This is a genomic window from Candidatus Dependentiae bacterium (genome assembly GCA_016871815.1).
In the GTDB taxonomy this organism is placed as follows: Bacteria; Babelota; Babeliae; order Babelales.
Genome location: VHBT01000004.1, coordinates 1 through 57,671, shown reverse-complemented (window position 1 = coordinate 57,671; position 57,671 = coordinate 1). Strand labels below are relative to the sequence as shown.

52 protein-coding genes and 5 tRNA genes (1 of these 57 running past the window's edge) are annotated in these 57,671 nt (G+C 38.6%); 30 read left to right on the top strand and 27 right to left on the bottom strand.

Annotated features, from left to right (window positions below):
* Nucleotides 1-186 carry the beginning of a hypothetical protein gene (locus FJ366_01650; GenBank protein MBM3894279.1) on the bottom strand. It extends 333 nt beyond the left edge of the window, so only the first 186 of its 519 coding nucleotides appear in the window; it begins with the start codon at nt 184-186; its stop codon lies beyond the left edge, outside the window.
* Nucleotides 187-484: 298 nt separating this feature from the next.
* On the opposite strand from FJ366_01650, the gene FJ366_01645 reads away from it, so the two are divergent.
* Nucleotides 485-571: transfer RNA gene (locus FJ366_01645), tRNA-Leu, on the top strand.
* A 40-nt stretch (nt 572-611) separates the two neighbouring features.
* On the top strand, nt 612-956 hold the full coding sequence (locus FJ366_01640) for an HIT domain-containing protein (GenBank protein ID MBM3894278.1): 345 nt from the start codon (nt 612-614) through the stop codon (nt 954-956).
* An 11-nt stretch (nt 957-967) separates the two neighbouring features.
* Here FJ366_01640 and FJ366_01635 read toward each other — a convergent pair whose 3' ends face one another.
* Entirely contained in the window at nt 968-1,468 is a 501-nt protein-coding gene (locus FJ366_01635; GenBank protein MBM3894277.1) for a hypothetical protein, read from the bottom strand.
* A 126-nt stretch (nt 1,469-1,594) separates the two neighbouring features.
* On the opposite strand from FJ366_01635, the gene FJ366_01630 reads away from it, so the two are divergent.
* The 5 genes from FJ366_01630 (at nt 1,595) to FJ366_01610 (ending at nt 7,771) form a co-directional block, all read left to right on the top strand.
* Nucleotides 1,595-3,226, top strand: a complete 1,632-nt coding sequence (locus FJ366_01630; protein ID MBM3894276.1) for a hypothetical protein — start codon at nt 1,595-1,597, stop codon at nt 3,224-3,226.
* 35 nt (nt 3,227-3,261) lie between these two features.
* On the top strand, nt 3,262-4,896 hold the full coding sequence (locus tag FJ366_01625; protein MBM3894275.1) for a hypothetical protein: 1,635 nt from the start codon (nt 3,262-3,264) through the stop codon (nt 4,894-4,896).
* Between the two features lie 232 nt (nt 4,897-5,128).
* Nucleotides 5,129-6,013 (top strand): hypothetical protein, encoded by an 885-nt coding sequence (locus tag FJ366_01620; GenBank protein MBM3894274.1) that lies wholly within the window; start codon nt 5,129-5,131, stop codon nt 6,011-6,013.
* A gap of 95 nt (nt 6,014-6,108) precedes the next feature.
* A complete protein-coding gene (locus FJ366_01615) occupies nt 6,109-6,594 on the top strand; it encodes a tryptophan-rich sensory protein (GenBank protein ID MBM3894273.1) in 486 nt (161 codons plus the stop codon).
* Nucleotides 6,595-6,724: 130 nt separating this feature from the next.
* Nucleotides 6,725-7,771: a hypothetical protein gene (locus tag FJ366_01610; protein ID MBM3894272.1), complete on the top strand. Its 1,047-nt coding sequence runs from the start codon at nt 6,725-6,727 to the stop codon at nt 7,769-7,771.
* Between the two features lie 93 nt (nt 7,772-7,864).
* Here the strand turns inward: FJ366_01610 and topA are convergent, their stop codons facing one another.
* A complete protein-coding gene (topA, locus tag FJ366_01605) occupies nt 7,865-10,240 on the bottom strand; it encodes a type I DNA topoisomerase (GenBank protein MBM3894271.1) in 2,376 nt (791 codons plus the stop codon).
* Nucleotides 10,241-10,483: 243 nt separating this feature from the next.
* Here topA and FJ366_01600 point away from each other — a divergent pair, with 243 nt between their 5' ends.
* The 3 genes from FJ366_01600 (at nt 10,484) to FJ366_01590 (ending at nt 13,697) form a co-directional block, all read left to right on the top strand.
* Nucleotides 10,484-11,161 (top strand): hypothetical protein, encoded by a 678-nt coding sequence (locus tag FJ366_01600; protein MBM3894270.1) that lies wholly within the window; start codon nt 10,484-10,486, stop codon nt 11,159-11,161.
* A 137-nt stretch (nt 11,162-11,298) separates the two neighbouring features.
* Nucleotides 11,299-12,270, top strand: a complete 972-nt coding sequence (locus FJ366_01595; protein MBM3894269.1) for a hypothetical protein — start codon at nt 11,299-11,301, stop codon at nt 12,268-12,270.
* A gap of 266 nt (nt 12,271-12,536) precedes the next feature.
* On the top strand, nt 12,537-13,697 hold the full coding sequence (locus tag FJ366_01590; protein ID MBM3894268.1) for a hypothetical protein: 1,161 nt from the start codon (nt 12,537-12,539) through the stop codon (nt 13,695-13,697).
* A 55-nt stretch (nt 13,698-13,752) separates the two neighbouring features.
* On the opposite strand, the gene FJ366_01585 is transcribed toward FJ366_01590, so the two are convergent.
* The 4 genes from FJ366_01585 to FJ366_01570 all read right to left on the bottom strand — a co-directional run bounded on the left by FJ366_01585 (nt 13,753) and on the right by FJ366_01570 (nt 18,382).
* The gene (locus tag FJ366_01585) at nt 13,753-14,085 is read right to left on the bottom strand and encodes a TfoX/Sxy family protein (protein MBM3894267.1); all 333 of its coding nucleotides are present in this window, start codon (nt 14,083-14,085) and stop codon (nt 13,753-13,755) included.
* A complete protein-coding gene (locus tag FJ366_01580; protein ID MBM3894266.1) occupies nt 14,078-14,605 on the bottom strand; it encodes an HIT domain-containing protein in 528 nt (175 codons plus the stop codon). Before FJ366_01580 ends, FJ366_01585 begins: the two co-directional genes overlap by 8 nt.
* Nucleotides 14,592-16,367, bottom strand: coding sequence for an aspartate--tRNA ligase (gene aspS / locus FJ366_01575; protein ID MBM3894265.1), 1,776 nt, complete (start codon nt 16,365-16,367; stop codon nt 14,592-14,594). The genes FJ366_01580 and aspS overlap by 14 nt, the downstream gene beginning before the upstream one ends.
* Nucleotides 16,368-16,504: 137 nt before the next feature.
* The gene (locus FJ366_01570; protein ID MBM3894264.1) at nt 16,505-18,382 is read right to left on the bottom strand and encodes a hypothetical protein; all 1,878 of its coding nucleotides are present in this window, start codon (nt 18,380-18,382) and stop codon (nt 16,505-16,507) included.
* A 148-nt stretch (nt 18,383-18,530) separates the two neighbouring features.
* On the opposite strand from FJ366_01570, the gene FJ366_01565 reads away from it, so the two are divergent.
* Complete coding sequence (locus tag FJ366_01565; GenBank protein MBM3894263.1) at nt 18,531-19,178, top strand: hypothetical protein; 648 nt, start codon at nt 18,531-18,533, stop codon at nt 19,176-19,178.
* Complete coding sequence (locus FJ366_01560) at nt 19,160-22,846, top strand: mechanosensitive ion channel (protein ID MBM3894262.1); 3,687 nt, start codon at nt 19,160-19,162, stop codon at nt 22,844-22,846. The genes FJ366_01565 and FJ366_01560 overlap by 19 nt, the downstream gene beginning before the upstream one ends.
* On the opposite strand, the gene FJ366_01555 is transcribed toward FJ366_01560, so the two are convergent.
* The 4 genes from FJ366_01555 to FJ366_01540 all read right to left on the bottom strand — a co-directional run bounded on the left by FJ366_01555 (nt 22,843) and on the right by FJ366_01540 (nt 24,631).
* On the bottom strand, nt 22,843-23,538 hold the full coding sequence (locus FJ366_01555; protein ID MBM3894261.1) for a hypothetical protein: 696 nt from the start codon (nt 23,536-23,538) through the stop codon (nt 22,843-22,845). The two genes, FJ366_01560 and FJ366_01555, sit on opposite strands and share 4 nt — an antisense overlap.
* A gap of 342 nt (nt 23,539-23,880) precedes the next feature.
* Nucleotides 23,881-24,387, bottom strand: a complete 507-nt coding sequence (locus tag FJ366_01550; protein MBM3894260.1) for an NUDIX domain-containing protein — start codon at nt 24,385-24,387, stop codon at nt 23,881-23,883.
* Between the two features lie 36 nt (nt 24,388-24,423).
* A tRNA-Glu gene (locus tag FJ366_01545) sits at nt 24,424-24,500 on the bottom strand.
* A gap of 55 nt (nt 24,501-24,555) precedes the next feature.
* A tRNA-Lys gene (locus FJ366_01540) sits at nt 24,556-24,631 on the bottom strand.
* 139 nt (nt 24,632-24,770) lie between these two features.
* Between FJ366_01540 and FJ366_01535 the strand changes: the two genes are divergently transcribed.
* The 3 genes from FJ366_01535 (at nt 24,771) to FJ366_01525 (ending at nt 29,563) form a co-directional block, all read left to right on the top strand.
* Complete coding sequence (locus FJ366_01535) at nt 24,771-25,910, top strand: hypothetical protein (GenBank protein ID MBM3894259.1); 1,140 nt, start codon at nt 24,771-24,773, stop codon at nt 25,908-25,910.
* A gap of 268 nt (nt 25,911-26,178) precedes the next feature.
* Nucleotides 26,179-28,701, top strand: coding sequence for a ribonucleoside-diphosphate reductase subunit alpha (locus FJ366_01530; GenBank protein ID MBM3894258.1), 2,523 nt, complete (start codon nt 26,179-26,181; stop codon nt 28,699-28,701).
* 268 nt (nt 28,702-28,969) lie between these two features.
* On the top strand, nt 28,970-29,563 hold the full coding sequence (locus tag FJ366_01525) for a hypothetical protein (GenBank protein ID MBM3894257.1): 594 nt from the start codon (nt 28,970-28,972) through the stop codon (nt 29,561-29,563).
* 75 nt (nt 29,564-29,638) lie between these two features.
* On the opposite strand, the gene FJ366_01520 is transcribed toward FJ366_01525, so the two are convergent.
* The 8 genes from FJ366_01520 to FJ366_01485 all read right to left on the bottom strand — a co-directional run bounded on the left by FJ366_01520 (nt 29,639) and on the right by FJ366_01485 (nt 34,804).
* Nucleotides 29,639-30,121, bottom strand: a complete 483-nt coding sequence (locus tag FJ366_01520; protein MBM3894256.1) for a hypothetical protein — start codon at nt 30,119-30,121, stop codon at nt 29,639-29,641.
* Nucleotides 30,122-30,199: 78 nt separating this feature from the next.
* Nucleotides 30,200-31,096: a hypothetical protein gene (locus FJ366_01515; protein MBM3894255.1), complete on the bottom strand. Its 897-nt coding sequence runs from the start codon at nt 31,094-31,096 to the stop codon at nt 30,200-30,202.
* 134 nt (nt 31,097-31,230) lie between these two features.
* A complete protein-coding gene (locus FJ366_01510; GenBank protein ID MBM3894254.1) occupies nt 31,231-31,941 on the bottom strand; it encodes a hypothetical protein in 711 nt (236 codons plus the stop codon).
* Between the two features lie 185 nt (nt 31,942-32,126).
* On the bottom strand, nt 32,127-33,203 hold the full coding sequence (locus FJ366_01505; GenBank protein MBM3894253.1) for a hypothetical protein: 1,077 nt from the start codon (nt 33,201-33,203) through the stop codon (nt 32,127-32,129).
* A gap of 227 nt (nt 33,204-33,430) precedes the next feature.
* Nucleotides 33,431-33,823, bottom strand: coding sequence for a 30S ribosomal protein S9 (gene rpsI / locus FJ366_01500; protein ID MBM3894252.1), 393 nt, complete (start codon nt 33,821-33,823; stop codon nt 33,431-33,433).
* Between the two features lie 67 nt (nt 33,824-33,890).
* A tRNA-Thr gene (locus FJ366_01495) sits at nt 33,891-33,965 on the bottom strand.
* Nucleotides 33,966-33,984: 19 nt separating this feature from the next.
* The gene (locus FJ366_01490; GenBank protein ID MBM3894251.1) at nt 33,985-34,179 is read right to left on the bottom strand and encodes a TraR/DksA family transcriptional regulator; all 195 of its coding nucleotides are present in this window, start codon (nt 34,177-34,179) and stop codon (nt 33,985-33,987) included.
* Nucleotides 34,180-34,285: 106 nt separating this feature from the next.
* Entirely contained in the window at nt 34,286-34,804 is a 519-nt protein-coding gene (locus FJ366_01485) for a nucleoside deaminase (GenBank protein ID MBM3894250.1), read from the bottom strand.
* A 180-nt stretch (nt 34,805-34,984) separates the two neighbouring features.
* Between FJ366_01485 and gyrB the strand changes: the two genes are divergently transcribed.
* Nucleotides 34,985-37,369 (top strand): DNA topoisomerase (ATP-hydrolyzing) subunit B, encoded by a 2,385-nt coding sequence (gyrB, locus tag FJ366_01480; protein ID MBM3894249.1) that lies wholly within the window; start codon nt 34,985-34,987, stop codon nt 37,367-37,369.
* 71 nt (nt 37,370-37,440) lie between these two features.
* Here gyrB and FJ366_01475 read toward each other — a convergent pair whose 3' ends face one another.
* On the bottom strand, nt 37,441-37,734 hold the full coding sequence (locus FJ366_01475) for a hypothetical protein (GenBank protein MBM3894248.1): 294 nt from the start codon (nt 37,732-37,734) through the stop codon (nt 37,441-37,443).
* A 206-nt stretch (nt 37,735-37,940) separates the two neighbouring features.
* Between FJ366_01475 and FJ366_01470 the strand changes: the two genes are divergently transcribed.
* The 4 genes from FJ366_01470 to FJ366_01455 all read left to right on the top strand — a co-directional run bounded on the left by FJ366_01470 (nt 37,941) and on the right by FJ366_01455 (nt 41,486).
* Nucleotides 37,941-38,357: a hypothetical protein gene (locus tag FJ366_01470; protein MBM3894247.1), complete on the top strand. Its 417-nt coding sequence runs from the start codon at nt 37,941-37,943 to the stop codon at nt 38,355-38,357.
* 323 nt (nt 38,358-38,680) lie between these two features.
* Nucleotides 38,681-40,363 (top strand): hypothetical protein, encoded by a 1,683-nt coding sequence (locus tag FJ366_01465; GenBank protein ID MBM3894246.1) that lies wholly within the window; start codon nt 38,681-38,683, stop codon nt 40,361-40,363.
* Between the two features lie 136 nt (nt 40,364-40,499).
* Nucleotides 40,500-41,021: a peroxiredoxin gene (locus tag FJ366_01460; protein ID MBM3894245.1), complete on the top strand. Its 522-nt coding sequence runs from the start codon at nt 40,500-40,502 to the stop codon at nt 41,019-41,021.
* Nucleotides 41,022-41,045: 24 nt separating this feature from the next.
* Nucleotides 41,046-41,486, top strand: coding sequence for a hypothetical protein (locus FJ366_01455; GenBank protein MBM3894244.1), 441 nt, complete (start codon nt 41,046-41,048; stop codon nt 41,484-41,486).
* A gap of 55 nt (nt 41,487-41,541) precedes the next feature.
* Here the strand turns inward: FJ366_01455 and FJ366_01450 are convergent, their stop codons facing one another.
* On the bottom strand, nt 41,542-42,906 hold the full coding sequence (locus tag FJ366_01450; protein ID MBM3894243.1) for a hypothetical protein: 1,365 nt from the start codon (nt 42,904-42,906) through the stop codon (nt 41,542-41,544).
* A 254-nt stretch (nt 42,907-43,160) separates the two neighbouring features.
* Here FJ366_01450 and FJ366_01445 point away from each other — a divergent pair, with 254 nt between their 5' ends.
* Complete coding sequence (locus tag FJ366_01445; protein ID MBM3894242.1) at nt 43,161-43,445, top strand: hypothetical protein; 285 nt, start codon at nt 43,161-43,163, stop codon at nt 43,443-43,445.
* A gap of 5 nt (nt 43,446-43,450) precedes the next feature.
* Here FJ366_01445 and FJ366_01440 read toward each other — a convergent pair.
* Nucleotides 43,451-43,540 (bottom strand) — tRNA-Ser (locus FJ366_01440).
* A gap of 298 nt (nt 43,541-43,838) precedes the next feature.
* Between FJ366_01440 and FJ366_01435 the strand changes: the two genes are divergently transcribed.
* Both FJ366_01435 and FJ366_01430 read left to right on the top strand, forming a co-directional pair.
* Complete coding sequence (locus tag FJ366_01435; GenBank protein MBM3894241.1) at nt 43,839-45,062, top strand: hypothetical protein; 1,224 nt, start codon at nt 43,839-43,841, stop codon at nt 45,060-45,062.
* Nucleotides 45,059-46,306: an exonuclease SbcCD subunit D gene (locus FJ366_01430; protein MBM3894240.1), complete on the top strand. Its 1,248-nt coding sequence runs from the start codon at nt 45,059-45,061 to the stop codon at nt 46,304-46,306. Before FJ366_01435 ends, FJ366_01430 begins: the two co-directional genes overlap by 4 nt.
* Nucleotide 46,307: 1 nt before the next feature.
* On the opposite strand, the gene FJ366_01425 is transcribed toward FJ366_01430, so the two are convergent.
* Complete coding sequence (locus FJ366_01425; protein ID MBM3894239.1) at nt 46,308-46,688, bottom strand: hypothetical protein; 381 nt, start codon at nt 46,686-46,688, stop codon at nt 46,308-46,310.
* A gap of 11 nt (nt 46,689-46,699) precedes the next feature.
* Nucleotides 46,700-47,164, bottom strand: a complete 465-nt coding sequence (gene smpB, locus FJ366_01420; GenBank protein MBM3894238.1) for an SsrA-binding protein SmpB — start codon at nt 47,162-47,164, stop codon at nt 46,700-46,702.
* A 107-nt stretch (nt 47,165-47,271) separates the two neighbouring features.
* On the opposite strand from smpB, the gene FJ366_01415 reads away from it, so the two are divergent.
* The gene (locus FJ366_01415) at nt 47,272-48,129 is read left to right on the top strand and encodes a hypothetical protein (protein ID MBM3894237.1); all 858 of its coding nucleotides are present in this window, start codon (nt 47,272-47,274) and stop codon (nt 48,127-48,129) included.
* Here the strand turns inward: FJ366_01415 and tsaD are convergent, their stop codons facing one another.
* The 3 genes from tsaD to FJ366_01400 form a co-directional block, all read right to left on the bottom strand.
* Nucleotides 48,130-49,218: a tRNA (adenosine(37)-N6)-threonylcarbamoyltransferase complex transferase subunit TsaD gene (gene tsaD, locus FJ366_01410; protein ID MBM3894236.1), complete on the bottom strand. Its 1,089-nt coding sequence runs from the start codon at nt 49,216-49,218 to the stop codon at nt 48,130-48,132. It lies immediately after the preceding gene.
* Between the two features lie 11 nt (nt 49,219-49,229).
* Entirely contained in the window at nt 49,230-50,642 is a 1,413-nt protein-coding gene (locus FJ366_01405; protein ID MBM3894235.1) for a hypothetical protein, read from the bottom strand.
* Between the two features lie 77 nt (nt 50,643-50,719).
* The gene (locus FJ366_01400) at nt 50,720-52,372 is read right to left on the bottom strand and encodes a hypothetical protein (protein ID MBM3894234.1); all 1,653 of its coding nucleotides are present in this window, start codon (nt 52,370-52,372) and stop codon (nt 50,720-50,722) included.
* Nucleotides 52,373-52,615: 243 nt separating this feature from the next.
* Here FJ366_01400 and FJ366_01395 point away from each other — a divergent pair, with 243 nt between their 5' ends.
* From FJ366_01395 to FJ366_01370, 6 genes are all read left to right on the top strand, one after another.
* The gene (locus FJ366_01395; GenBank protein ID MBM3894233.1) at nt 52,616-53,254 is read left to right on the top strand and encodes a carbonic anhydrase; all 639 of its coding nucleotides are present in this window, start codon (nt 52,616-52,618) and stop codon (nt 53,252-53,254) included.
* A 253-nt stretch (nt 53,255-53,507) separates the two neighbouring features.
* Nucleotides 53,508-54,209, top strand: a complete 702-nt coding sequence (locus FJ366_01390) for a hypothetical protein (protein MBM3894232.1) — start codon at nt 53,508-53,510, stop codon at nt 54,207-54,209.
* Complete coding sequence (locus FJ366_01385; protein ID MBM3894231.1) at nt 54,185-55,156, top strand: hypothetical protein; 972 nt, start codon at nt 54,185-54,187, stop codon at nt 55,154-55,156. The genes FJ366_01390 and FJ366_01385 overlap by 25 nt, the downstream gene beginning before the upstream one ends.
* Nucleotides 55,153-55,773 (top strand): hypothetical protein, encoded by a 621-nt coding sequence (locus FJ366_01380; protein MBM3894230.1) that lies wholly within the window; start codon nt 55,153-55,155, stop codon nt 55,771-55,773. The genes FJ366_01385 and FJ366_01380 overlap by 4 nt, the downstream gene beginning before the upstream one ends.
* A gap of 148 nt (nt 55,774-55,921) precedes the next feature.
* Complete coding sequence (locus tag FJ366_01375; GenBank protein ID MBM3894229.1) at nt 55,922-57,052, top strand: hypothetical protein; 1,131 nt, start codon at nt 55,922-55,924, stop codon at nt 57,050-57,052.
* A 20-nt stretch (nt 57,053-57,072) separates the two neighbouring features.
* Nucleotides 57,073-57,671: hypothetical protein (locus FJ366_01370; GenBank protein ID MBM3894228.1), on the top strand; the 599-nt coding region annotated here is incomplete at its 3' end.

The window sequence follows — 57,671 nt, the reverse complement described above, 5'->3', positions numbered from 1 at the left end:
AAAAGCAATTTGTGTTGTTAGGATTTCTTTTAAAAAAATCAGAGCAATTTTTTCGCCATGATCGCTGGATGCTTTTTCGAGAAAAAAATTAAGATGTGTAAATATATGCTCAAGGGCAAGGTCGTCTTTGAGTGGTCTGATGAGCTCGGGGTCTAGTTGTTCGTCTTCATGCAGATAGTAATTCATGTACGAGAGCAAATTGTGGTATGAAAACGAAGCCCTGAGGCGATGTTTTTATGTAAATCAATTGAATTAATCGTTGAAATTGATAAAAAGAGAAAAAAAAACAGTAAAGATTTTTTTGTGTTCATGGCAATCTCGTTTTTTATTTGAATTTTAAGTGCTTGCCGCAGAGCATAGCAAAGATGCTGAAAAAAGCGTGTTATTTTATGCATAAATAGCTGTTTTTTCTGAAAAGATGTTTATAGTAGCGCATTATTCCCTTGACGCGTGATTCTGGTGTGGTACTCTTTGAAATGTGCTGGCCGAAGTGGCGGAACAGGCAGACGCACGGGACTCAAAATCCCGCGATAGTGATATCGTATCGGTTCGACTCCGATCTTCGGCACCAATTCTTTTTTATTCTCCTCTTTCTTTTTTCTGAGGTTGATATGCAAAAAACTCTTTTTTCAAAAATAATTGATCGTGAAATTCCTGCTCAAATTGTGCATGAAGATTCTGATGTTATTGTCATCAAGGATATTAATCCGGTGGCTCCTATTCATTATTTGATTATTCCCAAAACAGTTGTTAAGGACATGAAGGACCCTGGGTTTGATGCTCGCATGGCAGCGATTATGGTAAAGACGGTTCAATATTTGGCGGCTCAACTTCCAGGGGACCAGGCATTTAATATTATTGCGAATAATGGTGTAGCTGCAGGCCAATCAGTGATGCATTTACATTGGCACTTTATCTCAGGAAGAAATATCCATGAAAATGGATTTTTAAGATAATTGCAGTGCTTTTAGCAAAGCGTAAGTAGCGGCGAATGTAGCAAGCTTTCTCGAAAGCTGCTGAATGCGGTCAGAGCTGGTTTTTGATTCTGAGCCAAGCTTATTTCTTGCTCCAAGATCGAATTGCTTTCTTTTAAAAACTGAACCTGACCCTGTCTTTTTTGAAGTTCTTTGAGAGCTGTTTTTGCGGCTGAATTGTAATGTTTGAGCCGAGCCAGGCTTTTTTGGTTGCGATCAGCAAGTCCGAGCTTTGTGTTTATTATTTCTGTTTCGATGTGGTTTGTTTGAGCTGACAGCCGTTTCATAAAATCGCTGATTACTGGGTCTTCTGAGGGAGATTTGGGCTTGTGTTTTGTGTAGTCTTGGTATTCTTCAAGCAGCGAAAGAAACGTTTGTTCGTGAAAATTTTCTGAACAAAGAGAATCTGCGTTTGATTTATGTGATGATTGATTTGATGCTTCTAAATTAGGAGTAATAAAGATACTTAGAATGAATAAATACAGTACTTTCATCCGGTGTTCCTCGCTTTTTTTGGGTAGCTATTTCATAACATGAAAGATCGCCATCCATTTGCTTACGTAACATTCTTGCGATAAATTCGTGTGTATTGGTTTTACCAAGCTGTAAAAGGATCGTTGATGAACAAAGTTTTTATGTTTTTAGTATCAACCTTCTTTGCTGTTCTTGCAAGTATTGTTTTGCTTTATATCTCGATCTCAAGTGGAATCGGTCCATGGATCTCGCCAGTTATAGTCCTTTCAACTGCAGCCCTTATGCGTCTTTTTGGGATATTTTCTGAAAACGTAGGGCAGAATTTGGCAGGGATTCAAGCGCTTGGGGCCTCGACCGGTTTGATTGCATCAGCGGTTGCGTTTACGTTTCCAGCATATTTTTTTATAGATTCAACGCATTTTACGACTATTCTTCAGGCAAGAACTTTTGTTGGCATTGGGCCAGTCGTCATATTTATTTTTACGTGGGGAATGGTTGGGTTACTCATTGGGCATTTTTTTGCGCAATCACTTTTGAAAGATTCAGCCCTTAAGGTTCCCGTTGCAGAGTTGGTAAAAACAACGATTAGCGCATCTCATGAAAAAGAAGAATTTTCTTTCTTGCTGCGGGGGGGGGTGCTTGGAGCAGCGTTGTGTTTGATAAGAAAACTTGCAAACATTCTTGCAAGTGCGCGAGTTGTACCAAGTATTGTGCAGGGGGGCGCAACTCTATTTTCAGGGCTTATTACGCCAACGATTTGGGCGGTTGGGTTTATCGCAGGCAAGACTATGGCGATTGGCTTGCTTGTAGGGATTTGCCTTAAATATTGCTTGTTTAAGCCGGTGCATTATTTTTATTTTGCTCATCAAGTTCACGCGATTTCTCTTGAGCAATATTTTGTTGCTGTGAGTAGCGGACTGGTTTTGACCGATTTGCTTTTTGGTGGTGGGCAATTTGTTGTAACTGCGATCAAAAAAATTAACAGTTTTTTGAGTTCAGAAAGAGAGCCCGCGGAGAGTGAAAATTTTTTATCGTTTATCAAAAAGATCAGCTGCACGGTTCGGGTCGAGTATTTTTTCCTAGCATCTCTTTTTGCAATAGCGGGTTTGTGGCCATATGGAATTAAAGACCCTTTTCTAATACTTTTTCTGTTTGGAGCAGTGCTTGTTGCGGTATATCAAATGACTTTGATGGCTGGACAAATTGGATTGGTACAGTTTGGGCGATTTGCAACATTTGTGATGTTGCCAGCGTTGGTTTTTTTTAGAGTTTCTGCGTTTCATGCCGTTTTGGTTTCTGCGGCTGTTTCTATTTCTGGAGCGGTTGCTGGCAGCATGCTTTTTCAGTATCGATTAGCAGATGAATTAAAAATGAAGCGATCGACAATGTACTGGATTCATGTTGCTGCGATTTGTTTGGCATCAATTTTTGTGGTTGCAGGATTTTTTATATTGTGTTCGCATTTGCAGCTTGGCTCGGCGGAGTTCTTTGGGTTTCGCGGATATGCTCGAGCTCTTCTCATAAAATCATTCGATTTTGATTTATTAAGCTTAGTTTTTGGCCTCATGGTTGGAATTGTTTTACGGTTTTGTAAAATGTCACCATCGATGGTTCTTGGTGGATTGTTGATGCCAAAAGAGCTTGTTTTTGCATTTTTATTTGGAGCGGGAATTAACCAAGTGCTTGGTAAAGATAAAAAATATATGCCGATCGCATCAGGGGTTTTTGCCGCCGAAGCTATTTGGATTTTTTTGAGTATTTTACATAGTTTTTGTTGAGATAATTTGGGTATTAAGTGATGAAGATAAAAAGAATGGTATTCTTTTTTGCGGTGGCTTGTGCTGCAGCTTGCGTGGTTCAGGTGTACAAAAAAAATGTAAATCCTGAAGGTCTGACGCAGGAATGCGCTGAGGTAGGTATGGGGGGCGGCGCTGAAAAGTCTTGTGAGCCTGAATCAGCTCAAGCGGTAAGTCTTGATATGGAAAAACTTATTCATGCGATTGTTGGAGAGTACCATAAAACCTTTTCTCCCCGTTATTATACTGTTGCAACAATCCACTTTAATGGGGTGCATGATGAACAGACGAGAGTTTGTAATCTTGTAGATAAGGCTGCGGTTGTTTGCGCGGTGAGTGATATAGCTGCTCTAGATGATGTTAGTAGTATTGATTCGAAATATGTACCGCGCTTTTTGAGCGCATTCCCAGAAGGCACTGCAGGATACAAAACTTTTTTTCTTATTATTTCAGAAGGCATACTTAAGGATAGGCGTTTTGTGGCAGCTTTTTCTGCTGTAGTTATGAGTTGTCGGGGTTTGCAATCACTGATTATTGTTCCAGAGAATTATCATAATCCTGTTGCTGAAGAAGTGTTGCTTGATTTGGCCAGTGATAATTTTTGCGATATTTATAGGAATTCTTTTTTTGTTGATCAGTATGCATTTCAAAATGGTTTGCCCGTGTTAATTCGGGATGGATTTAAAGGATTAGCACAACACACGAGAAAGATTTTTAACCTTGATTGTACGAGCGCAGTGTCAGCAGAAGAACGCTTTGCTCAGGCGTATTTCAATAAAGCATTGGCTCGCAGGGTAACTGGTGGATCTCAACAATATATCGCAGTTAAATTAGCAAAAACGTGTAACATGACAGTGTCTTGGAATGAAGTTGGGGAATATGAACAACCGGATTCAGGTTCTCAAAGGCAGCCGTCTTATTGTTGTTATGTAAGCAAAAATGGCAATATTTCGCGGTATAATTTGTATGAAGAACGCCATGCTTATTATGCTTCAGCCCCTGAAAATGAGATAGTTTGTTTTTTGGATTCACATTCCATGACCTTCAAGTTTAATCGAGACACACTATTAACGGGTGACTTTTCAAGTGAGCCTTCGACCTTTGAGGGCTTGGTTGCATTATGCAAAGAAGCTATTGAAAAAAAGCAAATGATCGATGGTGTTAAAAAATTCACAGACGAAGAAGAAAATCTTGCAGTTACCTACACCATGCAGCAGTTGTTTAAAGATTTAAAAGTAAAAGTTGGTCGTGAGTTTGCGGTTGTGCGGTGTGACGATAAAGAAAAAATTGCTGGAATTAAACCGCGTGGAGGCAAGCTAACTATTGTGGTGCTTACAAGTGGCGAATGGCAAACATTGGAAGAAGGACAGAAAATACATCGGTCGAGAGATACGTTAAGAGATTTTGATATTCCTTACTACAAAGACAGAACGTATAAAAATGCGAATCAAAAAATTATTGTTCTTGATCGAGAAGATTATTTGGAATACAACTTTTGGTCTCGCCCAGAAAAATATGCTGAATTTCCTACCTATCATGTTCGTGAGCGCATTTTTACGAAAGATATAAAAAGAGTCCCAAAAACCAAAGAAGCGTTTCTTGATGAGGTTATCAAAAGAGCTCGAAATACTGCTAAATATTTTTCTAAATAACTCTTATCGCCAATATTTTTGCACTGCATGTTGTTTGTCTCATGCCGGGTGATGTAATTTTTATTCAACATTTTATTGTTTTTGATCAATTTGATTCAGTCTGAATCAAATTGTAGAGCGTTTTTTCACAATAAAGGGTTTGTTTTTTAGGTTGTGCTTTGAGGCTTTAAATAACGTTTATTTGTTATATTTTTAGTATATTAGATCTGTTTTTAAGTAACTTGTAACCTCTATGAATAAATATATTTTGATCTTTTTTGTTTTCCTTTCACCTGTTTTTGGCAGCGATATTGTTCACGAGAACGATGTAAGCGAAGAAGCTGTGGTTTCTACTCATGCTGCACAGGGTCCATCAACCTATCTCAGAAAGACATTAGCTAATGGGCTTGAGTTTTATGGAGCATATCAGCTGTCTGGCGAAATTTGTCTTGTTGGGGTAGAGCAAGGAGCAGGTATACCAAACAGGGAGTCTTTTGGTGAGGAAAATACGGTTTTGACCGTAGATTTGTCATCCGAGCAGGACTTACAGGCTATTAATACTTATTTTTATTGGTTTTCAAAGCCATCCATAGCAACTGAAATAAGTGTGAATATTGCTACCGCAAAATCAGATGGTTTGGATAGATTAAAGAAATTGATTTTGCAGGCTTGGCAGGAAAAAAAATCTACTACTTTTTTTATTAAAACAGAATTGCAACTCATTAAAGTGTTTTTGGTCATAGAGCAGCACGAAAATAAATTCTTATCAGCTCGCTTGGTGATGGAATCTGAAAATCCGGAGTGTAATGAAGAAATTAAGTTTGTTTTACTTAGTATTCTTTTTAACCTCGGGCAAAAATCATCTTTAGGTATTGTTGGAATAACAAATCTGTTTATTTGCTTTGCGGGAATAATGATGACAATTGCTGGTAGCGAAGAGATATACAAACGATATTCAACTCAAGAAAGAAATGCATGGGGAAATTATGCGCGACTGTTTGCTTTTTTGGGTTTAAGTATTTTTGTTACACAAAGATTTGGCCGTTTGCTTTGGAAAGATTTTTCTACAGTACTTACTAAAAAGAACGCAGAAATAGCTTTGTTTAACAATTACTCGTTAGCTGATTTTAAAAAATAGCCGTAACTTAATAATCTTTTTATAAAGAATGTTTAATTTTTAGATTCATCGGGTTTACCTTAATTTTGTATTAATTAGAAGTTAAGAGACTTTTTATGATGATTAATTTTAAAAAAGCAGCGCAGCTTTTTGTCTGGATTTTTGTTTTATTAGCAATGAGTTTTGTTCTTGGAAAAATAACCAGGGGTGCTATTCCAGATTGGTACGAGCATATCAATCGATCGCCGTTGACTCCTCCCAATTATACGTTTGGTATTGTCTGGCCGATTTTATACATTTTGATTGCGCTTGGGGGTTGGATGATTTGGGATCTTGGGATTATTTTTGATTTAACCTTGGTAAAAAAATTGTATGTTTTTCAGTTAATTTTGAATTGGTCCTGGTCGCCATTGTTTTTTGCGTATAAATCAATTGGAGCGGCCCTCATTTGTTTGATTGCGCTTGTCTTTACGGTTTGTTTTTTGATTTATGAGCTGTATACAGATGAGCGAACAAAAAATATTTCTTTCTTATTCGCTCCATACGCTTTTTGGCTCTTTTTTGCAATGTACCTGAATTGGTTTATCTGGATGAATAACTGATCTTGAAATTTTTTTGGTCGTTAAATAGCGTTAAAAATGTTTTTTTGCATGATTTTTAAATAAAAAATACTTAAATAACAAATATGCTACACTTTAAATGTAATTTTGATGCAAAAAAGGTATTAATAAAGTGAAAAAAACAGTACTAGCTTTTTTATTGGTGATAGTTGGTGTTGTAACTTGGGTGGCTCATGTGTATCCGTCGAGCTCTCCTCAGGCTTCTGTGCAGGTAGCCCTTGATATTCAAAAACTTATGGATGCAGTAATAACTGAGCTTACCAAGTCTCATCCGGCCGCAAAAATTGCATCAATTTATTTTAATGGGGCGAACGATCCTCAGCAAAAATGGAATTACGAAAGTGGAGTTAATAGATTTGCATATTATGTTTGCGCGTTGAGTGATGTAAGTGCGCTAGACAACTTAGATGATGTTACGAGATATCATGGCGGCTATCATCCGCGCTTTTCTCGTGATTTACCATACAGAGAATGTGGAGCGAGGTTTATTTTTATTATTTCAGAGGGCGTGCTGAGAGATAAGCGCTTTGTTGCGGCTTTAAGGGCTCTTGACTTTGCAAGATGGAATTGTGAGCTTGCTCCATTAATCGTTATTGCAGATGATTACCTAAAGCCAATAGTAGAAGAAGATATAGTTGATTTATTGTCATGCCGTTATTTGAGAGGTGACTATTCAGTTGCTCAATATGCCCTGAAAGATAGTAAGCCGTTGTTGATTAGGGATAGGGTCTCATTATTAGCAGAGCACGAGAGAAAAACTTTTTCTCTTGATTCAGCAGACAATTCATCTTCAGAGCAGCTTTTTGCTCAAGCGTATTTTGATAATAAGTACCCAAATCTTTTGGGGTTTTTTGGATCACGCAAGCATTTCGCCTTAAAGTTGGCTGTGGCGTGTAACATGATTGTGGCCTGGGGAGAATTTCCCGTTAATAATTATGTAAACAGGCAAGGGGTTTGTGTGCAGCTTCAAATAGAAGCGGATTTTCCTCAAGATGAAATTATTTGTTTCTTGGATCCTTATGCGAACATAGAATTTTTATTAAATAAAAACCTAATTTCCACGTCTTCTTTATTCATGAAAAAAACATTTGATGAGTTGGTCGTTCATTGTAAAAAGACTGCCGATGACATTCGATGGAAGTATAACTTAGTATCTTGATAAATTCATTATGCGCTTATGGCTTTTGTAATTAATAATAAAATTGACCAGGTATTAATAGCTGGTCAATTTTGCTTGTGTCGCTAACAATTTTTATTCTTGAGAAACAAATGGGCAACCCAATTTGCAGCACTTTAATCCTGTTCTTGGTCCATAGACCAAGAACGGGGTATTGCATTGCGGGCATGGGGTGTTTCTAATTTCTCCAGAGAACGCAACGGTACATTTTGGATGCGAATTACAGCCCCAAAAGACACCATTTTTCCAGGTTTTTTTGCCAATTGAGTTGCCACAGCTTGGGCATGGATGCTCAAATACTTCTTGTTTAATGTAGGAGCATTTTGGATATCCTGGACAGGCGATAAATGGTCCATATCGTCCAATCCGCGTAACCATTCCGGTACCACATTTTGGACAGTTTTCATCAACTGTTGGCAGAGGTTCTTGTTCGATTAATGTAATTTTGCCTTGTTCGTCACGTTCAAATTTTGAAGTCGTACTGCATTCTGGAAAGCCGGTACATCCCAGGAACTGTTGTCCTTTTCCGAATCTAATCGCCATTTTTTTGCCACATTTTGGGCAATCGATATCGGTTATGACTGTTGTTTTTCCTTTTGGGACTTCGCCTAATTTTTCTAAATCTTCTTTAAGTTTTTGGTAAAAAAGCTTAAGCACCGCATCGCGCTTTGCTTCATTGTTTGCAATTTTATCCAGATCTTCTTCCATCGTTGCGGTAAAGGTAATGTTGAAAATATCGGGAAGGTTTTTTGTGAGAAATCCATTAACTGTTTCGCCAAGTTCTGTTGGTTGAAATCGCTTAGCATTTTTATTGACGTATCCACGCTTTTGAATCGTTGAAAGGGTTGCCATAAAGGTACTTGGGCGACCAATTCCACGTTTTTCGAGCTCTTTAATCATGGTTGCTTCTGTGTAGCGAGCTGGAGGTTGTGTAAAATGCTGTTTCTTAGAAACTTCTTTTTGTTCAAGCGATTGTCCAACTGCTATTGCTTTTGGAATTTTTGTTGTTTGTTCTTCGTCGCCTTCTTCTTCGACTGAGTAGACTTTTAAGCAGCCCTCAAAAACGAGCGTAGAGCCAGTTGCTTTGAGAGTGTACTCTTTGCCGTCGATTAATATTTGTCGTTGAAAATATTTAGCTGGCGCCATCTGGGAGGAGACAAATCGTTGCCAAATCAGTTTGTAGAGTTTTGCAAGGTCTGGTTCGACAAATGCACTTACCTTTTCGGGCGAAATATTTACGCTAATTGGACGAATTGCTTCGTGGGCGTCTTGAGCTCCGCTTTTTGAGTAAATATTAGTTTTTGAGGGATAAAATTCTTTGCCATATTGGCCGACGATATATTTTTTTGCTTCATCAAGTGCCGTGTCGGAAATACGCAGCGAGTCGGTTCGCATGTAGGTAATCAGCGCTTCAGGGCTGTTAGGGTCTGAAAGAGCAACCCCTTCGTACAGTTTTTGAGCAAGCGTCATTGTTTTGTCTACAGAAAAACCAAGCTTATTGTAGGCATCTTGCTGGAGTGTGCTGGTCATAAATGGAGGCAGGGCATTTCGTAGGCGATCTTTTTCCGTGATCGTTGTGATAGAAAAAAGCGTCTCTTGAATACTTTTTACAATTTCAAGCGCATCTTTTTCGGTTTTAATTTTTGCTGCTTTTTGTTTGATTTTAAAGAGTTCAGCGAGCAGTGTTTCTTTGCCAACCGAGAACAAGACATGAACAGACCATGATTCTTCTGGTTTAAAGTTTCGGATCTCTTCTTCGCGATTGCAAATCAGTAAAACAGCTGCAGATTGCACGCGTCCAGCAGAAAGGCCTTTGGTGATTTTTTTCCACAAAAGAGGCGAAACCTCATACCCAACCCAGCGGTCAAGTACGCGACGAGCTTGCTGAGCTTCTACTTTTGCCATATCGATATCGCGTTTATTTTGCACAGCTTCAAGGACGGCAGGTTTTGTGATTTCGTTAAATGAAATTCTATGGATTTTAGCTTTGTTTTTTAAAACTTTTGCGATTTCTTCGCCAATGTGCCACGCAATAATTTCTCCTTCGCGATCCGGATCGGCTGCGAGGAAGATTTCACTGCATTTTACAGCTTGTTTGCAAATATCAGTGATAACTGTTTGTTTTCCGCTGAGGGCGACGTATTCAAGTTCTATCAAACCTGTTTTTTCATCGATTGAAACACCAAGCTTTTTTTCAGGAAGGTCTTTGATGTGGCCAACGGTGGAAACAACTTTAAAGTTGCTATCTAAAAACTTAGAAATGGTTTTTATTTTTCCAGGAGATTCTACAATAATAAGTTTTTGAGAGTTTGAGTCAGATGATTGCGAATCTTTTCCGTTGCCTGCCATAGTGTTTTCCGATTTAAATATAGTTTTAGACTGTAAGCAGGATATCGAGTTTTGAGGGTCTTGACTATATGAAGTGGTAGTCGAATTTCTCTTTTTGACCATACATGATAAAATGACAATGTGTCAAAACTTTTCTGATAATGGCTATTGTGACGAGTTTTTTGAAATTGGATAAAAAATTTTTAGGAGTATGGGTGTATGAATTGGGTGAAGGTTTTTTTTGCACCATGTCTCGAATTGCTTGTTTGGCATGAATTAAAAAATATTTTTTTAATATCTTTCTTGAATGCTCAAAGAGTTATTTGGTCGCTATTCAATCACTTTTGGCTTTTTGGAGCGTTTTTAATGGCGCTTGGAATTGTATTACCACTTGTTTTTATGCCCACATTACAATCGTTGGGCTTTAGTGGCATCTATGATTTTTTGCGAGGATTTGCGCCGGTAAATCTTTCAATGAGCGGAATTTTTTTGTTGTTGCTCGTTAATTTTATAAGTTCATATCTTTTTTCAATTGTTATTGTTCTTTTTGCGCGTCCTACACAAGAAGAAAAAGGTATTTTGTATTTCATACAAATTTTTTCGAAATACTTTTTATTTGTTGTGCTTTTCTTCCCTATTTATTCTTTTTTTATGGCAACTCATCTGTTTTCACCATTTATTGGCGCCTGGACATTTGCGATGCTCTTCTTTTTTGATGCAGAACCAACAGCGGTTGATCTTCGTTTGTCTATCAAAAGGGGCTTACTTTCATATTTACGTTTTTTGCCGATTATTATTATCGTTCAGGGGCTTTTTGAGATTTCTTTTTATTCCCTGGCGGGGCTTACGTCCTTTGTTGTTCAGCTTTTTACAGCATTATTTTCGGAAATGGGCATTTTTACAATGCTTGTAAGTGGAATCATGTATTTACTTCTTGTGGCTTGTCGAATGGGAGTAAGTATTTTGACTGGACTTCTGCCGATCGTAGTTGTAAATACGTTATACATAAAGGCGATTACGCGGTTTAAGGCCTATTTTGAGTAGAGTATTACAGGGTGAAAACCCGATGTGCTCAAAAAGTATTTTTTATAGATATTTTTAACTTAAAAAACTCAAGAATGGGTTGTTTTGCATAAAATGCTAATCTGGATTTAGCTTCTTTTTGGTATTTGGAGATTAGCATGTTTTTTATGCTTGTATTTTTCTTTACTTTGTTTGGCTTTGCTTCTCAAGCCCCATGCGAAATATCTCTTGCAGATGAGGGAGTTTGTTTTGAAGGTCAGGCATTTTCTTATACAAATCTTAGATTAATTTTGCTTTCAAAAGAGCGAGAGTATGCTCGAGGGCTTGTTAGGTTTGGAGCTTCTCCAGAAAATCAAGAGATAAAAGATATGCTGGGAGCACATTCAAGTGATTATTTTATGTTGCAATTGATTTCGCAAGCAAAAGCAACTGAAGCAGAAAAAACGCGTTTGTATGCGTTGTTTTTAATGCAGAAGATGCACTATCTTGAACCTCTTTATGCTCGCAAGCGATTCGAGCCGAATGGAGTAATAAACCTGCGCTCGGAATTGTGGAAGTGTAAAACAGTTGCTGAAATGCAAAAGCGATTAAAAACGATTTACTCGATTTCTCCACGAACGATTTTATCGTGGAAACAATCAAAAGAGGCCCTTAAGGGATTGAGACTGTTAATTTTGATAGGAAAAGAGGCTTGTCCTGCGCTGGTGACTATTCTACCTCTCTGTGTAATAATTTCTTTTTTTATACACGACGTAGGATTTCAATTTATTTCTAATCTTAAAATTAGCTTAATAACGGCTCTTGGATGCAGTGTGTTAAATAATTTTCAAGATCTTAGCGCTTTTTGTGTAGGGTCTGCATCTAAAAAATTTTATTATGGAAGCCATGAAATAAGAGTTTTTGAGTTTATCGAACAAGAATTGCAGATCGCTATCGAAAGATACGAAAAACAATTACCAGAAAAAATGGTTGCGCAAGTTAAGGAAACGTTAGGAGAACTTTCTGAAATTTTTTATTTAAAATCTTTTAATCAATATTCTCAAAAAGATCTAGAGCTTTTCCATGATAAATTAATTGATTTGCAAGACTATCTTTCAGATTTGGCGGAATATGTTGAGCCTGAAAATTAAAGCAACAGACCAAAAATGGTATTGAAAATTGTTTAGTATATAGTTGCTTATCTTAAGGCAGCAAATGATCAAAATAAAAAGACTAAGCTTCGGTAGTTTTTGTTTTGATACCAACGGTTTGCTTGCACTTCTTGTAAAGATTTTTTTTGTTTAGTTCACCTTCAGCCTTGTTTTGTGAGATGATTCTGGGGAGCTTGTTATTTTGTTCTGTTGTTTGAACAACGAGAGTGTAAGATTAAGAATCTCTACAGGGGGGAGAAGAAATTATGTCAAAAAAATTGATAATCTTGTTAATGGCGTTGAGCGCATTACATTTTCCACAAAATGTTTTTTCTGACTCGCAAGTGATGGCAGTAGAATCAGAAGAGCTTGATGAAGTTTCTCAAGGACAAGAAGAGGTTTTGCTTCCTGAACCTGATTCTGAACATTTTGTAACACATGAAATTCCAAACCTTAAAATTGAAAATGGCCCGGGAGTAGAGGTTCTTCCTGGTCCTGGTTGCTGCGAAGAAAATATCCAGGCGCTTGCTCATACAACCGTTTTAGCGCTTCATCAGACGTTACAAGAACTTGGAAATCTTACAGATCAACAGGGGAAAGAAGAAGTTGCCCAGGCTCAGGAAAGCATCGCAGTTGCACAAGAAGAAGTTGGTGAGGCTATTCAAGCAAGCAGTGAGGCTCTTGGGGAAATCGGAGAGGCTGTTGTTGCGGTCGGCGATATGCTTGTAGAAACAGGCGAAGCGGTAGTTTCGGCGATTGCTGGAATCCCAACTAACGTTGAAGTTTTCTTGAACTTTTTGATTGAAAAATACGGCCTGTTTGTTGAATATCTTTCAAATGGTTGGAAGCTGATGTTGTATGATTCTGTTGAAGGGGCAACACGGCAGTTTGTGGAGCTTGCGGTAACCAGATCTGGAGCAGTTGATTTATCGGCATTTAATGCTCTTGATGAAACAGCACATAAATGTTTGCACCGCATGGATGTAATTCAAGCGGAATTGTTAGAAGCAGCAGGTGCGCAATCAGAAGCATTAAGAAGTACTGTTGAGTGTTACCTTGGTCAATATCGTGATTGGTTTACTGGAAAATCTGAAGCGTTAATTGATTCTCAATCAACAGCAAACATGCTCAATTCGTTGGGAGTTAGAGGTGTTGATGTTTCAGAGTTTTCATTGAAAAATCTTGAAAAATTCAGTGAGCTTGGCGGAGTTGCGCGTCATCAAAATTTATACTTTAGCATTCGCCCACTAGATCTTGTTGTTGATGAACCTGTAAGATCGCTTGATGAAGAAGCTGTTGCAGAAGTTAGGGCTGTTTTAGATTCAGAAGCGACTGTTTCAGCAATGACAAATGAATTAGTAGAAGAAGCTGTAAGTCGAGATATTGCTGATGTTGCGGTAAGATCATGCGAAGAAGATCAAGAATAATTTTTTAGATATTTACAATAAAAAGAGCGCGGTTGTAAAAACCGCGCTCTTTTTATTAAGAAGTTGATTGTTTGATTGATTTTGTCGCCCACAGGGTCAGGATTTCTTTGTTCGTTAATACAGCTTCTGGCACTTTGAAGTAGCACATGGTGTATGGTTTGTTATTTTTTAGATAGGTAAAGGGCTGTGATCCAGCATTTAGATATTCTTTTGCAAGCTCGTCTTTTGCTTTGAAATATATTTCATCCTTAGCGATGATCCCAAAAATTTTTTTGTGGTAATAAATACCATATCCCCCGAACATTGCCCGAGCAGAAATCCCTTGTATGTCTGAAAGCAGGTCTTCGATCAGATGTTGTACGAATTCTGAGTGCATAACTTTACTCAAGCGCTTTTTTCAGGTTTATATAAAATTCTTGCAGGTTGATGTTTATCACCGTTGTTTCTGCAATAAGTTCTAAGAAACTTATATCTGTTTTCCAGCGAGGGATAATATGTTGATGAAGGTGATCTGGAATACTTGCTCCAGCGCCGATGTTAAGTCCAATATTAAATCCTGTCGGATTCAGCATTTTTCTTAACGCGATTGTTGTTTGGGTTGAGACAGTCATGATTTCGGCGAGAACCTCTGGCTCAAAATCACTTAATCGGGCGCCATGTTTAAATGGTATTACGAGTAAGTGACCAGCTGCGTAAGGAAAACGATTGAGCATTAAGATGCAGTGTTTGTAGCGTTTTACCACAAATTGTTCTTCATCTTTATTTTGTGTTGGGATAGTGCAAAAAATACAATCACTACTTTCTGTTCTATCTTTTCTAGTAACCCAGGCTTCACGCCATGGAGCGTATAAAATGCTCACTTCGTTTTCCTTGCAATTGTTTGTAGAGATATTTCTATTGTTTGACAGGAAGTGTTTTGATGTACAGTTCTTTGAGTTGTTTTTCTTCTAGAGTTGTTGGAGAATCCATCATCAAGCATCGCATGCTTTGTGTTTTTGGGAATGCGATAACGTCTCTGATAGAATCTGTTCCTGCAAACATCATGGTCAATCGATCAACACCAAGGGCAATCCCTCCGTGTGGAGGAAATCCAAGTTCTTGTGCTTTGAGTAAGAAACCAAAATTATTTTTAGCTCTTTCTTCTGAAATTCCAAGAAGACTAAACATTTTTGACTGCATCTCTGGGGTGTGAATACGAATTGAACCGCCACCAAGCTCTTCTCCGTTGCAGACTAAGTCGTATGCTCGCGCAAGAATTGATCCTGGATTATTAAAATCGGCGTTTTTTTGCGGAGAAGTGAATGGGTGGTGTCGTGCGTTCCAGCGTTTTTCGTCTTCATCCCATTCAAGGAGTGGAAAATCAGTAACCCAGAAGATGGCGTCATTTTTTGTATCGATAAGCTTAAAGTGTTTGCCCAATTCTACGCGTAATTTGCCAAGGGTGTTCCAGCTTGGTTCATAATTACCCGCAACGATGAAAAGAACGTCTTTTGTGGTAAGTCCTGGGATAAGTTTTGCTGCTTGATCAAAAAAATCAGGAGCAAGAAATTTTGCAACTGGCGATTGACTGGTCTTGTTTTCGTCAAATTTTACGTAGAGCAATCCCTTTCCGCCAAGTTCTTTAGTTGTTTTTGTGACCCAGTATTCAAGGTCAGAGCGAGAAAGGTCTTGGTTTTTAAGGCAGAGAGCGCCAACGTGACCACCTTGGGCAAGAGCCGTTTTAATAAAGCTGAGTTCAGTTGAGGCAAAAAGAGGGGAAATATTGTATACAAATGTATCAAATCTCATGTCTGGCTTATCTGAGCCATATTTTGCAAAAACCTCATCAAATGAATAGCGAGTAAGTGGAGTTGGAAGGGTTTTCCCAAAAAATTTCTTCCAAAGTTTAGCCATTAATCCTTCAAGAAGTGAAAAGATTTTTTCTTCTGTTGCGTATGCAAGTTCAATATCAAGCTGGGTAAATTCGGGCTGTCTGTTTGCTCTAAGGTCTTCATCTCGGTAGCAGCGGGCAATCTGGAAGTATTTATCCATTCCTGATGCGATAAGCAGTTGTTTATAAATTTGAGGGGACTGTGGAAGGGCAAAGAATTGTCCTGGGTTTGTTCTTGCGGGAACAATGAAATCGCGAGCCCCTTCAGGGGTGCTTTTTGAGAGTGTTGGGGTTTCGATTTCACAAAAGCCGTTTTCGTCCATGTAGGAACGAATTGCAAAAATAAGTTCATGACGTAGGCGAATGTTTTTTTGCATCGAATCTTTACGTAGATCAAGGTATCTGTAGATAAGTCTGAGTTCTTCGGCGGTGTTTTGATCATCGATCTGAAATGGCAATGGTGCGCAGCGATTTAAAATTACTAATGTATCGACCAAAATTTCAATTTCGCCGGTTGGAATGTTCTTGTTGATTGCATTTTCGGCACGTTTATTTACTGTCCCGCAGACCCCAAGTACAAATTCGGCTCTGAGCTGATCGCCAAGCTCTAATAAGTCTTTTCTTGAGGGATCAAGGACGAGTTGAATGATTCCTGTATGGTCACGAAGGTCAATAAAGATAACGCCTCCGTGATTTCTAACGGTTGCGGCCCAACCCAAAAGTGTTTGCTGAGATCCAGCGTCTTTTAAAGAAAGCTTTCCACAAAGGGATGAGCGTTCTAATTTTTCTAGCGATGTCATAAAAATACCTTTTAAAAAGGAAAAAACTGAAAAAAGGAAGATCTTTGTAAGTAAAGAACAAAATAGTCTTTTAGGCAATACGGGGCTTGCATGGTTTCATGCAAGCCCCGTATTGTGTATTAACCCAAGAGAAGTTTTTAGAAGCGATAGTCAAGGCTAAAGTTTGCAGCAAATGCTGTATTTGTCCCGACGCGAACATTGTCGGCTGGAAGGTTCATGGTGTCTGCAGCATCTAACTGAGAGTAGTAATCACCAGCAATAGGCATGCCTTTAATGTCGTAGTAATACGAGCCAGGAAGGAAAACAGCAGTTTTTAAGGAAGCGGTTAAGTTTTTCATGATTTCCATCGATGCCATCAAGTTAAACTCTGTTCCCTTGTAGCGACGTGCAAATTCAGTTGAAGAAATTGTTTGTGTTGCAGAGTCATATTTATACGCAGCAAGTTCTTTCCAGAACATCAAGGCGTTTGAGCTTACAGAGAGTTTTTTGTTTGCATACGATTTTGGCTTCCAAGTTGCTCCGTATCCATTAAAGACAATGTCGGTAAGAGATGTGTCGTTAAGAACGGTATCGCCTTGAGAAACAGAAAGCGGTCGCTTGATAGTTCTTGTGTCAAACATGAAGGCAGAGGTTACATATTTACCGACGTACCATTCGTTTAGAGCAACAAAACCGCGATATGTTTTATCGGATTCAACGGCGTGAGGGTTTGCTCCTCCAGAGAAGTATCCAAATGCGCTTGCCATGGTAAGGTCGATTGGTTCATGTTTGTAGTACCAGTCAACAACGCCCATCCAGCCATCAAAGGTGTTGGTGTATTCTGGACGCATTCTGTTTGCAGCAGATCGGAAGGTTTTTGAGTTGCCATTAACAGTAACAGCAAAGTTGGTTCCATCTTGGTGACGATTTGTTTTTAATTCTGTTGCAAGTTCTTCATACGCTTCTGCGGCAACCCACTCGCCACCAACAGATTCTTGAATGTGAGAATGTTTATAAGTTCCTTTTGAACCAACTGGTTTAACAATATTGCGATCGATTTTATATAGTTTTTCCTTGCCAAAGTTTTTAGCAAACTCACAGTCGATTCCCCATTGACCGGAATGGCTTGAAACTTGAATGTTTAAACCACTGGTTTTAAGATGCGATTCGCTGTCTTGTTGAAGGTCAATAGTTTGTGCAAGCGCTCTGTTGTAGGCAATGTAAGGTTCAAATTCAACTTTTATATTTTCGCTATCAATTGGAATGATATTAAACGAAAGGGCATATACATGATTGTAGTTATCGGCACCCGACCATGGAGCTTGTTCATACCCAACTTGATTTGTTCGAATGGTATTTAAGTTGTCACGAAGTGATGTGCTTTTGTTTTCTAAGCATCCGACGTATGCCTTATATGTTAAGCTACTTGATGGAACTGTTCCGGAGAGCAAAATACCAGGCGCAGAAAAATCATTTCCTTTTGAGTAAACAGCAAGAAAGTCTTTTGATGATCCGTATTCAGAGCCCATTGCGATTCCGCGACCAAGAGAGTGTCCAAACATACCCATTTTTACAAAATGCAGGGCGTCATTTTGCATGCCAAAAAGTGCATTAAGACTTGTTTTAAGCCAATATTCTTTGATCCAATTAATTGGTTTTGTGGAGTTGAGTGTTGTGTCGCTTCCAAGGTATGCGCTTCCAACTTTTAAACCTGGGAAGCTTGAAATATCTGTTCTGCCAGCCGTGCCCCAGATGCTTTTGTGTCGAAGGTTGATAAACGCTTCAAGCGCATTGTGTCCAAATTCTTTTTTTCCAGAAGTCATGTGGTGCTTAAGTTCGATAGTAACTTTGGTATATTTATATTTATCTGGTAGTGATGCATTTAAAAATGCTGGATTTTCTTGTGCAATAAATTCGTGTTTAATTATTCCTGATTGCTTATGGGTAAAATCTTTTTTAGGCTTAAGATTTTCGTTTGCGGCTATGTGAAAACACATCGCAGCAAGTGGGAATAACATTGTTTTTTTTATGTTCATTGTTTTCTTTCCTTTTGTTCTTTGAAAAAATGATACGCATCTTTTTTGACTTCCTCTAATTTTGAATAGAAGTGTAACCGTTTTTTTTTGTTTATGAAGTCTAAAAGTAAGTTCAGAGTTTAAGAAAAAATATCGAGGTTGTTTTTTTGTGATTTGTATTGTCCTTAAGATACTTAAAAAAGGTTCCTTGGCTGTTTTTTTATCACAAGAGCAAGGAAAGATTATTGCTCACTATAAAATATCAAGAACACATGCAGATCTTTTTGCTGGAGCGCTAGTTTTAGTTGAAGTTGTTGATTCTGTTTCGTCAAAATATCCTTTTTTTAATTCAGTTGAAATTGTGAGCTCTCCCACGATTACGGGAATTAGATCCTATTATTTTTTGAGTTTTTTTTTAGATTTGGTTTATTTATTTTTGCCTCAAGGCCAACCAGACGAAGAAGTATTTGAATGCATGTTAACGATGGTTCGTTCTGACGTGGTTTTACTTTGCGAAAAATATTCTTTTATTGGTGCGTTTTATTCTTTAACAATTTTACGCTTGCTGGGATTTTTTCTTCCTGAATCATTGTATACTTTCTCATGCAGTTTTGAGCTGGATTTAAAAAAAGGCTTGTTTCGCAGTGCGTTTGAAGATGCTGCCTTGCGTCATGAATTAGAGGTAAAGTATGATGCATCAAGTACGCAAATATTTCTTTGGATTTTGCAGGAGTTAAAAGTTCATCCGCAGTCAAAGAAAATAGAAAAATTGTTAGTAATGATGCGTAGTGAAAAAATATGGGGATCGGTGAAGTGAGGAATCTTAATAGTTTTAGGGCGGGCAAATTTATTTTGCTTTTGCTTATTATCTTTACGCAAGACCTCTTATTTTCGCAGGGAAGTTTTGATCGAGATGATTTAAGTAAAAACCATTCCGGGTCATGGTTGGAGTCAATGACAGGAAATCTTTTTGGTCTTAAGACTTTAGCAGAAAGTACTCGTGCGGTTGAGCAAGTTTTTAATCGTGATGAAACTGTTTTGCGAGTTCAAAAAATTGAAGCATTAGAGCAAAAATTGAAAAAATTGCGCGAAGAAAAATTAAAAGCATTAAAAATGTTTGATTTACGGCGGCTTTCAATTATTGGTTTTGCTTCAAAATTACGACGAGGTGAAGTGAGCGAAGAAATTGCTCGGTTGGGAGAAGACACTCAAAAAAAAATTTTGGCTTTGAATGATGAGCAAGAACAAGTTATAAATGGGATTTTGCGTGTTTGGGCAACAATTCTAGGTGTTGTGGAAGAAAACATAGAAACGTTTCAAGCGCAATCAGATGTGGTTGTGCGCAAAGGAGAGGATCTGTCGAAAAAAATTCCTTATTCGATAGAAGATTGGACTTTTGTTGAAATGGAAATTGAAGAAGTTGATGATCAAATAAAAAAAGAAATGGACTCAAGAAACATTGTTCTTCCTGAGCGGACGTCGCTTTTTGATCAATTAGATTTTTTAAAAAAAGAGTTTGCGACAAAAAAGCGAGAATTGGAACAGCCTATTCGTCGCGGTGAAATTAGTTCTTATGAAGAGCAGGAAGAGTCAAATAAGCGATCTGTGTTACAAAAAGAGCGGGACCTTTTAGCTGATAAGATTTCTCTGACTGAAGTAAAAATAAAAAAAATAGATTTAGATCTTTCTGCTGTAGATGATGGAATAGCTCTTTTGCGCGCTCGAAATCAAAAGCTTTTGGCGCTTGTTGCAAAGATCAAGAACAATTTAATTATAGAGAGTTTTGACCTCAATCGATTAAAAGCAAAAAAAGAAGAACAGGAAGCTTTTCTTGGTGTTGAGCGTGATAGAATTCGAGCAATTTTAAATGAAAAAACATTTGAAAAAGAGCGCATACGAGAACGCTATGAGCAGGTTAAAACAAACTTAGCAACCTTAAGGGCTGCCGGAAAAGAAAATACTCCAGAAGGATTGCTTTATCAGGCCAAAGAATCGCTTGATAAAAACATTATTAAAGCGCTTACGGGACAGATTTCTTTATTGTCCGCCGATGATGATCTTGCTCATGCACTTGCTATGGAAAAAGGATTTAGTTATACCAAGGTTAATATCAGGTATTTATTGTTAACAGAGGGTGAAATCTCTCGAAGCTTGATTGAAGAAATTAACACCATTCGCAGGAAGCTTGAGTATGATATAAAAACATATGAAGCGCGTAAAAATGATGCACTCGCTTCGCATCACATGCAAGAAGAGCAGGATCGTTTAAAGAAACGCTTAATAGAGGTTTCAAAAACAGATCTTGGCGATAAGGGCAAAGAAATTATCGCGAGTCTGAATGATGCAAGAGAGTCAGTTCGGCATCAAAGTGCTAATGCCTTAAAAATTAGTTCTCGGGCGAGTGAGTTATTAAAAATTTATCAACGAGTTTTGCGTCAATGTATTGGAACTATCAATGACCTAGAGGCTCGTCGTGTAAATGTAAATATTTGGCGTCGATCTTCTCGTGGCATTTCAATGGTGATGATGCTGCGGGCAACTGAAGAGTTGCAGCATTTTTCAAAAATGGTTTTTTGGAAAATTTATGACTTTTTTGATTTCTTTTCATTCTTGAGATTGATCTCATGGGCATTGCTTGTGGGCTTATTTCTTTCCTTTATTGTGTACTGGTCGGGCTTTATTATCGCAGGACATGTTTTACAATTTCTTCGCAGGCGTCTTCAGCTTTTTGTTTCATATCAAAATGGAACGTTTATTTTTTGGTATTTAAACGTATTACTTCTTTTCTTTGATGCAGCTCTGCGGCAAATTCAAGCTGTGTATATGCTTCTTTTTTTATATATCCATTTTAAATTTAAGCTTACGTACTGGGGGCTTTTGAGTTTCTTTGCAGGCCCTGTTGGATTTAGTGGGTTCTTTTTATGCTCTGCGCCGGTGTGGGTTTATTTAGCAAATGATTTTCTTTCCGAATTACGATTGCTTAATGCGCGCTTAAGTTACTTCTTTTTCGGAGAACGCAATCAAAAGAGAACAACATTATTGCTTGATGTTTTATTTTACTCAACGGCAATTACTCTCCCCTTGCGCAGTGCGTTGTTAATGTTTAGTTCAAAGTATGAATTTCTTCCAAATGTTTTATTCGCGATTTATTCATTGCTTGTGATTGTTGCCTTAGCATTATTTTTTGAAAAAGATGATTTTACTGGATTATTTTTTGGGCGAAGTGATTTTTGGTTGCGTGCGCGGGAGTCTGTTGATCGTTATTTTTATCCGCTCTTTTTCTTTTTCGTACTTCTCTGTTTGCTTGCAAATCCGTATGTTGGATACTCTCAGCTTGCTTGGTATTTGGCGTTTTTCGTTCCTGTTTCTGTAGGGGTTGTATTTTGCGCCTTATTTTTGTATGGGGTTTTGCGAGAGCGGGTTGTGTGGGTATTTATTGAGCAGCGAGACGATGAGCTTGTTTCTCGGTTTGAAAATGCAAAAGTCTACTACGGCTTTTTTGTTACGGTTAGTTTTTTTGCGCTCTGCTTTTTTATGGTTGCGGTTTTGTCTCAGATTTGGGGATTGCAGTACAATTTTGCGCGCCTATGGACAGCAGTTTGTGATGAGTGGGTTTTTTCTCACGATGGAATAAAAATTGGAATTATAGAGATTCTGACTGTATATCTTTTTGTTGTATGTGGATATTTGGTCATGACTCTTTTAGATCGTTTTATCCTGAGTAAGGTCTATGAGGTTTTTGGTGCAGAGCCAGGGGCACAAAATACGTTTTCGCGGATATTTAGAATCATTTTTTTATTGCTTTCTTTCATGCTTGGCCTTTCATACGTCAAGTTAGCGGCGATGGTGCTTCCTGTTTTGATTTCGATTTGTGTTGGTGCTGCTTTGGCATCAAGAGATTTTGTTGCAGATTTTGTTGCAGGCTTGTTGATTTTGTTGGAGCGTCAAATTGAAATTGGGCATTACATAAGTATCGAAAATACGCGAGGGCTGGTACATAAAATTTCTGCACGCTCAACGATTATTAGAACAGCACAAAATTATTTTGTTGTTATCCCCAATCGTCATTTAATTTCGCATTCATTATTTAATTGGGGTGGAGGCAAAATTTCTGTTGGCTTTGAATTTACCGTGACTGTTGGGTACGAGAACGATCCTGACCTTGTTATGACTCTGATTCGTAAAGTTTTAAATGCACATGCACTGGTTTTGCGTGTGCCGCCTGCGGTTATTCGCTTGGATAATTTTGCGCCATCGGCAGCAGATTATTTTGTCAGGGGCTTTGTCAGTATTCGTAAGGTTCGTGAGCAATGGGATGTTGCGAGTGATATTCGTGTGGCATTGTATAAATTATTCAGGGAAAAGGGAGTTGTGTTCCCATTCCCTAAAATGATTTTGTATCAAAATCAAAACAAGCCCGACGATGCCGAAGCGTTTTTTAAATTTAATTTTGACCCAACTGCCGATGCTCACGTAGAGGATTAATTTGAAGAGTAATTATTCTTGCGGCCAAATTTGATTGGGGTCATCGGATACATGCTAAAAATATTACAAAGGCTCAGCGTTTCCATTCTAACGTCATAACATCTTTCTTGGAGTTCTGGGCTTAGTTTTTGAATTGTCGAGAAAGGAATAAAATTCTTTTTAAACAAAAAGAATGTTTTTGCGGCAAAACAAATAATCCGCAGAAGGTTGACTGAAATTATCACAGTTTCATTGTCAATAATAAAGGGAATGCACGGAACTTTGATATTAATTAAGGGATTAATTGGTTCTGCAAACCAGCTCATTGCACTTGAAATCAAAAAACCAGTTGAAGGGAGAATGAGGTTGTTAGGGTCTTGAGTAATTGCGCCGGTTGAATGTTCTGATTCAATACTAAGTTCTGTGCATTCATTTTCGATGTCGTTTATGAGGGTTTGTATTTTGTTTGCGAGGTAGAGAAATTTTAAGCCATTTAACGCATTAATCCATTTATTACTTTTGTGGGTGATGTTTAGGCTCAGTAAAAAATCTTTTGGAATGTTTAAAAGTGTATTTTTTGAAAGTCCATCATTTAAAAGGCGAATAAAAATTGAACTTGATAAAAATGAATAGAAAGCGGTAAGGGATTTGCCCTGGTTTGGTGATAGCTTATCACGAAAGGACTTGTCTTCTTGAAATACAAAAAGAGGCAAAAAACCAGTGAGCCCAAATTCTTTTCTTTCTGGTTTACTATGGCTTAAAAACGATAGAATAATAAAGTACGAGTCTGGAGACTCTGTTTTTTGATTTTAAAGTATTCTGCAGCTCCTGGACTTGCTGGAGTGATAAAAGAAAGCGCAATTGCGCTGAAAATAATTTTTTTAAACATATATTACCTTTAATGGTACTAAAATTGATGGTACTAAAATTGATAGGGTTTAACAAAAAATATTTTTACGTAGATAAAAGGCCTTAAAATCTGAAAAAATTAAAAACACTTGTTTCAGAGTGAAACGTTTTTTGGTTTAGCATGTAATTGATGAAGGCAAAAAGGGCTATTTTTCCCAGCCGAATTCGGAGTAAGAAACGTTTTTTTCCCAATTTTCTATAGCTTGCCGATTTCTTGGGATAAGGTTTGCAGGAAGGTTTTCAAGATTAAACCATTCTAATTTGATATGAGAATCTCTTTTTTTGTTGTATGGCTCTGTGTCCCAGGCTTCTACTAAAAAATAAAAACCGATTGTTTTTTGATTGTTTTCAAAAGAATGCATAGTGTGAACAAGAGTCATCATTTCCGGGCTTGCAGTTACGCCAGTTTCTTCCAGGATGATTCGGATAATACCATCTTTGATGGTTTCATTTTGGTTGATAAGTCCGCCAATTAGGCCATATTTATTTGGATTTTGTACATTCGGGCCTCGAAGCACGGTAAGGATTTTACCATCTTTTACAAGAAGAGCTCCGGCACCTATCCGAGGGGCTTTTACGATAGATTTTTTATAGATGAACAGGCTGGTCAAAATAAATAGGCTTAAAATAAGAAAAAGAATTGAAATATTCATATATCACCAATATTAAAAATGATACCTGAACAAATATGGCGTCCCCAAGGGGATTCGAACCCCTGTTACAAGAATGAAAATCTTGTGTCCTGGACCGACTAGACGATGGGGACCTAAAATTTGCTTAAAAACAATCTTTTGAACTTGGTAGAACACTTTTTTTAAAAGTGGTGAGCCGCGTTGGATTCGAACCAACGACCCACAGCTTAAAAGGCTGTTGCTCTACCGACTGAGCTAGCGGCTCATGCATGCTCAAAGATGCATCATAGGGATAATCCTACTCTGACGGGCATTTCGTGTCAAGATGCAAAGAAAAACTATTTGCTTTTTTTGCAAAAAATTATGATTGTGGTGTGGCGAAAAAATATCGCAGGGGTTTTTCTATGAAAAAATTAGTTATTTTCGGTTTTGTTATGGTAAGCGCCCTTCTTCAGGGTGTGTTTGTTACAGAGCAAGATTTTTATGATTTACGCTCAGAACTTTTGCGACAGGCTCCCAAGGAAGGTGAGCGGGTTGGCGTTGCACGAAGAGGTTTTGTGGCAGGAGGTGCGGGCGAGGGAGAGGTTTTATCTGGAGTCGTTTATAAAAAAAAATTAACACCGCGGCTTTTGCTCAAAAATTTAATTTTTCTTAATTATATTGGCGCAAATTGGCATGACCTAGAAACTGACGCAAATCTCGTTTTGGGTAAAAAAACAGCGAGCGGGGCTGTTTTTGCAGCGAATTGTCAGGATCGCAAAAAAGTTTTAAAAATAAGTTATTTTTTGTTTCTTGATCTGAATTACCTTCTTTCAAGTTGCTTGAGCGAATTGCAAAGCGATAGTACAAGAATTGCTTCTCGCGGTATTAATCATGATCTTTTTTTTACTCTTAAACAATTTAAAGATCTGGATTCGCTCGGATTTGAAGACGAGGTAGCTGCAAGCCTATCGTCTACCATTAATGATTTGGTTGAAGCAGAAAGTGTTGAAGCGTTTAGAGCTTTTTGGCAGGTGCAAATTGTTGGGCTATATCAACGGGCCTTGGTTCAGCTTATTCATCGGTATAAAATTCGAGAGTTTGAGCTTCATGAGGCTGCGTTACTTTCTTTGGTGGATGAACCTGTTGCGGTGGCGGAAATTTTTGGAATAACTCGTTATTCCTGGGGAGTGGGTATAGAGGCCAGGGCCTTAGATTTTGATAGACGAATGAGACAATTATGTTTTTTGCATTCTGAGTTGAAAACAACGATAGATAGACACCTTGCTTCTTCTGCGATGAGGGCTGCTGATGTTGCGCACTTGCAACAAGAGATGAAAGAGTTGGAACAATTGATAGTAGGTTTGAGACAGAGCGTTGTTGATTGTGATAAAAAAACAAAAACAATTGTGCGATTCAGGAGTTATCATGAAGGGTTTGAGCCTGAAGGGGCGCATGATTCGTCACGAGCAGCTGTTGGTCGCTATGATTTTGTATTGGATGCATTCTTGAAATCTGCTGGTATCACCCCAGAGTGGAGGGGGCGTCGCTTGCACCATGAGTAACACACTCCTGTTTGAAAATTTATTCTTGTTTGTTTCGATTTATCAAAGACACTTTTTTTGGTAACAAAACGGGATCCAAGTAATGAGTTTTTTTAGCTTGATTGTCTTGGCGGTCGTCGCTAGACTACCCCTCAGTATTTCTGGAGCTGGGGCTACGTGCCTCCACATATCGTATAAAAAAATCAGTATCTTACTGGCTTGTGACAGGTAAGTTCAGGGGAGAGTATTGTCTTTTTTTATAACGAATTGATAAAAAAGGGATTGTTTCATGGAGCAAGTTTTAAAGAATTCTTCAAGCGCAGCAGGACTTTTTTCTGGACCAGAACTAGAGGTTGTGGCGTCTATTTCGGTGGTAAAGCGAGATGGCGTTAGAGCTCTTTGCTCAGTAGAAAAGTTGTATGCTACACTTTCTCGGCTGGCAAGTGATTTGCCTCATGTGTCATTTACGCGTGTTATGAAGGCTGTTGTTGCTCAATTGTATGATGGAATTTCTACGCGAGATTTGGAAGACGTCTTGGTTTTGTCTATCACACCATTTATTGAAGAAGATCCAGAATATTCATTTCTTGCATCTCGTGCACTTTTGCAAAAAATATATAAAGAAGTTTTTGGTAAGTCGTATCAAGAGCAAGAATTTCAGTCTTTGTATAAACAATCTTTTATTGATTCAATCACTCGTGGTGTTGCTGCAGGTGATTTTGATGGACGATTACTTGAGTTTGATTTACAAAAATTAGCAGATCATATTTGTACCGATCGTGATTTGAAATTTAAGTACACTGGCATTCAAACTCTGGCCTATCGTTACTTTAAGAAACTTGATGAAAAAATAATCGAAGCTCCGCAGGCATTTTGGATGCGAGTTGCTATGGGGTTGTGTATTCAAGAGCCTCAAAAAAATGAACAAGCAATTGAATTTTATAATCTACTTTCACATTTACGGTATTCGTCGGGAACTCCTACCTTGTTGCACTCGGGGCTTGTTGTTGCGCAACTAAGTTCATGTTATTTGACAACCGTTGCCGATGATTTGGTTAATATTTTCAAGTGTTATGGTGATAACGCGCAGCTTTCTAAATGGTCTGGTGGTATTGGGAATGACTGGACAAATATTCGTTCAACTGGGGCTACTATCAAAACGATTGGAATGCCAGGTCAGGGATTGATTCCATTTTTGAAAATTGCGAATGATGTGACAAGTACCATTAGTCGTAGCGGCAATCGGCGTGGTGCAACGTGCGCATATCTTGAGCCATGGCACGCAGATTATGAAGATTTTTTGGACTTGAGAAGAAATACTGGCGATGATCGTCGTCGTGCGCATGACATGAATACAGCGTCATGGATTCCTGACTTGTTGGTAAAGCGAGTGATGGAAGATTCTACGTGGGCATTCATTTCGCCCCATGAGGCGCCTGATTTGCATAGTTCATATGGACGAGCTTTCGAAGAGGCATTTGTAAAATATGAACAACTTGGACGAGAAGGAAAGCTTAAAACATTTAGAGTTATCGGAGCTCGAGAGTTATGGAGAAAGATGTTAACTCGCTTGTTCGAGACTGGACATCCATGGTTTGTGTTTAAAGACCCGTGTAATATTCGTTCGCCGCAAGACCATGTTGGTGTGGTGAATTCTTCCAACTTGTGCACAGAAATTACTCTTAATACCTCAAGCACAGAAACAGCCGTGTGCAATATCGGCTCGATTAATTTGGCTGAGCACGTAAAAAATGGAGTATTTCAGTACGACATGCTTGCGCAGAGTATAAAAACAGCAATGCGGATGTTGGATAATGTTATCGAAATTAATTTTTATCCAACAAGCGAAGCTAAGGCGTCAAACTTAAAGCATCGACCGGTTGGCTTAGGCATCATGGGGCTTCAAGATGTGTTTTTTGCGCTAGATTTACCATTTGAGGATGCAAAAACGGCAGAATTTGTTGATGAATTAATGGAATTTTTTTCTTTCCATGCAATTAAAGCTTCTGCAGAGCTGGCAAAAGAGCGAGGGGCCTACACAACATTTAAAGGCTCAAAGTGGGATCGCGGGTTGTTGCCATTGGATACATTGAATTTGCTTGAGCAAGAGCGTGGCATGCTGGTTGAGGTTGATCGAAAATCGCGATTGAATTGGGGTGAAGTTCGAGATCTTATTGTGCAACATGGTATGCGAAACAGCAACACCATGGCGATTGCTCCAACAGCTACGATTTCAAATATCTTGGGAGCATTTCCAAGTTTTGAGCCGATGTACAAAAATATTTATGTAAAAGCTAACTTGTGTGGCGAATTTACGATTATTAATGAATTTTTGGTTGAAGACTTGAAGAAGCTTAACTTGTGGAATGCTTCAATGCGTGAGCAAATTAAATATTACGATGGCAGTGTTCAGCGCATCGCCAACATTCCAGTTCACTTGAAAGAAAAATATAAAGAAGCATTTGAAATTGACCCATTTGTCCAACTTAAGCTTACCGCGTTGCGAGGAAAATGGGTTGATCAAAGCCAGTCGCATAACATTTTTATCGCAACTCCTACGGGAAAGTTATTGAGTGATGTGTATATTGCTGCGTGGAAAATGGGTTTAAAATCGACTTATTATTTACGCACAATGGGCGCGACGCAGATAGAAAAATCAACACTTGACGCTTCAAAGTATGGTTTTACTCAAAATCGATCGTATGATGTGGTGGCTGAAGGTCTTTCAAAGGCTGCCGGAAGCTCTGAGCCGCAAGTTGAGGATGGACAAGCTTGTAGTATTGAAAATCCAGAATGTGAAAGCTGTCAGTAGTTTTTTAAAAGGGCATTAGAAATAAAGCTTTTCATATAAAAAGGGTAGGTGTTGATTGTTGCCTTCAACACCTACCCTTTTTTGTCTTTTTATTAGTAGTAAAGTGCCATTTGTTTCTTGCTGAATAGCTTAATATTCATTTTTTATAAAAAAAGAATCATTTTAGTGTTTATTTTTCAGTAAAGATTGTCATCGGTCTTTTGGGTTAAATTTTTGATGTGGGGGGCACAATTATTCTTGCTTTTTAAAGGACAAAAAGGGATATCTGATGAAATATCTAATGAAAAAATTAATGATTATATCGTTGTTGGCAATCTGTGTAGCTAATGAAGTAAAGCCAATGATTGCTTCTATGGTTGCTGGGGCGGCTTTTGGAGGTGCGGTTTACCGTTATTTTACGGGGGGGCGGCGCGTAGCAGCAGCTGTAGTTGAAGAACCAGTAGCTGGCGCGGGAGATGCTGTGGTTGAAGCACCAAGAGGTGGCGCAGGAGATGTTGTAGTTGAAGAACCTGTAGCTGGTGCGGGAGATGCTGTGGTGCAACCGCAAGAAGTGTTTATTGCTCAAGCAGTTTTGGCTAATGTTACCTTAAATGAGATATTAGAAGACTTGTCTCTTGATGATAGTTCGCGCGAGTTTCAGCTGGGTCGAGCTGTTGTTAAATTGCAGCAAGCAAACCCTCTTAAGCCTTTTTATTTGCGGCTATTAAAAAATTTTCTTACAGGTCATTTAGATGAAGCCGAACAGCTTAGAGTTTCGAGTCATCTCTTGGGTAGAGGATTTTCACAAGAACAAGTTGAAAGAGCATTAGGGTTGCTAAGAGCGTTTGACAGATGCCTACAGACTATTAGAGCTAGAAAATAAGTATCTTTATGACGAAATCTTTGGCAATAGTAATTGATAAAAAATTAAAGGCAGGAGCAATCCTGCCTTTTTCTGTTAATCAGTTTTCTTTTGTGAAAAATTGATGGCCGTCCATACCGTTGCCTGCTTAATGTATTTCTCTGGGATAAACTTAATAAATTTCAGTCCACATACATCATTGTAAATATATGTTCTGCAAACGCTACATTGAAAATAGCTCGCTTTTTCAACTTGCGCTTGATTGACATGTTCGTTTTTGACTGGAGTGTGGTCTATTGTTGGGATAAATACTAATTTATAACAATTTTCTTCTGGATCCATGTAGTAACCCATAAGTCGTTCGGCGCCAAGCATTTCTGCGGTCTCAGCAATAAAAAATTTTCCGCGAGAGGAGAACCAACCGCAAAGCGCTACCCATGTGGCGTGAGCATTTTCTTTAAGATTTCGTTTTCTTATCCGGTTACATCTGCGAGAGCAGTGACGGCCAACAAATGGAGCAGAAACTTCTTGATTTATGCACATAAGTAAAAGAGATAGTACGGCAATTTTTGCTTTCATGAGACCCAGGAACATATTTTTTGTAATTTTGAGTGAGTATATCAGCCGTTTTTTATAAAAAAATAAAAATGAAAAAACTTAAAAAGGACTGCTTGGATCGTCATCGGAGTATGAGCCGTAATCAACCGTAAAGTTTACGTGAGTTCCGCCTTCGGGTTCTGGTGTCAAGTTAGTATCTGTCTTCCAGTCATAGATTGTTTTTACCGTTGCAATAAGGGCGATTAATCTTGCAAAATTTGGTTCTATAGCATGTGCCAAAACGACAGCAATAAGTATGTTTTTTATAAGAAATCCTGCCATTGGCCACGTCATCCCAAGAGCTCGCGGAGTAAAGACGTGTACCTGTGAGCCAGTCTCTTTTTTGATTGTTGAGCTTAGAATTCTTTTGGGAAGCGATAATAGGTTTAAGAATGAAGAAAAATAGCTTTTTGATGGGGTTTCTAGGATTTTTTTGAGGTGCGCGCCTACAAATGGATTTGAAAAACAGGCGCTTTCAAGCATTCGGCTTACCATGGCTTCTTTGTTTTGAAGGTCTGCAAAATTTTCTTCGGTTTGATTTGAAAACCAGATTTTATGAGCATCAATTGCTTTTTGAACAGCGTTTTTATAGGCACTTCTTGTTTCGGGAAATTCTTCAAAAAGAGCATCCCCTTCTTTGATAAATCTTACTAGGGCTGCTGTAGGGATTCTTCCCCACTCGGTTCTGTATGATGTTTTGTATTGCTTTAATTTCCATGGGCTGATTTGCCAAAAAAATCGTGAGGTAAACTCTGGGGTTGTTGGGATAATAAACTTAAAAACGCCATTTCTTTTTACCGCTAGAACATCAGCCACGCTTGCTGTTGGATCAACTTTTAGGTTGATTTTAATGCCTTTTTGGACTGGTTTTGCGATAACCGGAGAAGAGGGCTGTCTTTCCGGGGGTGTTGCCCCAATAAGTCCATGTAAAAAAATAACAAAAAATACTTTTTTCATTTGTTTAATCCGATATACCAATAGCTTATTTGATAGTTTATCAAAAGAAATGTTTGAGTGAGGATTTCTTATTTTTATCTACAAAAATGTAATAAAAAGCCTTTTTTGCGTTCGTATTGATTGGTTTATCATTGTTAACCAATATGGAAAATAATGTTTTTTTGTTTTCTTTGACGATTTTGTCGGCGGCGGCCTTTACCTGATTTCATGGGGCTTTGGTGAAAAGTTGCAGCTCTGGAAGGGCTACTGTTTTGTTCATCAGCTTCAATCGACTCGCTGGAGACAGATACTGTGGATTGAGGGCTTTTTGTTGCTGGCTCCATGAATAACGGGCTCATGCGTGTATGCGAGCGAGCGAGTGGTGGGAAGAAATATCGTTGAATTAGAAAGATTTCGCAGCTGAGTCCGTCTTCGGGAACGGCTTTTAGTTCGTATCCACATTCTCCGTCGATTATGTAGGTGCAGCAGGCGCTACAAAAATAATGAGGTCTGTAAAAAGCAAAAAAATCGCCATCTTCTACTTTTAATCCAGGACCTGCGATTGATTCATCCATCGAGGAGGCGCTTATCGGGTTGAGTTCTTCAATGGCAAATTCTTTGTTTTCCCAGGGTATATGAGGAAGTGTGTGTTTTTTTTCAAGGTTAAATCGTCGGCCGTTTTTTCCACGCGGAGTGTTCCATTCGTTAAGATGCTCACCTGATTCGGGCAAGATTTCTTCTTCTTGTGCTCGTACTTGAATTTTTATGTATCCGTTTTGTTTGTATGAGAGTAATCCATATGGAAGATGGTCTGCGGCAAAAACACTTGAAGTTAAAAATAAAGAAAGATAAAAAAATTTATTCATGAACAAGCTATTTTTAAAAAAAATCAAAATTTGATGTAAGAAAAATAGTTGAAAATCTACTATTGTGTTTTAAATTTGAGATTGTTCGAAAAACTATCAAATTTTCTGAAAAACGATATTTTTTTGTTTCTATGAAAAAACGAGGCATGTTTTTTATGCCTCGTTTGAATTGTGAGTGAGTTTTGTTATGCAGCAAGCGCTGAGTGAGAATCGTTGGCAGAGTTGTTTATAAAGTCTTGAGTTGGGTCAATTCCTGTTGCTGAGTTATTCAAGCTTCTGTCAAGGGTTACAATAACACCATCTTCTGGTTCTGGTGCAAGTTTAAAGTTGGTACAACGAAGTGCAACATGTGCAATTGTTAATGGAATTTGCATTACTTGTCCCATCAAATTGTTGCCCCAGTGTTTTATAAAGAGTTCTTTTGTTTCTGAGCGATCCATAGCAGATGAGAGAGAAATTGTTTCTTTGATAAATTCATTCTTTGTTTTATCAAACCCTGAAACAATTGTTTTTGAGAGTGCGAATGTTGATCCAGATGGATACATCCAATCAAAAAATGTTGTTGCAACAAATGGGGTCACGGCTCCAATCACGGGAAATAGCGATACTCCTACAAACAGTCCAAGCGTTATGCCGCCCCACCAGTATTTAACAACTTCTTTCCATAGTTCTCCGCGGCTAACAACAGCTTTTGTTGGAATTTCTTTTTCAACCAAGTGAGATCGATACGGAAGAATGAATAATGAAACAATTTTTTTTAATGTTGACTGTTCTGGACTAGAAAGAAGAGCGCAAAGATCGGTTGTTGTTTGTTCAGAAAGTTCAACTTTAGAAAGTGACTCAATAATCTCTACTTGAGCTTGTTCAAGGGCTGCGCGCTTCTTTTTTGATGGGCGAGCTTGATAGTCTTTATGGAGCTCGATCATTTTATTGAGGGCTTGTTTGCACTCTTGGTATGCCGCATCGGTTGAAAAAATTTCAAGGCCTTCATCAATAAAGCGGACAAGGCCACCAAGCGAGATTGTGCCTGCGGTTGTTGTGTAAAAAGCATTGTATTCACGAGGTGCTGTAAAATCGTACCAATATCTAAAGTGCGGGGTGTTTGGGATATTAAAAATTGTTTTGTCGTTCTGTGTTGAACCAAAAATGTCGGCCAGAGTTGCCCGAGGACCAGCAGACAATGAAAGTTCTAGGGCGGCAGGAGCGGCAGAGCCTGCGATAAAAAGAAGCACAAAGCAAAAAAGTTTTTTAAGGGTGTTCATTAAGGATTGTTCTTTCGTATTTTTATAGATAATAAAATGAAGCGTTTTTTCTATCGAATTATTTAGAATATAGAAATTCTTTTTTTTCAAAAATTGATCTAAAAATCAGCTGTTTTTTGTCATTTTGCGATATGCGACAAAGGTTTTTTTAAAAAAACCAGGCCGGACATCCTGTGAGGGGCCGGCCTTGGAAAAGTGCCATAGATTGGCAATTTGTATGTGAAATTCTAACGTTTCACGAATTGGAAGCCTCTTCGAGCGCCTTTTCTTCCGTATTTTTTACGCTCTTTTACGCGAGCATCAACGGTAAGAAGTTTGTTTGCTCTAAGGGTTGCTCTGTTCGCTTCGTCTTTCATAAGAAGTGCGCGAGAGATACCAAGGGCTGTAGCGCCAGCTTGGCCAGGAAGTCCGCCACCTTGAACGTTGACTGTAAAGTCGTATGAATCGCCATCAACAACAGCTTTAAGAGGAACTGTTACTGCTGCGCGCGTTACATCGGTAACAAAATATTCTGTGTGAGCTTTGCCGTTAATTGTGATTTTTCCTGAACCTTTGGTGAGAAAAACGCGTGCAACTGCTTTTTTTCTTCTACCTGTTCCGTAAACTTGTGGTGTTACCATATTTATATTAAAACCTTTTCTGCACTTACGTGCTTTTTACCGCTAAAATTACCTGCAACCGAGCTACTGGAGCCGATGATCGGATTTGAACCGACGACCTACTGATTACGAATCAGTTGCTCTGCCCCTGAGCTACATCGGCAAAACTTTTATTTACTGAGTTATCCTTCAAACGCTTCTTGGCATGTAATGCAGCGAGCGGCGTAAGGATAATATTCAAGGCGCTTTTGCGAAATGTGCTCACCGCAATCTACGCAGATGCCATATTCATCGCGTTTAAGGAGGTCAAGGGCACGCTCGATGAGTTTTAATTCATCGGCGTCGTTCATTTGTAGTGAGCTTTCGATTTTTTCCATCACAATTGCTTGTGCTTCGTCGCCGCTGTCTTTAACCAGCTTCTCATCAAAACTACTACGTCCGATCCCTGCGCGGGCTTTGGCGATAAGATCGTCACGTTTTAGCTCAAGACTTTCTTTGATTTTTGCCAGAAAGGCTAAGCGTTGACTCACAGTATTCCTCCCCGCGGGCTTTTTTAAAAAACACCTTCAGCATACCAGCACATTCATCCTCTTTCAAGTCTCTAAAAAGCATAAGGTTCTTTAAAAAATAAGATTTCTGCTCTGGATCGAGCATTTTGAGTCCTCCAAACTCAGGAGAGCGGGCCCCAAATGCAACTCCCTCAAATCTACTGTGACTAATTGCGCCAAGGCACATCAGGCATGGCTCGAGTGTTACGTAAAGCCAGCATTTTTCTAGGCGCCAGTCTTTTTTGTATTGCGCTGCTTGTTTGATGGCGATCATTTCGGCGTGTTCTGTTTGGGAGTGATTTGTTTCTACTAAATTAAACCCTCTGCCGATAATCTCTCCGTTTTCGTCAACAACGACTGCGCCAACTGGAATTTCACCTGCATCTAAGGCTTTTTGTGCGAGCAAGAGAGCTTCCTGCATGAAGTATTCATGAGTATTTTTTTGGGGGGGAATGTTGTTGGGGTTTTGCATCAAGCATTTTTTGTTTTTACTGAATGGTTTTGGTATTATCTACACTATAGCAAAATATAAGTGTAAGCCATTTAAATATTCGACCAGAGACCTGCGTCGTGTGTTTTTTAAAAAAATAATTTTTATACGTAAAAATTGAAAGCCGGTTTGAGGGAGTTAGCAATGTCTGCTGAAAACAAAAAAGACTCTGCGCAGCAGTATACTGCCCAGTCTATTAAAGTTCTTGAGGGTTTAGAGGGGGTTAGAAAACGTCCTGCCATGTATATTGGGTCAACCAATAGCAAGGGGTTACATCACCTGGTGTATGAGGTGGTTGATAACTCGGTTGACGAAGCGCTTGCCGGTTTTTGTTCCAAAATTGACGTTATTTTGCACGAGGATGGTTCCTGTTCTGTGAAAGATAATGGTCGAGGTATTCCTACAGACATTCATCCAACCGAAAAAATTTCAGCAGCCGAAGTGGTGCTTACTAAGTTGCATGCTGGCGGTAAATTTGAAAAAGATTCATATCGATATTCAGGGGGTCTTCACGGGGTCGGTGTTTCCGTGGTGAATGCGCTTTCAGAAAAGCTGGAAGTTGAAATTTGTCGAAATGGCAAAAGATTTACACAAACCTATAAGCGTGGCGCTCCTCAAGCTGCACTCAAAGAGGTTGGAGCATCTGATGAGCGAGGCACCTTGGTACGCTTTTGGCCAGATGGACAAATCTTTGAAACACTTGATTTGCAGTATGATATTCTTGCGACTAGATTTCGTGAACTTGCCTTTTTGAACAAAGGCTTAACAATCAATATTTCAAGTGAAAAAACAAGCCAGTCAGCAACCTTTTTTTATGAAGGTGGGATTGTTTCGTTTGTTCAGCATATCAATGAAAAAAAGAATCCGTTGTTTCCTGAGGTTATCTCATTTATCAAGGACGATAACGTTTATGTTCTTGAGCTTGCGATGCAGTACAACGAAGGCTACGTTGAGCAAACGTTTAGTTTTGTAAACAACATTAGCACTGGCGAGGGTGGTACGCACGAGGCTGGATTTAAGTCTGCGCTTACTAAAATTTGTAATCGATACGGCACAAAACTTAACATGCTCAAAGACATTCAGCTTTCAAGTGATGATGTTCGAGAGGGCTTGACTGCGGTTTTGAGTATTAAGGTTCCTGAGCCTCAGTTTGAAGGGCAAACCAAAACAAAGCTTGGCAACAGCGAAGTTAAAGGATTGGTTGACTCGTGGCTGTATGAGTTTTTCACAACCTACTTTGAAGAAAATCCCAACATTGCTAAAAAGATTTTAAGCAAGGCGATTGTTGCGTTTCAGGCTCGTAATGCTGCAAAAAAGGCTCGTGAACTTACTCGTCGTAAAAATGTTTTGGAATACGCTGTTCTTCCAGGAAAACTTGCAGATTGCTCTGAAGCGGACCCTGCAAAATCTGAATTGTATATCGTTGAGGGGGACTCTGCTGGTGGTTCTGCCAAAAACGGTCGAGATCGATTTACACAAGCAATTTTACCGCTACGTGGAAAAATTATTAACGTTGAAAAAGCTCGCTTAGACAAGATGCTTGCGAATAACGAAATTCGTGATTTGATTACTGCGATTGGTGCAGGCGTTGGTAACGATGATTTTGCTCCAGAAAAAGTTAGGTATCATAAAATTGTTATCATGACTGACGCGGACGTTGACGGCGCGCACATTCGTATTTTGTTGCTTACGTTCTTCTTCCGTTACATGAAGCCTCTTATCGATTACGGTTATTTGTATATTGCAAATCCGCCATTGTATAAAGTCAAAATGGGTAAATTTGAGCAATACATGCAAAATGACCAAGAGTTTTCAGCATTGATTTATAAATGGGCACAAGAAAATGTGACGTTTGTGAAAAATGGCGCTCAAATGAGCTCAGAAGAAGTTGGCATTTTACTTGGTCGACTTGATGAATACAGTAAAGAGCTAGAAAAAGTTTCACGTATTTTGAGCTTGCCAGTTCAACATATTCATTTGCTGGTTAAAAGTGTTGCATGGCAAAGTTCTGATTCAAGCGTGCAGGCACTAGGAGATATTGTTGCAGCTTCATTTTCTGACTATTCAGTTACCATTGACCAAAAAGATCCAGACCAGTTTGTAGCGACATTTAAAAAGCATAAAACCACATGGACTGTTCCTTTGCGCTTTTTCATGAGCGGTGAGTTTAGATTCTTACGCGGTAAGTTTGAAGTATTGTCTGAGTACGAAGATACTTCATTGACTCTTGTGCTTCCTGGCAAAAAAGAAATAGCTGTTGCTAGGGGCGTCATGAATGTACTTAAGGATATTTTGGGTGCCGGAAAAGGATACATGAATGTTCAGCGATACAAAGGTCTTGGTGAAATGAATGCCGATCAACTGTGGGAAACGACTATGAATCCAGCAAATCGTCTATTTAATCGTGTAACGATTGATGATGCAATTGCTGCGGATTTGATTTTCACTTCTTTGATGGGTGAAGATGCAGATGAGCGTAAAGCATACATCGAAGCTGAGGCACAATTCGTTAGAAACTTGGATATTTAAATAACTTAAAAATAAAAAAGGCGAGAATAATTACTCGCCTTTTTTATTTTTAAGTTATTTTTAGCTTTTTATTATGCGTCTTCTTTGCCTTCTTCGATATCGGCTGTTTCACCAGAGCCAGCGATTTTATCTCTGCGTGGGGCGGCTGCTGCAGCTGCTGTAAGTTGAGCTAAATCTCCTGTTGCTTGTGCGAGTGCTGCTGCTTGTGCTTCTAGGCGTCTGCCAAATTCTACAAGGTTTCTATGGGCTTCTTGAAGCCGTCTGTGTTCTTCTGAGCTTGGTCTTGTTGGACAGTTTCCTGCTTGTCCGCTGGTGATTGATACTGAAATCATCGAGATAATTAATAGTTTTGAAAAAATGTTCATAATTTTCTCCATTTTTTATTTTGACTTACGTTGCGATACTTTTTAATTGTTACACGTTGAAAACTTTTGGGCAAAGGGATTGGTTTTTGATCAGAAGAAGCGCTGTTTTTTGAAAAAAAGCTAGCAATCGGATAGTAAATTGAAGACAAATAATTTTTGATTTAAGTTTAAATTAATGAATTGGTATGCGTTATTGAGGATTAAAAATGCTAAAAAAGCTTGTTTTTTTAAGTTTATTGTGTTGTTTCGGGATTATCTTAGCTCAGCCAATGGGTGATGCGTATGATGTTTGGGAGGCAAAGCCTTCCAATGCAGAAACCCTTCTTGAATTAAGTCAGGAGTTGTTGAACCGTGTAGCGTTTGTTGGTAAAAATAGAGCAGATCGCAGGGGTGTTTTGATAGCTCGGGGTCTTGCGGGAGAGAATCTTGAAGAAGCATTTCTGGCGGAGCGTTTAGAAAAAAATGAATTACTAGAAGACTTTCAGTATATTCAAGCAAAGGGCCTTATGATTATTGCGCTGTTAAAGGAAAGTGCATTAATTCCAGATGAATTTGATGAACAGATTGAGCTTTTTCATCGAGTGCAGCAGGCAGTTGATTTGGTTAACCTTGTTGCCGATTAATTGTATTCAGGGCAGGCTTTTATTTTTTGTAAAATAAATTAAAGTAAATGGAGGGGATTTCCCCTCCATTTTGCTTTTTTAAGTCTTTTTTAGGGTTTTTATTGTGTCGTGTATATCATGTCATCTTTCTGCGCGTGCAAGCCACCAGCTTATCAAGTCGGTGGAGAGCCATCCGTCTGAGTGTAGATGTCATTGCAGCGATTCTAAAAAAATAACCATTTTTTTTTCTCAGTCCGTTCTGGAAAGAGTATCTCCGCCTCAAGCTCCATAAAAAATCTTAGTTTCATTGTTTTAAAAAAATTATTTGTTACTGAGAGGTTTTTATGTCTTTTTTGTTAAAAAAAATAGTGCTGGTATTGGCTTTTTTCCCAACAATTATTTGGGGGAAATTGGATTCATTTACGGCGAATGATTTGTGTGTTGGGGATTTGCCGGGTTATTCCCTGCAAAAGAGCTTTGTAGCTCAGCAAACAGCTGCTGGCGAGCAAAAGTTTAAAGACTTTATGAATAATCCACTTGATGATATCAGCATCTTGCAGACTCGTCAGGGTATGGTAAAAACGTTGTTTAATCTTGATGGAAAAGCATTTAATAGTCTTAAAGAGGCACTTGTACGTCTTGCTGGCGTGCAAAATGAACTCGCAACAGCCTTTGAGCAGGCGTCGCTTGATAATCTTAAGCAAGTTGTCAGGATGTTTGAATTTAAATCTTCTTTTTTAAGTAGGTTAAATGATTCCAAGGCGGCCTTAAATCTTAAGTATTATACAGAGACATTTAGTCCTCTTGCAGTTGTGATTGTTGAGTTGGTTATTCTTAAAATTGCGCATTTATACCTTGCCAAGAATGAACATACCCATCGGCACGGACATGGACACGGACACGGACACGGACACGGACATGGACATGGACATGGACACGGACATGGGCATGCTTCTTGTGGGTGTTCATTGTCTCATCGAATGTTTAAGGGGTTTGTTCGATGGGTTGTATTGTATGGAAAGGGAATTCATACACTACTGCACATTATTGGACTTAAAGATGCGTATGCATCCGCGACATTTAAATTGTCGTTAGCCAAGAAGGTTAATGATGCGATGGGCTTGTTTAATAATTTTATTTCTCGAGCGGATACTTTGTTGCATGAATTACGTGTTGTTCATGCGAATGGTGCATCCGATTTCTCCGTTTTGGTTCACTCATATGAAGATTTATTGACACAAGTTCAATCAAAAACAAAAATTGGGTCTTACAAAAACAAGAATATTTTTTCACCGTTGGCGAGTGTTGCGGTTGATTTTAAATCAATGCTAGTTCTTCAAGAGCAATTACAACAATTGTTTGATCTAGTAGGCCAGATTGACGTTTATTTATCGGTAGCAGAAACCATGCGTCAGCGAGCAAATGACCGATTGTGCTATTGTTTTGTTGATTTTGTGGATGCTGAAAAACCTCTTTTGCTTACACAAGAATCTTGGTTGCCCGTTTTATTACAAACCGTAGCTCCAGAAAGAGTTCGAACCTTTTCGTATGATAATCAAAAAGAAGACAAAGGTATGTTGTTGTTTGGTGATAATGGCGCTGGAAAGTCTACGATTTTACGAACTATAGGCGTAAATGTTTTGTTAGCCCAGGTCTTTGGGATAGCCGCCGCGCAGATTTTTAGCCTGGCTCTTTTTAGTCAAATTTATTCATTTATGAATGTTGCTGAAGATTTGAGTAAGGGTTTTTCTAGCTACATTGCAAAACGTGCTCGAGCAGAATTCTTGGTACAAAATGTTTCAAATCTTGAACAACATCAAAGTGGACTCTTTTTGTTTGATGATTCTTTGGGGCAGGCAACAAATGCAAAAAAAGGCACTCGTTTTGCGCTTGATACGGTACATGCCGTAGCTTGCAACCCTAGAACGCTTACATTTACTGCAACTCATATGCCAGAACTTTCAAAGCTTTCTGAATGGTATGCGATGCCTTCGCGTACGATTATTGCTCCAGCAGAAGAGATTTAGATTATTATTTAATTTATAAAAAAGGGTACAATGTGCACGTTGCGTTGTGCCCTTTTTTAATACTTTTGATTTCTTGAGTTCTTTTTTATTCAAGATTATGTTTTCCGTAGAATGATTCTTGTGGGAGTTTTTTGATATGAATATCAGTGTTTTGGCGTTATGCGTTGTGATGCTTTTTGGTTTGGGGTTTTATGTTCAGGCGCAACCTGCAGGGTTTGTTGAAATTGGAAAAAGAGTCCCCGATTTTGTTTTAAAAAATGATGCAAATGAAGATTGGCAGTTGAGTAAAAATCTTGGCAGGCCGTTGCTTATTTATTTTTATCCTTCTGATGGAACGCCAGGCTGTACCGCTCAGGCTTGTAGTTTAAATGGATATGAGCAATTTAGACGAAGTGGTCTTAAAATTGTTGGGGTGAGTTACAATTCTATTAAGTCGCACCAAAAATTTAAAAAACAATATGGCTTGAGGTTTGATTTGCTCAGTGATCCAGATGCTCGTGTTGCAAAAATGTTTAAAGCGAGTCGCTGGTGGCCAAATTTAATGCCGTTACGAAAAACATTTATTATTGACTCTAGAGGTTTTTTGCGTCATATCATCGATGATATTGATGTGGCAAAGCATGCTGAGCAAATTTTGCCGTTGATCGCTGATTTATAAAAAAAATTTTAGGAAAAAATTTTTGTGAAAAAACATTTTGCCTTTTTTGGCTTAAAAATAAGAGTATTTTTTTTATTAACTGTTTTATCGGGAAGATCGCTTTTAATTTCCCAAAATCAACTATTGGTTAATTCTGCTGTAGCCAACTCAGCGCGAGACGGAGAAGATCCCCTTACAGAAGGTCTTCTTGCAACATCAATTGCTGGGATGGGTGTTGTTACTGCATTTGGAGCTGCAGAAGTTGTTTCTGATATGCGATCATCAAAAAAAACAGAGGAGAAGAAGCAATCTGGGGCTTCTGGCGATGTTGTCGCAAAAACAGAAGGGCCAGCTTTAACGGCTGTTCAAAAAAAAGTTGAGCAGAAAAAGGTAGTCGCTGGCAAGAAAGCTCCTGCCGTGGTAAAGCCGCAAGGAACGGTAAAAAAGAAAACAATCTCTACCGGAAAGGCTTCTGGTAAAAAGTAAAAAGCGCCTGAAAAAATCAGGCGCTTTTTTATTAAAAATTGAGTGTTAATTAAATTTAATCGTCATCGCTAGTATCACCATCGCTAGTATCACCATCGCTAGTATCACCATCGCTAGCAGGAGCTGTTAAAATATTCCTTTTAATCTCATCCAGATCAGTGGTTCTATCTTGATTCCATGCTAAAATGCACCTCGAAATAATAGTTATTCTTTCTTTTAACATAGTTTCTATTTCATCATCTGTGCTAAGTGTTTGATTCGGTTTTAATTCTTCAATAAAACCATTCATGCCTGAGGCTATCTTGAAGAATTCAGCTTTTAAGCTTTTTATTTGTTGTAAATTATTTTTTCGTCGTTGAATTGTATCAGCTCCTTGGCCCCCTGCTTCTTGAGAATCTTGTTCTGCAAGCTCTATGGCTGTTGGTTCAAAAAATTCTTGTAAGTTTGTATGGACAAGCATCAAAATTAGGTTTTTGGCGTTATCGGTTCCAGCTGTTTGATGCATGAAATCAGCAATTTTGAATTGTTTTTTTAGCTCTTCTGTTCCGCCAAAAGTTTTAAAATCTTGGGGAAATCTCTTAATGTAACATCCGCGGTTGTTGATAGTTTTAGCCCTAGCGTTAGAAATGCTTATTGGTAAGATATCAAACCCAATATTTAATGCGGCGATATGGTGTGAAAGGTCATAGCAGCGTTCTTGAAGCTCAGGAGAAAGCCTTAAGATTGTTTTATGTGGAATGATATGGTGGTTGAGCGCGGTGTACCATTTTGCACAAAAAGTTGCTTTGTCGACGAGTGGAATACTTGCGGTAGGTGAAGATTCCATAGTCTGCAGGTTTCTTGCAGCGTGCGCAATTAAATATGTTTGAGTTGGGAGAACGAAAAAATTGTTATTTTGTGGAATATATCCTTGGGTAATGTTGCTTTTGATTTCAAGGTCTGCGCATTCATTTTCGATGTCAAACAAGAGTTGTTTTATTTGAGACGCGAGTGCCAAGTATTTAACTACATTGAAGTAGTTAAGCCATGCAGAGTTGCCATCAAATTTGAATTGAAGAGAGTAAAAAGCATCATGAAGGCTTTTGAACGCAACTTGTGAAGAAATGCCATCTTCGGCTGCTCGCCTTGAAATGCTTGCAAGAACAGCCAAAACGGCTTGTGCAGGAAATGAATAGATCGCTTTTGCTGTTTTTCGGTTTGCAAACATTGCGACTGTTTTTGCTGCCTCAGATGGGAGTTGTTGCCACAAAAGACGTCGCCATAGTCTATTTTGGGGCATTTGGGTCCAATAAATAGCCCCTATTTTTATAAGCCCTGGCTGTGTTGGATTTTCTTCGATTGAGAAAAAGTCAGCCGGAGCAGAGCTCACGGGCGCGAGCGAGAAAACTGCTGCTACGTTGAAAACAAGTTTTTTAAACATACTATCACTTTTGATGGTACTGGAATTTATGGTACTGGAATTTATGGTACTGGAATTTATGGTGACACGCAAAAAAGACTTATTAATCTAGGAAAATCATTAAAAATTAATATTTTTTGGCATCGAGATGTTTCACATTGAAAGATTTTTTGAATTGGCCTTGGTTCTGATGGATTTACGTCAATCTTGACGAAGACGCGTTTGCATACAGTACTCTTTTTGGGGATTTAACCATATTGTGAAAGGCATTACCAATGGCAAGGCAGTTATTAGTGCTGATTTTGTTTGGATTGTGTCTTGGGCTTCAGGCTCCGCGTGGGCGTCGCGCTGGAAGTTCATTAGAAACTATCGTGGAAGAGTTTTCTGAGCAAGGAACGCAAGCAGATCCTCTTTTGTGTGAAGATTTGTTATCGCTGATGGATTATTTAAAAACTCATGGAAAGTTCTCTGGGTATGCTCGATCAGAAGAACTTTCGTTTATTGTTGAGATTTTTAATGGACATCAGACTGTAAGAATAAAAACTTGTGATGATTTTTAAAAAACTGGCGGAGAGGGTGAGATTCGAACTCACGATCCCGGTAAAGAGATACCCGCTTTCGAGACGGGCGCTTTCGGCCACTCAGCCACCTCTCCGTATTTAAGATGTATTTTTAAAGTCTTGTTTGTAGTCGCGTAGACTTTAGAGGGCGCAGGACACCTTTTTTACATCTTCATGAAGCTACCATGATTTTTGATGAAGCGCAATTTGATGCAAGATATTTGAGAAAATTTTTTAAAACAAATTTTGAAATCATTCTTTTTTTGTGAATAATAAAAGAGTATTTTTGGTGCGCGTATTTTTGGGTAAAGTAAGACCCGGTGTTGCTAGAAACGAAATACATTATTATATTTCGCTCATAAAAAAAATTTATATTCCAAGGGTTTCTTTTGTATGGCCATCAATCGCTTATTTATGGCAGTTGTTATCGCAGCTGGCCGATCATCTCGGTTTAAGGGCGCCACGAACAAATTACTGGCGACATTGTGTGGCCGGCCCCTTATTTATTATCCGCTGCGAGCGCTTTCGCAGTCAAACATGCCTGTGAATGTTGTGACTGCGGTTAATGCCGATTTTATTCGTCAGACAATTCGTGAGTTGCATTTGCCCAGTGAAATTTCTTTTTCGATTCAGGAGCATCCACGAGGAACTGGTGATGCTGTTGCTAGTTCATTTGCCAGCTGGGGAGAAGCCGAGCATATTTTGGTGGTCAATGGCGATATGCCTTTGGTGCAAAATCATTTAATTAAACAGTTGATGGATCAGCATCTTGAAAAAGGAGCCACGGTTTCATTTGTTACTTCAAATGTCTTAAATCCATTTGGGTATGGTCGCGTTGTTGAAGGTTTGTCTGGCGTTAAAATAGTTGAAGAAAAAGAGTGCGATGCAACGCAAAAACAAATTTCTAAAGTTAATGCAGGGATTTATATTTTTAAAAGAACTTTTCTTGAGCAGCATGTTGGCCTGCTTTCGGCGCAAAATGCGACAAGCGAATTATATTTAACAGATCTTGTTGGAAAAGCTTCCTCTCTTGGAGAAACGGTATCGATGGTCTATGCACCGTTTGATGAAGTTCAGGGAGTTAACACGGTTGAAGAGTTTTGGATTGTTGAGCAAACCATGCGCTCGCAGTTGGTTAGATATTGGGTAGAGCAGGGCGTTTATTTTGAAAATCCTAATAATCTCCATTTAGACGTTGATGTTCAAATTGGTGCGCATACAAAAATTGGTACAGGAGCATTGCTGTTGCGAGGTAGTATCATTGGAGCAGATTGCATAATTTCCCCATTTTCTATTTTGGGTCATGCAATTGTTGGTAATGGCACGCTTATAAAATCTCATACCGTTGTTCAGGATAGTGTGATTGGCAATCGATGTGTTGTCGGGCCATTTGTGCGAATTAAAAACAATACGGTTGTGAAAGATGGTGCGCGGATCGAGAGCTTTGTCGAGCTTTCTGCGTGTACATTGGGAGACTGTGTGGTTGTTCATCGATTAGCGTGCTTAGAAAATTCTGTGATTGATTCTCATGCAGTAATTGCAAATCAAGTTTCATCAGGCTCGTTAGATGGTATTACGGATTATTTTGGCGACGAAATTTCACAGCAGCGCGTATGATTTCATTTGTTCACACAGCAGACATTCATTTTGGCGTTGAAAATTATGGACGCATAGACCCTTCCACAGGAATTCATTCACGGTTGCTTGATTTCAAAAAAAGCTTACAAGCATGTGTTGATTATGCCATAGAGCAAGATGTCGATTTTTTTATGTTTTCTGGTGACGCGTACAAGACGGCACATCCTTCGCCGACGCAACAAAAATTATTTTTACAGCAGTTTTTGCGATTGTATCAGCACAATATTCCTGTGGTAATTGTTGTGGGAAATCATGATCATCCTATGAGTTTTGGCAAAGCGCATGCGTTGGATGTTTTTGGCGATTTGCCTGTTTCTGGATTTTATACTTTTTCGCGGCCTGATATTTTGCGTTTGCAGACAAAGCGAGGGCTTGTTCAAATAGTTGGCATTCCGTGGCCGTCTCGGCATTCTTTGATCGCAAAAACTGATCTTCGATTTAAAAATTCACAAGAGATTGTTGAATATCTTTCTTCTTCTGTTGCATCGATTATTCAAGATTTAGCAGCACAGTTAGATCCTTTTGTTCCGGCTGTTTTGGCAGGACACCTGACAGTGAGTGAAGGTATTTTTTCAGGATCTGAACGTACTGCAATTTTGGGTTCTGATCCTATTTTATTTCCGTCACAATTGGCGATTGAGCCGTTTGACTATGTTGCACTTGGACACTTACATCGCTTTCAGGATTTAAATCGTGGGGGCCGTTGTCCAATTGTGTATTCAGGTTCGCTTGAGCGGATTGATTTTGGTGAACGAAATGATACGAAAGGATTTTGTCACGTCAAAATTGATGAGCATAAAAAAACAACGTATTCATTTATTCATACACCGACGCGACCGATGATTCAATGTGATGTTCAGCTACATAAAGACGAAAATCAAACACAGCAGATTATTGCGGCCTTGCGCTTGCATGATCTAAAAGATGCGATTGTAAAAATTGTGTATCATATCCCAGAGGATATGAATGACGTTGTTGAATTACCAGCGATACAAGCTGCGTGCAAAGATGCGTGGTATGTATCTTCTATCACGCCGGTTCATAAGCCCAAGCAGCGCGAAAAACGAGCGCAGGTATCGGTACAGATGGATGATGATGAGCTCTTGCGACAATATTTAAAAATGAAAAACTGCTCTCCAGAGATTCTTGATTCTCTGCTCAAGAAAGCAGAAAATCTTAAGGCGCGTTACGAGGAAATACAAACATTGTCAGAGGGACAGTAATTTATTCTTCAGCAGCGATATTTCCAAAATTATGAGCAACGTCGATTAGCCGGTTATTAAAGTTGCGACACAGTGTGCGCTCTTCTGCAATAAGATCTCTAAAAAATCTTTTTCTTTCATTAATCGTATTTTGGCCAAAAAGATTGTTGTGTAAAATTGTTGCAAGAGCGAAAAGTAGAGATGTCATTTCAGCGTTATTTAATTCACGAAGATTCTCATAGAGTGTAAAAGCTTCGTCTTGGGTAAGCAAATTGCCATTCCCAAAGCTTTCAAACCTGGAGGCGGCAATTATTCTTGCTCGTATCTCTGGAGATTGTCGAGTGTAAGCACATGAAAAGCAAAAGCTGAAATATAAAAAAGTAATTTTAAATAAAAGATTCATATTAATTAAGTTTAAGTATTTTTGTATTTTAACGCAGTTTTAAGCTCTCGATCTGCTTCACGCTGTTTAACTTTTTCTCGTTTATCAACAAGTGTTTTATGTCGTGCAGTGCCGATTTCCATTTTTACTAAGTTTTTGTCACTTAAATAAAGTTTAAGGGCAACAACGGTAAGTCCCTTGCGTGAAATTGCACCAAAGATTTGATTTATTTCTTTTCGAGAAAGAAGAAGAACGCGTGAACGGCGGCCGTCTGATTTGAGCGCAGATTGTTTTTCGTATGCATGTGAATAGGGTGTGATGTACCAGTTGATTACCTGAGCTTGGCCTTCATGAATGGTAACAAAAGCATCTTTAAGTCCGCCAAATCCACGACGAATGGACTTAACCTCATCGCCGGTAAGGGCGATTCCAGCGTGAAAGGTTTCCAGGATGTTGTATGAAAAATAGGCTTCTTTGTTTGTGCTTAGAATTTTCATGAAATGTTGTTAGGCGGTTACATTGCTTTTGTTATCTTCGTTAGAATATCAAATTATGCTATAAACATCTATAATCAGGGGAGAACTTCTTTTTTGAGGGTGATTGAATGAAAAAAACGTTAATCCTTTTTTTAATATTGTTGTGTGGGATCGCATTCGGATATCCCGAACACAGATCTGTTTCGTCTGAGGAGCGGATTGTGCGAGGTGGGATTTCTTCGTCAGACTCTTCGGATGTTGATCCAGTGGTCGTTTTCTTTCGTGGAGAGCGTACGGTGAGCGATTCAAGTGGCTTTTTTTCATTTATAAAAAAAAGTGATGCGGAAGCTTTTGATGTTGTTCCGTTTCGTCAAAAAATGATGAAATCAATTAATGGAGGCGCTGCGCTTGAAAGCGTGAGTCCATTGTTGAAAACAAAAATGAAGGATGATACGTATCATTTGTTAATTACTAAAAATATCGAACCGGTTCTTGAGGGAGCCAATAATATTGTTGGGTTTAAGCAAATTCCAGGAGAACCATATCTTTGTTTTTCATGCAAGGCTCAAAATGCCGCAAATCTTTCGAATGATGATATTTTAATAAAGCCAAAATCTATTGAAAAAAGAAATTTTTTATACGAGCCTTCGCGTACTATTATTTTGCTTTTGAATCCAAAAAGAGTCGAAAGTATTGAGTATTGGCCGTTTAAACTTGATCATCAATTTATTCAAATTCCAAAAGTTAGGCTGTTGCCAGAAGAAAAAATTGCTCAAGCAAAAGCTAATAAGCGAAAATTTATGAATCAGGACTTGTCTGCAGAGGATGGTGAAAAAGTTTCAGTTGTTGTTGGTGGGAATCAGCATCGACAATCAGTTAAATCACACTTTAAAGCGCTAGAATTTGAGCCTTTTTTTGAATCTGCCGACCAGGTTGTCATGACAAAGCGCATTGGAAGAAATCAATTAGTAGAAGTTCGTTTGTAGTTACGAATTGATATCTATAAACATCATTGACTCACGCCATTCTGCAGAAAAATATTTTTTTGAAAGCTCTGGGTCACTCAATAAAAATGATCCAGCGGCAGCGATCATAGCAGCGTTATCTGTTGAATATTCTCTCGGTACATTTTTGTAAAAAACACCCAAGTATTCGGCAGTTTTTTGCAAGCGTTGTGAAAGGTATTTGTTGCATGCAACCCCGCCAACAAATGTGATGTATCGAGCTTGAGGATAGAGAGAAAGGGCAAGTTCTATTTTTGCGCAAATAATATCTCCTATACATACCAGCAGGGAGCTTGCGATCGTAGCCATTTCTTTTTCTGTGACAGTGGGCGAAAGTTGCTTGGTTGTAAGATCAAAATATCCACGTTCAATCATGTCATAAAAAACAGCGGTTTTGAGTCCAGAGAACGTAAAATCAAGCTTTTTTTTGTAGTCTTTTGTTCGCGTATATGAAAAAAAGTCTTCAAAGTTAACACTTTGCGCTAATTTTTCTATGATCGGACCGCCGGGATATCCAAGCTCAAGAATCTTTGAAATTTTATCAAACGCTTCTCCTGCGGCATCATCAATTGTGCTCCCAATTGTTATGTATTTTGTAGGGCTTTCTACAAAATAAATTGATGAGTGTCCGCCCGAAAGAGAAAGGCAAATAAGCGGAAAGGTAATGCTTGAATCAAAAGAGCCATCTTGGTTGAGGTATGCAGAGGTGATGTGTCCATGGGTGTGGTCAATTGGGATTAGTAGAGTGTTTTTTGCCCATGCTAATCCTTTGGCAAAACAAAGTCCGGTTAATAAAGATCCTGCAAGCCCTGGTTTGTTGGTGACTGCAATTGCATCAACTTCATCAAGGGTTATGCCAGCCGTTTTAAGTGCAATATCAACGATGGAATCAATTTTTTCAAGATGTGAGCGAGAGGCGATTTCCGGTACAACGCCACCATATTTTTTGTGTTCTGCAGTCTGAGAATGAAGCTTGTTAGATAAAACTTTTTTATTTTCGTGATCAATAATCGCTGCAGCTGTTTCATCGCATGATGACTCGATCCCAAGAATGTACTGTGTTTTTTTCATACCAGTGCCTTTTATCCAATAATTTCTTTGTTTTTCATCAGCTTTTCATATTTGGAGCCTGTTTTTATGGCGATGCCAACCCACATGGTGAGTAATCCAAGTGAAGCAAAGGTGGTTGAGGTTAAGAGCTGAGAATCAAGAGATGAAAGAGCCCTGAGGATAGATGCTCCGAGTGACTTGCCACCACGTTTCCCAAGGCTATCAACAATGCTTTTGACTTGCGTTTTAACCATTTTTGTAGTTGGAATAAACATGATTTCTTGGATTGGACGATTGAGCGTATATCCCAGTGTTTTAATGATAATCATTCCTGCAAAAAAGAATTGTGTTGCTGGAAAATACCAAACAAAGGTAACAACTGCAGCCAAGAGCGCTGGGTATAAGATTAAACAATTTTTAATTTCTAATTTTCTGAGTAAAAAGCTTGTTCCAAAGAATCCAAATAAAATACCAAGAATTGCATTCATCTGAGCATATGAACCCATGTATGCAGCAAAATCTGGACCATGATAGTGATAGCTGATTTGGATTTTGAATTGCAAATCAAGCATTTGGCTAATGATTTCTTGCATTGTTGTTATGGTTGCAAGTCCAAGAAGGTATGGGCTTTTATAGAGTAATCGAATTCCTTCAAGAAAAGACGTTTTTGAAGTTGCTACTTCAGTAGCTGCTTCAAGGTGAGTGTCTGCTTTGTTTTCATCGCTCTGGCGAAGATTTTTTGGGATTCGAGTGATGAACTGGTAAATAAAAAATGGGACGCTTAAGGCTAAAAGAGCGAAGAAACATATTAAAGCGTTAAATCCGTATTGTTGTATGGTTAAAATAACACAGGTTGGTCCGGCAAGATTTCCTAATTGCGTGGCAACGATAATCAACCCGTATCCGCGCTTTGCAGATTCTGTGGTATTAATACTTGCAAGGTAGGTGAAGTAGTGAGAGACGAGTAAGCTTGCAAAGCTTTCAATGCCGATATAGTAAATCCACCCAATTATAGATGATGGAATTGGTAATATGTATCCAGCATTTATGTAGTAGTGAAGCGTTGTGGTTCCAATAAAAAGAGATGCATACGTGATGCAAATAATAGAAAATAATTTTTCGAGTGCAATTTTGGTAATTGCATAGTTATAAAGAAGCACCAGCGGGATAAGGATCGCGATAGAGGTATTTTTGGCGAGCGTTAAAGATTCTCTGCCTACAAAATCAATAAAAAGAGAGTCTTTAAGTGTTTTTAATCCCCAGGTGCACGTCATTATGATGATAGCAATCCGCGAAAGATATAAAAATTTTGAAAGCTCTGCGGGATGAATATTGCCCCACAAAAAATGCTCGATATTAAAAAGAATAGGTTTGAGTGTTGTTTTTGAGCTTAATAAGAAAAATATTAAGCCGGCAAGAACGATAAAAAAGATAGTTATGAGCATTAAAAAATACCAAAAATAAAAATGTAAAAGCGGCCGACGAAAATGGCCGGCCGCTTTGTACGTCTTTGTTAATTAGATTAATCGAGGATTTTTTTCTCTTCAATTAATTGGTCGTATGACTGACCAACAAACATCGCGATAATAATCCAAACCCCGATGATTCCGAGGGATGCGATTGATCCGTAAGCTACCAACATGGCAGGGTTTGCAGAACATGCAGCATTGATTACAGAACCAATACCTTTTGCCGCTTTACCACCAAATCCGTCAATAACAGCTTTAACTTTGAATTTAACGTCTTTAGATGTTGGAATGTACATGAACTCTTTAACTGGGTTATTGAGTGCATAGCTTAACATTTTTACAAATACCATTGCCCAGAAAAGAATTCCAAGAACTGGCGAGAATCTAACCATTAGAACAACTAAGCCAAGAAGTGTTGGGTAGAGCAAGAGGGAGAATCGAACGCCAAGTTTTCTGATAACGATTGAGGTTCCAAGAATCGAGAAAACAAGTCCAACAATCGCAGTCCACTGAGCTGCCATCGCAAGGTATGATGCAAGAGCTTCTTTTGCAAAAACACTCGATGCTGCCATTTTGAATTGAAAGTCAATCAATGTTCCAACAACTTCGTAAACGGTAGCAACAAATGCAAGACCCATAAGGTATTTGTGTTTTGCCATCAAGCGAAGGCCTTCACCCGCTCCGGTTGTTTTTTTCTTGGCTACTGAGCCATCACCGTCTGTTTGACGCAAGTCATGAGGAACAACGCTTTTGTAGATGTAGATAGCGATAGGAACAATCATTAAAATTGTTGCTGAGATGCTCAAAAGACCAAAGAATCCAAAGTATTCTGCATAGCGAGCCATGGTAGGTCCAGCAAGGTTACCTGATTGCATAGCGATACCGATAAGAGGATATCCTCTTTTACCCATTTCTGTGGTTGTTGTTGAGTGAGCGTATGACCAGAAGAGAGGAACAATAACGCCACCCATGGTTTCAACCATTACAAATGCGAGCCAGCCAAGAAGTTTTGAAAGATCATAGAGTTGAACACCGTCAACTGTGACTGAACGACCCATTGCCAAGAAGCTATCGCCAGATGAAAGAAGTTGAGCAAATCCATATTTTGAGTAAGCAAACCATGCAGCGCCAAGTGTTACAGCAACTGAAACAACTTGAATCCAGGTTGTTTCGATAGAAAGAATAATTTCTACAATTTTTTTGAGTGCAAGAGCTAACAAAGTACATGCAATTACGGTGATTACTTTACCAATGTATCCGTGTCCAAGTGCAAAAAATGGAGAAGCTAAATTGGTGTAACCAAATCCGAAGATGACAAAAAGAGATGCGTAAAAGCCGCAAACGATCCAAAACAATTTTTCACGTGTCATGCAGTCAACGAGTTTTGTGTAGCCCCAGATGAGAGGGATCATAGCAAGAACGGTGATTAATTTTGCATACGGTACACAGCAGTAACCAATTAAGGTATCAAAGAATGCATCTTTGATTGAGCGAAGTGTCCAGTAGCTTCCGATGATTGAAAATGAAGCCACAGAAAGTAAGCCAAATTTTACTAATTCAGGTCCTGTAAAGTTTCCGTAAAAATAAGCAAGAAGCTTTTGCAGTGTTCCGGTAAGGTATAAAACCCCCAACACCAGCAAGCTTGCGATAGCAATCTGCGGCGCTGAGACTTGTATTGATAAAAACCACTCGATTATAGGTAACATATGATTCTCCTCTCTCCAGATGAGAGATTTTCTACATTCATTGATTTTTCCTGCGACAAGACCACCTTGTCTAGCACAAAAATCAATCGTGACAAGAACATCGGAAAATTATATCGATCTTTATGGCTCCTGGCAATGGAGCGGAGAGTATTCTTTGGGTGTATTGAAATTTATGATAAATTTAACTCTGCTTATGGTGTTTTAAAGATTTGTTGATTTACGGTCATTTTTAATGGAATTTGAATGGTTGAGCGCGCAAAAAAAAGTTTTAAAAAAATGGTTGCAGGATACTCCCAGTTTCGTGATAAGTATGTTTATGGCGATTTTTCTTTTATGAATCAGCTGTCCGTTGCCGGACAGAAGCCTGAAATTATGGTTATTTCGTGTTGCGATTCGCGGGTTGACCCGGCAGTAATTTTACAGTGTGATCCGGGCGATCTTTTTATCGTGAGAAACGTTGCAAACATCGTTCCTGCTTACACGAAAGATGACAAGTGCCATGGCACGAGTGCGGCCCTTGAGTTCGCGGTTAAATTTTTAAATGTTGAGCATTTGATTTTATTTGGTCACAGCCAGTGTGGCGGAATTGCAGCGTTATTAAAAGATGAATTTAGCGATGATGATGATTTTTTAAAGGCCTGGGTGTCGCAGGCTCGATCTGAAAAAATGCAGAAATATTCTGTTGATGAATATGCCGAGCATGCCCTTAAAAAATCGTATAAAAACTGCTTAACGTTTCCATGGATTGCGGATCGAGTAGCAAATGACAGATTGGCCATACATCTGTGGTTTTTTGATATTAAGTCTGGGCAAATTTTTACCTACTGCCACGATGAACAAGGGTATAAGCTTTTGAATGAACGTATCAAAAATGTCGAATAAGGGCTTTTTTTGAGAAACGCGACAGGTCGTTTGTTGCTCAAAGTGCCCTTTGACCAGTTGTTTTTTGTGGGTGCAAGACTTCAGTGTTGAACTTGCGGATACTATTGGTTTGTTTCAGGGAGAAATGAGCGGTGATGAAAAAATATTAAAAATAACTATTTTGTTTGCGATTTATTCACGAAGTTGTTGATTAGTGATTTGTAAATTATGATTTAAATTCCTATTTTTAGACGGTTTCTTGTGGTTTTTTTATATGTTTAAGCGTTTTTTGTTCTTTATTTTGCTCTTTCCATTATCTATTTTTAGCAAGGACCTTGTTTTGTCTGGAAATTGTCGATTTCCATCTAGCGAAACGGTTTCCATGGTGAATGTTTTTTATGAAAAAGTCGAGTCCCAAGAACAGTTGCATGATACAAATACTGTTGTTTCGTTTATTGCTGAAGCAGATATTAAAGAATTAGCAGCGTTTATAGAATGTAAAGATCATCAGAAGGTGGTATCGTCTAGCAGTCGTGGTATGATGCTCTTGAAAAATATCATAAAAACACGGTGTCTAGAAGCTAAATATCAAAAAACAGATTCTTTTATGGCGATTAAAATTGAATTTTTAGAGCCCCAGAAAACGGTAAGTGCGCAACTTGAATTTTCAATAAAAGATGGAAAAAAATTATGCAATGTTACGATTCGAGGATTTTCTGATGGAGCGCCTAAGGAATTAGTGAACTTTTTTTATGCTGCATTGCTTGATGGGTCTGTAAATTTTAAATTTTTAAAAAATGTGGGGGCTTTATTTGCTCTTGGTGGGGGCTTTATTTGCTCTTGGTGGGGGCTTTATTTGCTCTTGGTGGGGGCTTGTTTTTTTGTAACAAAATACATAAAAAATGGAAATATAAAAAAGTCCACGATTCTGTTGCAAGGTCATTTCAATCTATGGTCAATGCCTATCAGCCCTTGATGAATGAGTTTCAAAAAATTAAAGAAGGTTTTTCGTCTCTTCATTTGACGCTAGACGAAACATTAGAGCAACATTACGACTCACACGTTTTTCGTAATATTATTTTTCGTGATATTCATGATGATCCAAGAAATAAATATCCGACAGCATTTAAATTGTATGATGACTTTAACTTTTTGTTTGTTATGCGCTATTCAGATTTTCAAGCTTTTCTTGAGGCGGAAGAAACAGCTGGTGGTTATATTGTTGAGCCGAAAGCGTATGAGTTGCCAAGATATGTAGACCCTTCTATTAGAGGCAATAAGGATGGGTTTTTAAAATATGTAGGCGCGTGTTTAGATGCGTCTGCAAAAAGATCAGAATATGAGAGAATTAAAAAGGTTCAAACCGCTCTTGCTTTTGCGCGAAATTATGCAGATTCCCTGTCGCGGGTTGGATTTATTTTTTACAACGGAAAAAAACCGAATGCGGTAGGCGATCAAGAAAATAAAAAATCTATTTCTAAAATTCTGGATATTCACAAAGGTAATGTTCGATGTGTGTATTTGTGTGAAGAGAAAATTGGTTATTCAGAAGTTTCTTCTTATAAATACTATGAGTTTAGCAGTTATAATCATCAAGAACCTTTTGATGTATCCCATTCAATTTTTGAAAGATTGAGCAAGTGGTTTAAGGTTAGATTAAAAGACGATGTTATTGCTTGGATTAATAAGTTATCAAAGCTACATAGAAATAATAATAGCTCTTCTTGTTGCGTTGTTGATGCTTTTGATTTTGCTAAAACCAAAAAAGAATTTGTCTCTACCAGAACCAGGAAGCGTTTATATAACTTTTTTTTACAGGTTAAGATTGACTCCGGGATAAACTATGACATTGATATTTATTCAAAAAGCTTTTCATTGTTTGATTTTTCTGGTTATTCAAAACCTGTAGCGCTTGGTGAGTGAATAATTATTTTGGATGGTTTTGTGGCAGAATCGCTGGTGATTCTGAAGTTTCACGTCGATTTTCTGCTGAGGCATTACATTTCCATCAACTATTTCCGTGTTCTGGTTCTAGTGGTGCTCATGAAGGTCTTGCTTCGCGTAGAGCTCGCGGGGATTTTGCTTATTTGAGACGATCGAGCGTTGATTTGCATGGTGTTCCCGCCAAACATTTCGCTATCGATTATGCTAACGTCTTTGATTTTAGAGCCCTAATGGGCATGCTTCCTGAAGTAAGGAATTTTTTTATGGCGCAGGCGGAACAACATGGTGACAACAACCCTATTTTTCTGGTAGATGCGGCCGTTTTTTTAGTCCTGCTGTATGGCGATGACACTGTTCAAAGAAAGTTTTTTGATGATACGTTGAATAAGTTTAATTGGATAGTTTTTTGCGATGGTTATGCTTCAGCTTTTGATCAGATGAGAATGTTGGCACCGGAAATAAAAGTTACTTTTGTAAATGAGCAAGATCGTATGATTTATGAAAAAAATTCAATGAACGAGGCTATTTCAGCGCGCGATGATTTTATTCGCACAGTTGTGGAACGAGTCCGTACAGTTGTGGAAAGAGTCGAATAACATCCTTTCTGCTTAAAAATAACAAAGCCTTTGTGGTTTTGAAGGGGTTTAGATACTCTGCTTTTTATGTGAGCTATTCTAATTTTTTGAAGTAGTATAAATAGCTCTTTTTATAAGCGTTATAGGCTTGTTTTTGAGGAGTTTTGGTATGAAATATGTTTTTGGGGTTTTGCTTGTTGCTTTAAGCTTGTCAGCGCCACGCAAGTTTGATTTTTATTCAGAAGAAAAAGGCTTTATTTCCGAAGACGATCAAAGAAATTGGTTAAATATGTACAGTCTTTGTGTTGGGCGGTTTGTTGGTCTGAGGGCAGAAAAAGACATAGCAAGCAAAGAGCCTGATTTTGCGGCTTTTTTGACATCGATTTTTAGCGATCCTGTAATTATTGGTTTAATGAATGAGCGCGTAGAAATCGATTATTCAGCTCCTCTTGATGAGATTAAAGCTCGAAGAGCAGATAAAATCGAATGGCTTAAGGCTTTGAATGCAGCGTTGGCTGGTCGTGGATTTTTAGCAGATGCAGCTGACTTTGATAGAGAAGGGTACATGCCTTCACCTCAGCAAACAATAATTTTCCCAAGTTCTGAGGAATTTAGAAAAGGCGGATATGTTGCCACGTTTTTGTGCACCAATACATATCGTTTGGGGTATTATGATGCCGAAGGGCGCGATGCTCAGGCATGGGGTAGTCGTCCAAGCAGATATCCTTTTCCTCTGCAAATGATTAGTAAAATACTTTATGAAGACCAAATGAACAAATTGCTCTCTGAAATCGATTTTGGGGGGAGTCATCCAGTCAGAATCGCGAGAAACTATTTATTTGCGTTGCCCGGCACAGAAGGCTTGCCGCTAGATGATTGGAATGTGCTTTTGGTTCAAGAGGGTTTTGCTGTTCCTGATAATCAATCTGCTCATGCAGCTAGATTTATAACAAAACCATTTTTGGGATCGATTCTTAATTTTTTACGTTGTGCGCGGGCTTTTAGTATAGAAAATCCTACGCATTTTTTCTTTAGATCTCATGGCGATCAAGTCGTTGTTAGAAATTTTGAAAGACCAGCTTTTGGCGGATCGCATGCATATGATTTTATGAAGCCAGGTTGGGAGCATTCTTTGCAGGCACAATCAAATACCGGAGTTGGTCTGGTAACATTGATGGAATCTATTTTTAAGTTGCTTGCGCTTCCTGAAGATAGAATCGAAGGTGTCTATGGTCTGCCTGGATATGCAGACTGCTCAGATGATGAAGGTGCAAGCGCGCCAAGAAGTCGTCGCGGTTAATTTTCCCTGGAGGTTTTTTTGTGAAAATTTTGTTGATTCTATTTTGTTCGATGGCTTTGGTTGCAGAAAATTTTGTTTGTGATGAAGACAAGCAAGCGTATGAACATATTGTTTCTTGGCAGCAGTCTGGGGATGCAAAAGAATTAATTAAAACAAAAAATATTAAAGAGCGAGATCCTCTTTTTAATTCATTTTTGACGTTGTTTGTTTCACATCCAACAGTTCGGGAATTATTGAAGAATCGTCCGCATGATAATTATGCGAATGTCTCTATTCCTACAGCTGATGAAGTGACGGCAGAAGCAGATGACAAAGCAAATGAGCCTGAAGTTGCCTATCTTGCATGGAAAGATTCGTTTGAGCAAGCGCTTGGCTTATTTTCTGGGCATATTATTGAACATTCTATACACAAAACACCATCAACGCTGGTCTTTTGGTTTGATGCATTTCCTCAGTTTGTTGTAAAAATGAGAGTGAAAAATGGATACCGACTCGGTTTTTACGATGCTGAGGGTAAAATGTGCTGTGCGGTCCCAGGCTGTAGCGTCAGCGAATTTGATTTTCCAGTACAAGAAGTCAGCAGGGTTTTGTGTGCTTCAGAAGTCCAATCATATGCTGT

Bases quoted from the DNA above. Each gene is read 5' to 3' on its own strand.
- FJ366_01640 (MBM3894278.1), top strand. From the start codon at position 612: ATGCAAAAAACTCTTTTTTCAAAAATAATTGATCGTGAAATTCCTGCT.
- FJ366_01635 (MBM3894277.1), bottom strand. From the start codon at position 1,468: ATGAAAGTACTGTATTTATTCATTCTAAGTATCTTTATTACTCCTAAT.
- FJ366_01630 (MBM3894276.1), top strand. From the start codon at position 1,595: ATGAACAAAGTTTTTATGTTTTTAGTATCAACCTTCTTTGCTGTTCTT.
- FJ366_01625 (MBM3894275.1), top strand. From the start codon at position 3,262: ATGGTATTCTTTTTTGCGGTGGCTTGTGCTGCAGCTTGCGTGGTTCAG.
- FJ366_01620 (MBM3894274.1), top strand. From the start codon at position 5,129: ATGAATAAATATATTTTGATCTTTTTTGTTTTCCTTTCACCTGTTTTT.
- FJ366_01615 (MBM3894273.1), top strand. From the start codon at position 6,109: ATGATGATTAATTTTAAAAAAGCAGCGCAGCTTTTTGTCTGGATTTTT.
- topA (MBM3894271.1), bottom strand. From the start codon at position 10,240: ATGGTCAAAAAGAGAAATTCGACTACCACTTCATATAGTCAAGACCCT.
- FJ366_01600 (MBM3894270.1), top strand. From the start codon at position 10,484: ATGGCGCTTGGAATTGTATTACCACTTGTTTTTATGCCCACATTACAA.
- FJ366_01595 (MBM3894269.1), top strand. From the start codon at position 11,299: ATGTTTTTTATGCTTGTATTTTTCTTTACTTTGTTTGGCTTTGCTTCT.
- FJ366_01590 (MBM3894268.1), top strand. From the start codon at position 12,537: ATGTCAAAAAAATTGATAATCTTGTTAATGGCGTTGAGCGCATTACAT.
- aspS (MBM3894265.1), bottom strand. From the start codon at position 16,367: ATGACATCGCTAGAAAAATTAGAACGCTCATCCCTTTGTGGAAAGCTT.
- FJ366_01570 (MBM3894264.1), bottom strand. From the start codon at position 18,382: ATGAACATAAAAAAAACAATGTTATTCCCACTTGCTGCGATGTGTTTT.
- FJ366_01560 (MBM3894262.1), top strand. From the start codon at position 19,160: ATGGGGATCGGTGAAGTGAGGAATCTTAATAGTTTTAGGGCGGGCAAA.
- FJ366_01550 (MBM3894260.1), bottom strand. From the start codon at position 24,387: ATGAATATTTCAATTCTTTTTCTTATTTTAAGCCTATTTATTTTGACC.
- FJ366_01535 (MBM3894259.1), top strand. From the start codon at position 24,771: ATGAAAAAATTAGTTATTTTCGGTTTTGTTATGGTAAGCGCCCTTCTT.
- FJ366_01530 (MBM3894258.1), top strand. From the start codon at position 26,179: ATGGAGCAAGTTTTAAAGAATTCTTCAAGCGCAGCAGGACTTTTTTCT.
- FJ366_01525 (MBM3894257.1), top strand. From the start codon at position 28,970: ATGAAATATCTAATGAAAAAATTAATGATTATATCGTTGTTGGCAATC.
- FJ366_01520 (MBM3894256.1), bottom strand. From the start codon at position 30,121: ATGAAAGCAAAAATTGCCGTACTATCTCTTTTACTTATGTGCATAAAT.
- FJ366_01515 (MBM3894255.1), bottom strand. From the start codon at position 31,096: ATGAAAAAAGTATTTTTTGTTATTTTTTTACATGGACTTATTGGGGCA.
- FJ366_01510 (MBM3894254.1), bottom strand. From the start codon at position 31,941: ATGAATAAATTTTTTTATCTTTCTTTATTTTTAACTTCAAGTGTTTTT.
- FJ366_01505 (MBM3894253.1), bottom strand. From the start codon at position 33,203: ATGAACACCCTTAAAAAACTTTTTTGCTTTGTGCTTCTTTTTATCGCA.
- rpsI (MBM3894252.1), bottom strand. From the start codon at position 33,823: ATGGTAACACCACAAGTTTACGGAACAGGTAGAAGAAAAAAAGCAGTT.
- FJ366_01490 (MBM3894251.1), bottom strand. From the start codon at position 34,179: ATGGAAAAAATCGAAAGCTCACTACAAATGAACGACGCCGATGAATTA.
- gyrB (MBM3894249.1), top strand. From the start codon at position 34,985: ATGTCTGCTGAAAACAAAAAAGACTCTGCGCAGCAGTATACTGCCCAG.
- FJ366_01475 (MBM3894248.1), bottom strand. From the start codon at position 37,734: ATGAACATTTTTTCAAAACTATTAATTATCTCGATGATTTCAGTATCA.
- FJ366_01470 (MBM3894247.1), top strand. From the start codon at position 37,941: ATGCTAAAAAAGCTTGTTTTTTTAAGTTTATTGTGTTGTTTCGGGATT.
- FJ366_01465 (MBM3894246.1), top strand. From the start codon at position 38,681: ATGTCTTTTTTGTTAAAAAAAATAGTGCTGGTATTGGCTTTTTTCCCA.
- FJ366_01460 (MBM3894245.1), top strand. From the start codon at position 40,500: ATGAATATCAGTGTTTTGGCGTTATGCGTTGTGATGCTTTTTGGTTTG.
- FJ366_01450 (MBM3894243.1), bottom strand. From the start codon at position 42,906: ATGTTTAAAAAACTTGTTTTCAACGTAGCAGCAGTTTTCTCGCTCGCG.
- FJ366_01445 (MBM3894242.1), top strand. From the start codon at position 43,161: ATGGCAAGGCAGTTATTAGTGCTGATTTTGTTTGGATTGTGTCTTGGG.
- FJ366_01435 (MBM3894241.1), top strand. From the start codon at position 43,839: ATGGCCATCAATCGCTTATTTATGGCAGTTGTTATCGCAGCTGGCCGA.
- FJ366_01430 (MBM3894240.1), top strand. From the start codon at position 45,059: ATGATTTCATTTGTTCACACAGCAGACATTCATTTTGGCGTTGAAAAT.
- FJ366_01425 (MBM3894239.1), bottom strand. From the start codon at position 46,688: ATGAATCTTTTATTTAAAATTACTTTTTTATATTTCAGCTTTTGCTTT.
- smpB (MBM3894238.1), bottom strand. From the start codon at position 47,164: ATGAAAATTCTAAGCACAAACAAAGAAGCCTATTTTTCATACAACATC.
- FJ366_01415 (MBM3894237.1), top strand. From the start codon at position 47,272: ATGAAAAAAACGTTAATCCTTTTTTTAATATTGTTGTGTGGGATCGCA.
- tsaD (MBM3894236.1), bottom strand. From the start codon at position 49,218: ATGAAAAAAACACAGTACATTCTTGGGATCGAGTCATCATGCGATGAA.
- FJ366_01405 (MBM3894235.1), bottom strand. From the start codon at position 50,642: ATGCTCATAACTATCTTTTTTATCGTTCTTGCCGGCTTAATATTTTTC.
- FJ366_01400 (MBM3894234.1), bottom strand. From the start codon at position 52,372: ATGTTACCTATAATCGAGTGGTTTTTATCAATACAAGTCTCAGCGCCG.
- FJ366_01395 (MBM3894233.1), top strand. From the start codon at position 52,616: ATGGTTGAGCGCGCAAAAAAAAGTTTTAAAAAAATGGTTGCAGGATAC.
- FJ366_01390 (MBM3894232.1), top strand. From the start codon at position 53,508: ATGTTTAAGCGTTTTTTGTTCTTTATTTTGCTCTTTCCATTATCTATT.
- FJ366_01385 (MBM3894231.1), top strand. From the start codon at position 54,185: ATGGTCAATGCCTATCAGCCCTTGATGAATGAGTTTCAAAAAATTAAA.
- FJ366_01375 (MBM3894229.1), top strand. From the start codon at position 55,922: ATGAAATATGTTTTTGGGGTTTTGCTTGTTGCTTTAAGCTTGTCAGCG.